The sequence below is a fragment of the Fictibacillus sp. UD genome, from assembly GCF_043558025.1.
Taxonomy (GTDB): Bacteria; Bacillota; Bacilli; order Bacillales; family Fictibacillaceae; genus Fictibacillus.
In genome coordinates, this window is sequence record NZ_JARUHH010000001.1 from 230,686 (window position 1) to 288,356 (window position 57,671).

General features: G+C 39.7%; 50 protein-coding genes, 2 tRNA genes and 3 other annotated features (2 of these 55 only partly in view). Of the genes, 48 read left to right on the plus strand and 4 right to left on the minus strand.

What is annotated here, in order from left to right:
* The 24 genes from ptsP to yihA all read left to right on the plus strand — a co-directional run.
* Window positions 1–1,681 carry the 3' portion of a phosphoenolpyruvate--protein phosphotransferase gene (gene ptsP / locus P8610_RS01175; protein ID WP_394602805.1) on the plus strand. It extends 32 nt beyond the left edge of the window, so only the last 1,681 of its 1,713 coding nucleotides appear in the window; its start codon lies off the left edge, out of view; the stop codon is at window positions 1,679–1,681.
* Between the two features lie 750 nt (window positions 1,682–2,431).
* Window positions 2,432–3,226: a glutamate racemase gene (racE, locus tag P8610_RS01180; RefSeq protein WP_394602806.1), complete on the plus strand. Its 795-nt coding sequence runs from the start codon at window positions 2,432–2,434 to the stop codon at window positions 3,224–3,226.
* 121 nt (window positions 3,227–3,347) lie between these two features.
* A complete protein-coding gene (locus P8610_RS01185) occupies window positions 3,348–4,394 on the plus strand; it encodes a GerMN domain-containing protein (RefSeq protein WP_289494928.1) in 1,047 nt (348 codons plus the stop codon).
* Window positions 4,395–4,816: 422 nt separating this feature from the next.
* The gene (locus P8610_RS01190; protein WP_394602807.1) at window positions 4,817–4,939 is read left to right on the plus strand and encodes a hypothetical protein; all 123 of its coding nucleotides are present in this window, start codon (window positions 4,817–4,819) and stop codon (window positions 4,937–4,939) included.
* 44 nt (window positions 4,940–4,983) lie between these two features.
* Window positions 4,984–5,595: an XTP/dITP diphosphatase gene (locus P8610_RS01195; RefSeq protein WP_394603090.1), complete on the plus strand. Its 612-nt coding sequence runs from the start codon at window positions 4,984–4,986 to the stop codon at window positions 5,593–5,595.
* The gene (locus P8610_RS01200; RefSeq protein WP_394602808.1) at window positions 5,580–6,122 is read left to right on the plus strand and encodes a metallophosphoesterase family protein; all 543 of its coding nucleotides are present in this window, start codon (window positions 5,580–5,582) and stop codon (window positions 6,120–6,122) included. Before P8610_RS01195 ends, P8610_RS01200 begins: the two co-directional genes overlap by 16 nt.
* A gap of 71 nt (window positions 6,123–6,193) precedes the next feature.
* Window positions 6,194–6,267 (plus strand) — tRNA-Gly (locus P8610_RS01205).
* 188 nt (window positions 6,268–6,455) lie between these two features.
* Window positions 6,456–6,532, plus strand: a tRNA-Arg gene (locus P8610_RS01210).
* A 403-nt stretch (window positions 6,533–6,935) separates the two neighbouring features.
* Window positions 6,936–7,838, plus strand: coding sequence for a branched-chain-amino-acid transaminase (gene ilvE, locus P8610_RS01215; RefSeq protein WP_289494931.1), 903 nt, complete (start codon window positions 6,936–6,938; stop codon window positions 7,836–7,838).
* Between the two features lie 24 nt (window positions 7,839–7,862).
* Window positions 7,863–9,530, plus strand: coding sequence for a dihydroxy-acid dehydratase (gene ilvD, locus P8610_RS01220; RefSeq protein ID WP_394602809.1), 1,668 nt, complete (start codon window positions 7,863–7,865; stop codon window positions 9,528–9,530).
* A gap of 3 nt (window positions 9,531–9,533) precedes the next feature.
* Window positions 9,534–9,802: a binding site (T-box leader), on the plus strand.
* A 78-nt stretch (window positions 9,803–9,880) separates the two neighbouring features.
* Window positions 9,881–11,599: a biosynthetic-type acetolactate synthase large subunit gene (gene ilvB, locus P8610_RS01225; RefSeq protein WP_394602810.1), complete on the plus strand. Its 1,719-nt coding sequence runs from the start codon at window positions 9,881–9,883 to the stop codon at window positions 11,597–11,599.
* Window positions 11,596–12,114, plus strand: a complete 519-nt coding sequence (gene ilvN, locus P8610_RS01230; protein WP_066243502.1) for an acetolactate synthase small subunit — start codon at window positions 11,596–11,598, stop codon at window positions 12,112–12,114. Before ilvB ends, ilvN begins: the two co-directional genes overlap by 4 nt.
* Window positions 12,115–12,129: 15 nt before the next feature.
* The gene (gene ilvC / locus P8610_RS01235) at window positions 12,130–13,155 is read left to right on the plus strand and encodes a ketol-acid reductoisomerase (protein WP_394602811.1); all 1,026 of its coding nucleotides are present in this window, start codon (window positions 12,130–12,132) and stop codon (window positions 13,153–13,155) included.
* Window positions 13,142–14,683, plus strand: coding sequence for a 2-isopropylmalate synthase (locus P8610_RS01240; RefSeq protein WP_394602812.1), 1,542 nt, complete (start codon window positions 13,142–13,144; stop codon window positions 14,681–14,683). Before ilvC ends, P8610_RS01240 begins: the two co-directional genes overlap by 14 nt.
* Before the next feature lie 19 nt (window positions 14,684–14,702).
* On the plus strand, window positions 14,703–15,797 hold the full coding sequence (gene leuB / locus P8610_RS01245; protein ID WP_394602813.1) for a 3-isopropylmalate dehydrogenase: 1,095 nt from the start codon (window positions 14,703–14,705) through the stop codon (window positions 15,795–15,797).
* A 12-nt stretch (window positions 15,798–15,809) separates the two neighbouring features.
* The gene (leuC, locus tag P8610_RS01250; protein ID WP_394602814.1) at window positions 15,810–17,246 is read left to right on the plus strand and encodes a 3-isopropylmalate dehydratase large subunit; all 1,437 of its coding nucleotides are present in this window, start codon (window positions 15,810–15,812) and stop codon (window positions 17,244–17,246) included.
* Window positions 17,233–17,826 (plus strand): 3-isopropylmalate dehydratase small subunit, encoded by a 594-nt coding sequence (gene leuD, locus P8610_RS01255; protein WP_394602815.1) that lies wholly within the window; start codon window positions 17,233–17,235, stop codon window positions 17,824–17,826. Before leuC ends, leuD begins: the two co-directional genes overlap by 14 nt.
* Before the next feature lie 43 nt (window positions 17,827–17,869).
* Complete coding sequence (gene ilvA, locus P8610_RS01260) at window positions 17,870–18,823, plus strand: threonine ammonia-lyase (protein ID WP_394602816.1); 954 nt, start codon at window positions 17,870–17,872, stop codon at window positions 18,821–18,823.
* A 241-nt stretch (window positions 18,824–19,064) separates the two neighbouring features.
* Window positions 19,065–20,078 carry a tetratricopeptide repeat protein gene (locus P8610_RS01265; RefSeq protein WP_394602817.1) on the plus strand — a complete coding sequence of 338 codons (1,014 nt, stop codon included), beginning with the start codon at window positions 19,065–19,067 and terminating at the stop codon, window positions 20,076–20,078.
* Window positions 20,079–20,184: 106 nt separating this feature from the next.
* A complete protein-coding gene (gene tig / locus P8610_RS01270) occupies window positions 20,185–21,477 on the plus strand; it encodes a trigger factor (RefSeq protein ID WP_394602818.1) in 1,293 nt (430 codons plus the stop codon).
* Between the two features lie 332 nt (window positions 21,478–21,809).
* Entirely contained in the window at window positions 21,810–23,084 is a 1,275-nt protein-coding gene (clpX, locus tag P8610_RS01275) for an ATP-dependent protease ATP-binding subunit ClpX (protein WP_289494942.1), read from the plus strand.
* A gap of 490 nt (window positions 23,085–23,574) precedes the next feature.
* Window positions 23,575–25,242, plus strand: a complete 1,668-nt coding sequence (gene lonB / locus P8610_RS01280) for an ATP-dependent protease LonB (RefSeq protein ID WP_289494943.1) — start codon at window positions 23,575–23,577, stop codon at window positions 25,240–25,242.
* A gap of 164 nt (window positions 25,243–25,406) precedes the next feature.
* Entirely contained in the window at window positions 25,407–27,725 is a 2,319-nt protein-coding gene (gene lon, locus P8610_RS01285; RefSeq protein WP_394602819.1) for an endopeptidase La, read from the plus strand.
* Window positions 27,722–28,309, plus strand: a complete 588-nt coding sequence (yihA, locus tag P8610_RS01290; protein ID WP_289494945.1) for a ribosome biogenesis GTP-binding protein YihA/YsxC — start codon at window positions 27,722–27,724, stop codon at window positions 28,307–28,309. Before lon ends, yihA begins: the two co-directional genes overlap by 4 nt.
* A 326-nt stretch (window positions 28,310–28,635) precedes the next feature.
* Here the strand turns inward: yihA and P8610_RS01295 are convergent, their stop codons facing one another.
* Window positions 28,636–29,115, minus strand: coding sequence for a hypothetical protein (locus tag P8610_RS01295; RefSeq protein WP_394602820.1), 480 nt, complete (start codon window positions 29,113–29,115; stop codon window positions 28,636–28,638).
* Window positions 29,116–29,348: 233 nt separating this feature from the next.
* On the opposite strand from P8610_RS01295, the gene hemA reads away from it, so the two are divergent.
* The 9 genes from hemA (at window position 29,349) to ysxE (ending at window position 39,179) form a co-directional block, all read left to right on the plus strand.
* Complete coding sequence (gene hemA, locus P8610_RS01300) at window positions 29,349–30,716, plus strand: glutamyl-tRNA reductase (RefSeq protein ID WP_394602821.1); 1,368 nt, start codon at window positions 29,349–29,351, stop codon at window positions 30,714–30,716.
* Window positions 30,717–30,753: 37 nt separating this feature from the next.
* Window positions 30,754–31,572 carry a cytochrome C assembly family protein gene (locus P8610_RS01305; RefSeq protein WP_289494949.1) on the plus strand — a complete coding sequence of 273 codons (819 nt, stop codon included), beginning with the start codon at window positions 30,754–30,756 and terminating at the stop codon, window positions 31,570–31,572.
* Between the two features lie 20 nt (window positions 31,573–31,592).
* Entirely contained in the window at window positions 31,593–32,525 is a 933-nt protein-coding gene (hemC, locus tag P8610_RS01310) for a hydroxymethylbilane synthase (protein ID WP_394602822.1), read from the plus strand.
* Complete coding sequence (locus P8610_RS01315) at window positions 32,525–33,286, plus strand: uroporphyrinogen-III synthase (protein ID WP_394602823.1); 762 nt, start codon at window positions 32,525–32,527, stop codon at window positions 33,284–33,286. Before hemC ends, P8610_RS01315 begins: the two co-directional genes overlap by 1 nt.
* A gap of 1 nt (window position 33,287) precedes the next feature.
* Window positions 33,288–34,259 (plus strand): porphobilinogen synthase, encoded by a 972-nt coding sequence (gene hemB, locus P8610_RS01320; protein WP_394602824.1) that lies wholly within the window; start codon window positions 33,288–33,290, stop codon window positions 34,257–34,259.
* Between the two features lie 16 nt (window positions 34,260–34,275).
* A complete protein-coding gene (hemL, locus tag P8610_RS01325; RefSeq protein WP_289497595.1) occupies window positions 34,276–35,562 on the plus strand; it encodes a glutamate-1-semialdehyde 2,1-aminomutase in 1,287 nt (428 codons plus the stop codon).
* Between the two features lie 121 nt (window positions 35,563–35,683).
* The gene (locus tag P8610_RS01330) at window positions 35,684–37,177 is read left to right on the plus strand and encodes a LysM peptidoglycan-binding domain-containing protein (RefSeq protein WP_394602825.1); all 1,494 of its coding nucleotides are present in this window, start codon (window positions 35,684–35,686) and stop codon (window positions 37,175–37,177) included.
* 14 nt (window positions 37,178–37,191) lie between these two features.
* A complete protein-coding gene (locus P8610_RS01335; RefSeq protein ID WP_394602826.1) occupies window positions 37,192–38,109 on the plus strand; it encodes a hypothetical protein in 918 nt (305 codons plus the stop codon).
* Entirely contained in the window at window positions 38,106–39,179 is a 1,074-nt protein-coding gene (gene ysxE / locus P8610_RS01340; protein WP_394602827.1) for a spore coat protein YsxE, read from the plus strand. The genes P8610_RS01335 and ysxE overlap by 4 nt, the downstream gene beginning before the upstream one ends.
* A gap of 556 nt (window positions 39,180–39,735) precedes the next feature.
* Here ysxE and P8610_RS01345 read toward each other — a convergent pair.
* On the minus strand, window positions 39,736–39,933 hold the full coding sequence (locus P8610_RS01345; protein WP_289494957.1) for a hypothetical protein: 198 nt from the start codon (window positions 39,931–39,933) through the stop codon (window positions 39,736–39,738).
* A gap of 167 nt (window positions 39,934–40,100) precedes the next feature.
* Window positions 40,101–40,323, plus strand: a binding site (T-box leader).
* A 46-nt stretch (window positions 40,324–40,369) separates the two neighbouring features.
* On the opposite strand from P8610_RS01345, the gene P8610_RS01350 reads away from it, so the two are divergent.
* The 11 genes from P8610_RS01350 (at window position 40,370) to minD (ending at window position 53,167) form a co-directional block, all read left to right on the plus strand.
* Window positions 40,370–43,018 carry a valine--tRNA ligase gene (locus P8610_RS01350; protein ID WP_394602828.1) on the plus strand — a complete coding sequence of 883 codons (2,649 nt, stop codon included), beginning with the start codon at window positions 40,370–40,372 and terminating at the stop codon, window positions 43,016–43,018.
* 75 nt (window positions 43,019–43,093) lie between these two features.
* A complete protein-coding gene (locus P8610_RS01355) occupies window positions 43,094–44,389 on the plus strand; it encodes a bifunctional folylpolyglutamate synthase/dihydrofolate synthase (RefSeq protein ID WP_394602829.1) in 1,296 nt (431 codons plus the stop codon).
* A gap of 125 nt (window positions 44,390–44,514) precedes the next feature.
* Window positions 44,515–46,236 (plus strand): GGDEF domain-containing protein, encoded by a 1,722-nt coding sequence (locus P8610_RS01360; RefSeq protein ID WP_394602830.1) that lies wholly within the window; start codon window positions 44,515–44,517, stop codon window positions 46,234–46,236.
* Window positions 46,237–46,416: 180 nt separating this feature from the next.
* Window positions 46,417–47,415 (plus strand): hypothetical protein, encoded by a 999-nt coding sequence (locus P8610_RS01365; RefSeq protein WP_394602831.1) that lies wholly within the window; start codon window positions 46,417–46,419, stop codon window positions 47,413–47,415.
* A 389-nt stretch (window positions 47,416–47,804) separates the two neighbouring features.
* On the plus strand, window positions 47,805–48,395 hold the full coding sequence (locus tag P8610_RS01370; protein ID WP_394602832.1) for a Maf family protein: 591 nt from the start codon (window positions 47,805–47,807) through the stop codon (window positions 48,393–48,395).
* Window positions 48,396–48,429: 34 nt separating this feature from the next.
* Window positions 48,430–49,101 carry a RadC family protein gene (gene radC / locus P8610_RS01375; protein WP_394603091.1) on the plus strand — a complete coding sequence of 224 codons (672 nt, stop codon included), beginning with the start codon at window positions 48,430–48,432 and terminating at the stop codon, window positions 49,099–49,101.
* A 72-nt stretch (window positions 49,102–49,173) separates the two neighbouring features.
* Window positions 49,174–50,211: a rod shape-determining protein gene (locus tag P8610_RS01380; protein WP_289494963.1), complete on the plus strand. Its 1,038-nt coding sequence runs from the start codon at window positions 49,174–49,176 to the stop codon at window positions 50,209–50,211.
* A 14-nt stretch (window positions 50,212–50,225) separates the two neighbouring features.
* Entirely contained in the window at window positions 50,226–51,098 is an 873-nt protein-coding gene (gene mreC, locus P8610_RS01385) for a rod shape-determining protein MreC (RefSeq protein ID WP_394602833.1), read from the plus strand.
* A complete protein-coding gene (mreD, locus tag P8610_RS01390; RefSeq protein WP_394602834.1) occupies window positions 51,098–51,616 on the plus strand; it encodes a rod shape-determining protein MreD in 519 nt (172 codons plus the stop codon). Before mreC ends, mreD begins: the two co-directional genes overlap by 1 nt.
* 63 nt (window positions 51,617–51,679) lie before the next feature.
* Complete coding sequence (gene minC, locus P8610_RS01395) at window positions 51,680–52,357, plus strand: septum site-determining protein MinC (protein ID WP_289494966.1); 678 nt, start codon at window positions 51,680–51,682, stop codon at window positions 52,355–52,357.
* Window positions 52,358–52,372: 15 nt separating this feature from the next.
* Complete coding sequence (gene minD, locus P8610_RS01400) at window positions 52,373–53,167, plus strand: septum site-determining protein MinD (RefSeq protein WP_289494967.1); 795 nt, start codon at window positions 52,373–52,375, stop codon at window positions 53,165–53,167.
* Here the strand turns inward: minD and P8610_RS01405 are convergent.
* Both P8610_RS01405 and P8610_RS01410 read right to left on the minus strand, forming a co-directional pair.
* Window positions 53,153–53,308 (minus strand): hypothetical protein, encoded by a 156-nt coding sequence (locus P8610_RS01405; RefSeq protein WP_394602835.1) that lies wholly within the window; start codon window positions 53,306–53,308, stop codon window positions 53,153–53,155. The two genes, minD and P8610_RS01405, sit on opposite strands and share 15 nt — an antisense overlap.
* Window positions 53,309–53,449: 141 nt before the next feature.
* Complete coding sequence (locus P8610_RS01410) at window positions 53,450–53,848, minus strand: hypothetical protein (protein ID WP_394602836.1); 399 nt, start codon at window positions 53,846–53,848, stop codon at window positions 53,450–53,452.
* Window positions 53,849–54,160: 312 nt separating this feature from the next.
* On the opposite strand from P8610_RS01410, the gene P8610_RS01415 reads away from it, so the two are divergent.
* From P8610_RS01415 to rplU, 4 genes are all read left to right on the plus strand, one after another.
* Window positions 54,161–54,889: a peptidoglycan DD-metalloendopeptidase family protein gene (locus tag P8610_RS01415; protein ID WP_394602837.1), complete on the plus strand. Its 729-nt coding sequence runs from the start codon at window positions 54,161–54,163 to the stop codon at window positions 54,887–54,889.
* Complete coding sequence (locus tag P8610_RS01420) at window positions 54,882–55,733, plus strand: M50 family metallopeptidase (protein WP_289494973.1); 852 nt, start codon at window positions 54,882–54,884, stop codon at window positions 55,731–55,733. Before P8610_RS01415 ends, P8610_RS01420 begins: the two co-directional genes overlap by 8 nt.
* Window positions 55,734–55,775: 42 nt before the next feature.
* Window positions 55,776–57,248: an Rne/Rng family ribonuclease gene (locus P8610_RS01425; RefSeq protein WP_394602838.1), complete on the plus strand. Its 1,473-nt coding sequence runs from the start codon at window positions 55,776–55,778 to the stop codon at window positions 57,246–57,248.
* A gap of 46 nt (window positions 57,249–57,294) precedes the next feature.
* Window positions 57,295–57,366 (plus strand) — a sequence feature (ribosomal protein L21 leader region).
* A 14-nt stretch (window positions 57,367–57,380) separates the two neighbouring features.
* On the plus strand, window positions 57,381–57,671 hold the 5' portion of the coding sequence (gene rplU / locus P8610_RS01430) for a 50S ribosomal protein L21 (RefSeq protein WP_289494975.1). The gene runs 18 nt beyond the window's last position; 291 of the gene's 309 nt are visible here — the first part of the coding sequence; its start codon is at window positions 57,381–57,383; the stop codon falls past the right edge of the window.

Below are 57,671 nucleotides of genomic sequence, written 5' to 3' on the forward strand. Positions count from 1 at the left end.
AGCCGGCATCGCAATCGCAAAAGCGTTCGTTCTTCAAAACCCTGAATTAAAGATTGAAAGAAAATCTATTACAGATTCAGCGAGTGAAATCGAGCGTTTTGATTCGGCGCTTTCTGTCTCAAAAGAAGAACTTTCTGTTATTAAAGAAAAAGCGAACAAAGAACTAGGTGAAGATAAGGCAGCTATTTTTGCTGCCCATCTTCTAGTATTAAGCGATCCAGAACTAGTTGATGCTGTAAAACAAAAGATTGAAAATGAAAAAGTGAATGCTGAAGCAGCTATGGACGATGTGTCATCTATGTTCATTAATATGTTCGAATCAATGGATAACGAATATATGAAAGAACGTGCAGCAGATATCCGTGACGTTTCAAAGCGCGTTTTAGCACACTTGTTAAATGTAACTTTTACTACACCTGCAAGTATTTCTGAAGAAGTTGTCATTCTTGCTGAAGATTTGACACCTTCTGATACTGCTCAATTAAACCGTAATTTCGTTAAAGGTTTTGCAACAGACATCGGAGGGAGAACTTCTCACTCTGCGATTATGTCTCGTTCGATGGAAATTCCTGCAGTAGTTGGGACTAAAACGATTACTGAAAAAGTTGAAAACGGTGTAATGATAATCATCGATGGTTTAGATGGACATGTTATTGTAAACCCTTCTGAAGATGAAATTGCTACTTACGAAGAAAAACAAAAACAATATCAAAAGCAAAAAGAGGAATGGGCAAAGCTAGTGAATGAAAAAACATTCTCAAGCGATTCCGTTCAAGTAGAACTTGCTGCAAATATTGGTACACCTGCAGATGTTAAAGGTGTATTGGAAAACGGAGCTGAAGGTGTAGGATTATACCGTACAGAATTCTTGTACATGGGCCGTGACCAGCTACCTACAGAAGAAGAGCAGTTCAAAGCTTATAGTGAAGTTCTAGAGAAAATGGAAGGAAAACCTGTTGTTATCCGTACGCTTGATATCGGTGGTGACAAAGAGCTTCCTTATCTAAATCTTCCAAAAGAATTGAACCCTTTCCTTGGATTCCGCGCGATTCGTCTTTGCTTAGAAGAACAGGATATTTTCCGTACACAGCTTAGAGCACTTCTTCGAGCTAGCCGTTATGGAAACTTGAAAATTATGTTCCCTATGATCGCGACACTTGGAGAATTCCGTGCAGCTAAAGGAATCTTAACAGAAGAAAAAGAAAAACTCGTCGCAGAAGGAATTGAAGTTTCTGATTCGATCGAAGTTGGTATCATGGTTGAGATTCCATCAACTGCTGTGATGGCTGACACATTTGCTAAAGAAGTAGACTTTTTCAGCATCGGTACGAACGATTTGATTCAATACACGATGGCGGCGGACCGTATGAATGAACAGGTATCTTATCTGTATCAGCCATACAACCCTGCTATTTTGAGACTTGTAAAAATGGTTATCGACGCGGCTCATAAAGAAGGTAAATGGGCTGGAATGTGCGGTGAGATGGCCGGAGATCCAATCGCGATTCCTATTCTGTTAGGATTAGGGCTCGATGAATTTTCAATGAGTGCCACTTCTGTATTACCAGCACGCAGTCAGATCTTAGGTTTATCTAAAGAAAAGATCAGCTCGCACATCGATCAAATTTTACAAATGGAAACGATGGAAGATGTCGTTAAATTTGCAGAAGAAAACTTCTAAATAAGAAAAGGGACTATGGGGAGATTCCATAGTCCTTTTCTTTAGGTTAATCATTTGCAAATATGTTCTTGTAAGAGTTGATTTCCGTTACAGTTGCTTTGTCTTCCGTTTGGCGTGCGGTGAGACTTTTTAAATACAGTTATTTATAGTAAGTATACGCGCTTATCCGTCTACACAAGTAATTCCTACTGAAGTGAGCGCTTCTTCATCAATGCCTTGCTAGATGATCAACTTGGGGTTGAAATAGTGAGTGTTTGTGATCAAGAGATTGAAAAGAAAGTCTGTTGCTACAATTTGTTTTTAAAGGCTTCTAGGTAGTTTTAGCTTATAGCTCTACTCTCTTCTTTTGCAAGTTGGTTGTAGCGTAAGGTTGCCGACTCCTCGAAAAATAAACTTCAATTTTTCTTCGTGCGATGTCTCGCTGCCGGAGCCTTCCTTGTCCTACGGGACGAGTTCGCAGGTGGAGACTCCTAATGGCGCAAAGCGGCAGGAGGCTCACCGTTCGCCCCGTGGAAAGCGAGCAACCTGGAGCGGAAATCAACTACTAACAAAAACATCATGTATACGAAAACCTTTTTAATAAGATACATTGAATTGTTACGCACGCTAAGCTATACAACCGGATTTTTCGATTTATCTTAGCCACAAAAATAATTATTTAACGATTGTTATTGCAATTTCATAAAATTATTAGCAAAATAGAAAACAATGATTAACGCCAGTATGGTATATAGAGATGAGGCGATGTTTTTGAACAGACCGATCGGAGTCATTGATTCTGGAGTGGGAGGCTTAACGGTAGCAAGAGAGATCATGAAGCAGCTCCCAAAAGAAGAAATTATTTATTTAGGGGATACAAAAAGGTGTCCGTACGGTCCAAGACCATTTGAAGAGGTTAGGGCGTATACATGGGAAATGATTAACTATCTGTTAAAACAGGAAATAAAAATGCTAGTTATAGCATGTAATACAGCAACGGCTGCCGTATTAGAAGAAGCCAAGAAAGAGCTAAATATCCCTGTTCTCGGGGTCATACATCCAGGCGCTCGTTCTGCTTTAAAAGCAACTCGAAACAATCATGTGGGCGTAATAGGGACTGTGGGTACTATTAATAGTGGTGCATACAAGCAGGCTCTTAAGCAGATTCGCAACGATGTTATTGTTGAAAGTTTAGCTTGTCCACTATTCGTACCTTTAGTGGAACAAGGCAAACTATCAGGTGAAGAAACACTCAACGTTGTCTCAGAAACTCTTTATCCATTAAAAGATGTTTCCATTGATACCTTAATACTCGGCTGTACACATTACCCGCTATTACGACCAGTAATTCAGCAGGTGATGGGAGAGCATATTAAGCTGATTTGTTCTGGTGCAGAAACAGCACGTGAGGTTTCTGTCATCCTCGATCATAGTAGCCTTTTGAATACAAAAGATGCGAGACCTAACCACCGATTCATAGCTACAGCAGAAAGCAGTCATTTTCTTCAAATCGCAAACCATTGGCTTGACCGTAAAATTGAAAAAGTAGAGTGCGTTTCATTATAAGATGCAAAAGAGAGCAGAATCCATTATTAAAGGTTCTGCTCTTTTTATTTTTTGTACAAGTGGTCTAACAGAACAATATGGCTCGTATACATAATAGTACAACCACTTGAGGAGGGAAAGTATGCGCAAAATGATGAAATCAGGGGCTCCGTTGCTTTTGTTGTCAGTGTCTTTACTGGTATCGGGTTGCGGAATTGGGGGAGAGAAAGCAGGAAACGAGCTTGATCCCCCAAAAGTGAACTATGTGAAGGAAGGGCAGTCGCTTGGCAAGAAAGATAAAGCGGCAAGCGCTGAACAAACGCAAAAAAGACAGTTGTTTTTATTCGACAGCAATGGAATGGTTGTGCCGCAAGTCTTGGCTCTTCCAAAAAATGATGAAACAGCAAAGCAAGTCTTGCAGTATCTTGTTAAAGATGGTCCTGTAAGCAATATTCTGCCTAATGGATTTCAAGCAGTATTACCCGCAGATACAGAGGTTCTATCTGTAAACATTAAAAAGGGGACAGCGACTGCGAACTTCTCTAAAGAATTTACTGAATATAATGCTACAGATGAAATGAAAATTCTCCAAGCTATTACATTTACACTTACTCAGTTCGATAATATTAAAAAGGTAAAAATTCAAATCGATGGAAAGAACCAAAATTCAATGCCTGTAAACAATACCCCTGTTGGTGACGGTGTAAGCAGAGTAGACGGGATTAACCTCGAGAATGGCAGCGTTGCTGATATTACAAATAGCGAACTGGTAACTCTTTATTTCTTAGCTCAGACTCAAGACCAGACGTATTATGTTCCGGTAACACGCCGAGTAGCAAAGGAAGGAACAGATAAAGTTACCGCAACGATCAAACATTTGATCGATGGCCCGTCTGCAGAAAGCAGCCTTCTTACAGACTTTAGAACAGATGTGAAGCTATTGAGTACACCTGTAGTTAAAGATGGTGTAGTTACACTAAACTTTAACGGCGCTTTGCTAGATAACAAAGAAGAGAGCATGATTGCGGATGAAGTATTGAATTCTATCGTTCTTTCTTTAACTGAACTTTCAGAAGTAAAGAAAGTAGCGATTAAAGTAGATGGTAAATCGAAAATCTTTAATGAAAAAGGCAAGGAACTTACAGCACCGGTTTCAAGACCAAAAGAAGTAAATACAGGTGAATTTTAAAATCAAATAGGTTGTGATACAGTAAAGAGACGAGGGAATCGTCTCTTTTTTAATGAACTTTGTTGTCCTTGTAAGTAGTTGATTTCCATTTCAGGCGCTCCCTTTCCGCGGGGCGACCGGTGAGCCCCTTGCCGCTTTGCACCTTTAAGGGTCTCACCTGATCACTCGTCCCGCAGGAGTCTCGCGCCTTACACTCCAATCAACTTGATTTAGTTCTTGTTGTCTCTATCTGGGATGTGCTGTGAGCTACATTGTCTGCAAGCGAGAGAGATAGTAGCGAGGGGCTTTTATTCTCTTATGACCAGTGACACGCCTTTCAAATGGCACCTATTGCAGCAAACTTTTGGAAAGGTTTTTTAAAAAAGTTTGTGCTTTCACTCCTTATTTTTCTTTTCTTCTTTGACGGTTGAATGGAGTGTAAGATGCGAGACTCCTGCGGGACAGGCGGGCAGGTGAGACACTTAAGAGTGAAACGAACAAATGTGGCTCACCGCCTGCCCCGCGGAAAGCGAGTATCTGGAACAGAAGTCAACTACTACCAATAAAGACAAAGTTTTACATAAAGGACTTTTACAAAACGGAGGTTTACATAATGAAGATCTTAATCGCTACAAAAAACAAAGGAAAAGTAAAGGAATTTCAATCCATGTTTGAGAATCTTGGGTGTGAGATCCTCTCTTTATCAGATATTGAAGGAAGTCCTGATGTCGAAGAAACAGGAACGACGTTTGAAGAAAATGCTATCTTAAAAGCGGAAACGATTTCTCAACAGATGAACATACCCGTGATAGCTGATGACTCAGGCTTAGAGATCGATGCTTTGGAAGGAAAGCCTGGCGTTTATTCCGCAAGATATGCAGGGCTGCAGAAAAGTGATGAAGATAATATGAACAAAGTTTTAGCTGAACTTCAAAACGTACCTGAAACACAAAGAAGTGCTCGATTTGTATGTGCGTTGGCTTTCGCAAGGCCGAATAAAAAGACCATCGTTGTAAAAGGTGAATGTGAAGGTGAAATTTTGAGAGAAAAAAGAGGATCTCAAGGATTTGGGTACGACCCTATCTTCTTTGTTCCTGAATTAAATCGTTCTATGGCCGAACTTGCGAAAGAAGAAAAAAATAAAATAAGCCACAGAGCTGTTGCCCTAATGAAACTAAAGAACCTGATCAATGAGGAGGATCTGCTATGGGAAAAGCCTTAATCGTTAGTGATAGTCATGGTTTAACAGATGAATTAGTAACGTTAAAGAAGCGTTTTGACGGTGAAGTTGACTTAATGATACATTGCGGTGATTCCGAATTATCGACAAATGCAGAAGAACTGTCTGGATTTGTAACGGTAAAAGGAAATATGGATTATTTAGGCGATGATTTCCCCAATGAAGCGATTGAACTGTTAGGACAAACATGTATATATATAACACACGGTCATTTGTACGATGTGAAGATGTCATACCTTTCTCTTGCTTATCGAGCCGAAGAAACTGGGGCAAAGATAGCTTGTTTTGGACACTCACATGTTGCTGAAGCCTTTGAACGTGAAGGGATGATTTTCATCAACCCAGGAAGTATAAGACTGCCAAGAGGGACATTTGAAAAGACATATGCAGTCCTTGAGATTGAAGAAGGAATGGTTTCAGTAAGTTTTTATTCATTAGATGGTATACGTATAGATCAGTTATGTAAAACCTTTGGGGAAAAGATAAATAATAAAAATAAAAAAGTTTAAGAAAATGGTTGACTCTTTTTTGGATATCATGTATATTTAGTTATGTCGTCGCGACAAGATCTAAATTGTCTGCGGGTGTAGTTTAGTGGTAAAACAAGAGCCTTCCAAGCTCTGGTCGTGAGTTCGATTCTCATCACCCGCTCCATTTGTTTTTCTCACGTTCAAATGGCACATGAAAAGTTACATCTAAAGTTTACAGATCTTACATTTAAAATGCATGTTATAAAAACATATTTGTATCCACGGTCGACAGGTGGAACAAATCACTGTGTGCCCGCAGCGCATGGTAATGCGGAAAGCGCATTGCTATGCGGAATGGGCTCCAATACATATGTCCCAGTAGCTCAGCCGGATAGAGCATACGCCTTCTAAGCGTACGGTCGGGAGTTCGAATCTCTCCTGGGACGCCATAATACATACATACAACAATTATCGACACACCTGATGTCCTCTATTAAAGGACGGAAGGTGTGTTTTTTGTTTGAGTTTTTTTGTTGAATTCTATAGACAGTTTAGTGAAAATTTCTTCATCAACTAATTTCAAAAACAACAATGATCGTGTAAGGCTCTTTTTTTTATCACACTAATTGTAAGCGCTTCATAAATGTTTACAATACGTTTTTATATGACTCACTATCCTTATGTCCATGGGAATGTAAGCGTATACAAAATAACAGAAAAGTCAGAATATAATAAAAAAACTTTAAATTCATGGTTGACCCTTACGGAATATGGGCGTAATATTGTCAACAATTATTAACTTATTTTTAAAAAATTCTAATAATTTGAAATGTAAAGAAAAGGAGGATCACGATGCAGGAGCAATGGGTTTACGTTAATGGTGAGTACGTATTAAAGGAAGACGCCAAAGTCTCAGTTTATGATCATGGATTTTTATATGGAGATGGGGTGTTTGAAGGTATTCGTGTTTACAACGGCAATGTATATCGTTTAGACGAACATCTTCAACGTTTATACGAATCGGCTCAATCCATTATGCTTAAAATTCCACACACTAAAGAAGAGTTAACAGACATCATTGTCGAAACGCTCCAGAAAAATGAATATCGTGATGCTTATATTCGTTTAGTTATCTCACGAGGAAAAGGAAATTTAGGACTGGATCCTTTCTCTTGCGGCCAGCCGGGTGTCATCGTAATTGCAGAGCAGCTTGCTCTTTTCCCTAAGAAACTTTATGAGACTGGCTTAGAAATCATCACGGTGGCAAGCAGAAGAAATCGTCCGGATGTATTAAGTCCTAAAGTAAAATCATTAAATTACTTAAACAATATTTTAGTCAAGATCGAAGCGAGTCTTGCAGGTGTTAGTGAAGCGCTTATGCTAAACGATCAAGGCTATGTGGCGGAAGGTTCAGCTGACAATGTATTTATTATAAAAGGCAATACCATTAAGACGCCTCCAGGTTACTTAGGAGCTCTAGAAGGAATCACGCGAAACGCGATTGTCGAGATTGCACGCGACCAGGGCTACAACATGGTGGAAGAACCTTTTACGAGACACGATGTTTATGTAGCAGATGAAGTTTTCTTAACTGGTACGGCTGCTGAAGTTATCGCAGTTGTAAAAGTGGATGGCAGAGTTATCGGAAACGGTGCTCCAGGTGAGCATACAAACAAACTTTTAGAATCCTTTAGAAAAAAAGTAGTTGAAGAAGGTGTGAAAGTTTATTCAAATCAATCCGTTCAAGCGGGATAAAAGAAGTATAGGAGTGTTACAGATATGCGCAGTAATATGATCAAACAAGGAATCGATAGAGCCCCGCACAGAAGTCTTCTCCACGCAGCGGGAGTTGCACCAGAGGATATGGATAAACCATTTATCGGTGTTTGTAATTCCTATGTTGATATTATTCCGGGGCATATGCATCTCAACAAAGTTGGTGAGTGGGTAAAAGAAGCCATTAGAGAAGCAGGCGGAATACCTTTTGAATTTAATACGATCGGGGTAGATGACGGTATTGCGATGGGGCATATTGGAATGAGGTATTCGCTTCCGAGCAGAGAAGTCATTGCAGACGCTGCAGAAACCGTAATTAATGCCCACTGGTTTGACGGTGTGTTTTATATACCAAACTGCGATAAAATCACACCTGGTATGCTGATGGCGGCTGTTCGAACGAATGTACCAGCCGTATTTGTTTCAGGCGGTCCGATGGAAGCTGGTAAATCAATGGCAGGAAAATCGCTTTCTCTTGCCTCGGTCTTCGAAGGGGTTGGATCTCACCTTGCTGGAAAGATGACTCGCGAAGAACTATTGGAACTTGAGACGAGTGCCTGTCCGACTTGCGGATCATGCTCTGGTATGTTTACCGCTAACAGCATGAATTCCATTATGGAGATGTTAGGAATTACATTACCAGGTAACGGTACGCTCGTAGCTACATCAGATGATAGAAAAGCATTGTATAAAGAAGCTGCCGTATCACTTATGGATCTTGTGAAAAACGACATTAAACCTAGAGATATTATCACAAAAGAAGCTATTGATGACGCTTTTGCATTAGATATGGCGATGGGTGGCTCAACTAACACTGTTCTCCATATGCTTGCGATAGCAAATGAAGCTGAGATTGATTATGACTTGTCGCGAATCAATGAAATTGCAGAAAGAATTCCCTATCTCTCAAAGATTAGTCCAGCTTCAGATTATTCCATGCAGGATGTTCATAGAGCTGGTGGTGTCAGCGCTATCATCAATGAACTTTGTAAAATGGAAGGTGCTATTCATAACGATCGATTAACGATTTCGAGAAAAACGCTAGAGGAACGAGTGCGTCACGCTGAAATTTTAGATGACGATGTTATCCGGAGAAAAGAAAACGCTTATTCACCAGTTGGCGGCTTATCTATTCTTTACGGAAACGTTGCGCCAGATGGCTGTGTCATCAAGGTGGGAGCAGTTGATCCTTCCATAAAAACATTTCAAGGTGAGGCGATCGTCTATGAATCACAAGAAGAGGCGATCCAAGGTATCAATAAAGGAGAAGTTAGGGAAGGGCATGTCGTGGTCATTCGATATGAAGGACCAAAGGGTGGCCCGGGAATGCCAGAGATGCTTTCTCCTACATCAGCGATAGCGGGTAGAGGGTTAAGCACTAAGGTAGCGTTAATAACAGACGGCAGATTTTCTGGAGCTTCAAGAGGTATCTCAATCGGCCATATATCACCTGAAGCTGCTCAAGGCGGACCAATCGCTTTTGTAAATAATGGAGATCCGATTCTAATCAATCTAGTAAATAGAACGATTCAAGTCTTGTTGACTGAAGAAGATTGGATCGAACGAAAAGGAAACTGGGTAAAACCTGAGCCGAAGATCAAGAAAGGCTATTTAGCTCGGTATGCCGCACTCGTAACATCTGCTAACACTGGAGGAATCTTAAAAATTTAATACTATAAAACGATGACGGAGAACAATGGTAGATGTGGAATACACAGAGAGCCGGTGGTTGCTGTGAACCGGTTATTCCTAATACCAGGACATCCCTCCTGAGTGCCCTTTTGAAAGAATTTTAGTAGGAAGGGCCAAGCGATACTCCATTTTTTATCGCTTGTTATCAAATGACGGCTCGTCCGTCTTAAGGCGGTCCTTGTATGCAATAAGAACAAGTACCGTGAAAAAAGGGTGGTACCGTGGAAAAAATAAACTTTTTCACCCCTTTGGATAGGATTAACCTGTTCATTTGGGTGGAGAAGTTTTTTTTTATTAAATAAAGGTTCGAAGTAAAAGGAGGAATGAAAATGAAGGCCAGTTGGGTGGCTGAAAAAAATTCAGTTGATACTTCCTTAGTCTCTGGTGCTGAACTATTTATACAAGGATTGCAGAATGAAGACGTAGAGGTCTTGTTTGGTTATCCGGGCGGTGCAGTATTACCGATCTACGATGCACTATACAAAGCTGAAATGAAGCACGTACTAACAAGACATGAACAAGGGGCTATTCATGCAGCTCAAGGATACGCGCGAGTAACAGGAAAACCAGGAGTTGTCCTTGCTACTTCAGGGCCAGGTGCTACCAACTTAGTCACAGGTATCGCTGACGCCATGATTGATTCGATTCCACTTGTTATCTTCACAGGTCAGGTAGCAACGAACGTAATTGGTACTGACGCTTTTCAAGAAGCTGATATTGTCGGGATTACGATGCCGATCACAAAGCACAATTATCAAGTTCAACGAGCGGAAGACTTACCAAGGATCATGAAGGAAGCTTTTCACATTGCAAATACAGGAAGGAAAGGTCCTGTATTAATCGACATACCGAAAGATGTTGCGGTAAAAACAACTGAAGTAAAAGAAGATCATGGGATACATCTCCCAGGATACCAGCCGACCTTAAAGCCTAATATCCTTCAAGTTAAGAGGTTAAATGAAGCACTGCTGCAAGCCAAAAAACCTGTTCTTTTAACAGGAGCTGGGGTTTTGGCAGCAAAAGCAGAAAAAGAGTTAGTAGCATTCGCTGAATATCATCAGATTCCAGTTGCTCAAACACTTTTAGGGTTGGGAGGCTTTGCTGCAGAACATCCACTGTGTTTAGGGATGGCTGGTATGCATGGCACATATGCCGCAAATATGGCGCTTTACGATTGTGATCTTTTAATAGGTGTAGGTGCTAGATTTGATGATAGGTTAACAGGAAATCTTGATCATTTTGCCAAAAAAGCATTGATTGCACATATCGATATTGATCCAGCTGAAATCGGAAAGAATGTTCCGACTGAGATTCCGATTGTAGGTTGTGCAAAAGAAACACTGTCAGCGCTAAATCAGATTGCAGCTGAACAAGGAGACTATAACGATTGGGTAATACAGCTTTCGCAATTTAAGAGTGAGTACCCGCTAACCTATAAAACAAATGATTCTGAACTGAAACCACAGAAATTAATGCAAATTCTTCACGAAGTTACACAAGGAGGAGCAATCGTTGCTACAGATGTAGGGCAGCACCAAATGTGGGCGGCACAATATTATAGGTTTTCAGATCCTAACAGATGGATCACATCAGGTGGTTTAGGGACCATGGGCTTCGGCTTTCCAGCAGCAATCGGGGCAAAAGTAGGAAGACCTGAACTTCCTGTTATCGCAGTTGTTGGTGACGGCGGCTTTCAGATGACACTTCAAGAACTTGGTGTACTTCAAGATTGGGGGCTGCCTGTAATCGTTGTGATTGTCAATAACAAATCGCTCGGGATGGTTAGACAGTGGCAGGAAATATTTTACGAAAAACGATTCTCTCATTCTCTTCTTGATATTCAGCCCGACTTTGTAAAGCTAGCTTCTGCTTACGGTATTGATGGGAAACTTGCTGTAAATGAAGATGAAGTAAGAGAAGCTCTGACTGCTGCTCTTGCGTCAAAGAAACCTTTTGTTCTCGATTGTGTCGTTTCGGCAGACGAGAATGTGTATCCGATGATTGCACCAGGAAAAGGACTTCATGAAATGATTGGAGTGAGAGGATGAGACGCATCATTTCGGCAACCGTATTAAACGAAAGCGGTGTGTTGAACCGTTTAACCGGGTTGCTGACAAAACGCCAATTTAACATTGAAAACATTACAGTAGGGCATACAGAAGACCCAGCTGTCTCAAAAGTGACTCTTACCGTTTGGGTAGAAGATGACCGAAAAGCTGAACAGCTCGTTAAACAGCTCCATAAGCAAATCAATATTTTAAAAGTACGAGATTTAACCAATATGGCGCTTGTCTCAAGGGAATTAGCACTCATTAAAGTGTTGACTACTCCTGACACAAGGAGTGAGATCAAAATGCTGATTGAACCTTTTAGAGCAACAGTGCTGGACGTTTCCCTTGAAAATGTGACGCTTGAAGTTACGGGAGACAGTGAAAAAATCGATGCACTTATCGAACTGCTCCGTCCATATGGCATCAAAGAAATTTCAAGAACAGGTGTCACTGCTATACCGCGTGGAACACAAAAGAAAGTACTTGAACTTCATCCCTATTCTATTATGTAAAGGAGACTCATTAAAATGGCTAAAGTATATTACGAAAACGATCTTTCAAACGACGTATTAAAGAATAAGAAGGTAGCGGTAGTAGGCTACGGATCACAAGGACATGCACACGCATTGAACTTAAAAGAAAGCGGATATGATGTGGTTGTCGGTGTACGTGAAGGTCGCTCTTTTGATGAAGCAGTTAAAGATGGTTTTGACGTATATCCAGTTCGTGAAGCAGCAAGGCTTGCAGAGGTTGTTATGGTTTTACTTCCGGATGAAAGGCAGCCTGAAGTGTACAAAAATGAGATCCTGCCAGAACTATCAGCTGGCAATGCGCTCGTATTTGCTCACGGATTCAATGTTCATTATCACCAAGTGGTACCTCCTCAAGATGTAGATGTTTTCTTAGTCGCTCCAAAGGGACCAGGTCATTTAGTGCGACGTACTTTTGAAGCGGGAGAAGGTGTACCGGCACTTTTTGCGGTATATCAAGATGCTACAGGAACAGCTCGGGAAACAGCTCTTAGCTATGCAAAAGGAATTGGATCGGCTAGAGCGGGTGTTCTTGAAACGAGCTTTCAAGAAGAAACAGAAACTGACCTTTTTGGAGAACAGGCTGTTCTTTGCGGCGGGTTATCTTCTCTAGTAAAAGCAGGATTCGAAACACTAACAGAAGCTGGTTATCAGCCTGAAGTTGCTTACTTTGAATGTTTGCATGAACTGAAACTGATCGTTGACCTGATGTACGAAGGTGGATTAGAGGGTATGAGATACTCCATTTCAGATACGGCACAGTGGGGTGACTTTCAATCAGGACCGCGCGTTATTGATGAAAGAGTAAAAGAATCTATGAAAGAAGTATTAAAAGACGTTCAATCCGGTGAGTTTGCAAAGAGCTGGATTTTAGAAAACCAAGCTAACCGACCTGTCTTCCATGTTGTGAACAACCGTGAGAAGAACCACCCTATTGAAAAGGTAGGGAGGGAATTACGAGAAATGATGCCATTCGTGAAGGCCAAACAAAAGAAGGAGGCCGTAGCTAGTGCGAAAAATTAAAATCTTTGACACAACATTGAGGGATGGTGAGCAGACAGCCGGGGTAAACCTTAATACAGCTGAAAAACTTGAAATAGCGAAAAGGCTTGAACGGCTTGGTGTTGATGTATTGGAGGCAGGCTTTCCTGCTGCCTCTAAAGGTGATTTAGAAGCTGTAAAAAAAATAGCCTCTACCGTGAAAAACTCAACGGTTACAGGATTGGCGAGATCAAACACGAGTGATATTGATTACGCATGGGAAGCTCTTAAGAATTCTGCCGAACCAAGGCTGCATGTCTTTCTTGCAACGTCTCCCATCCATATGACGTATAAATTAAAGAAAACACCTGACCAGGTAGTAGAGATTGCTGTTGGAGCAGTAAAATACGCTCGGCAAAAATTCCCGGTAGTCCAATGGTCTGCTGAAGATGCCTGCCGATCGGATCTTGTGTTTTTAGCTCGTATCGTAGAGAAGGTCATTAATGCAGGAGCAACGGTGATTAACATACCAGATACAGTTGGTTTTACGAATCCAGAAGAATACGGTAAGATTTTCCGTTTTCTTTTAAATAATGTACCTAATATAGAAAACGCTATTTTATCAGCACATTGTCACGACGATCTAGGTATGGCAGTAGCTAACTCCCTATCAGCTATTGAAAATGGCGCTAATCAGGTGGAATGTACGATTAACGGAATCGGTGAAAGAGCTGGAAATGCATCACTTGAGGAGATTGCCGTAGCATTAGCCATTCGTGAAGACTTTTATAAAGCAAAAACGAACCTGAAATTAAATGAGATTAGCCGTACGAGCCAACTTGTGAGCCGGTTGACTGGAATTGCGGTTCCTCCAAATAAAGCGGTAGTTGGAAAGAACGCTTTTGCTCATGAATCAGGTATTCATCAAGATGGTGTACTAAAGGAAAAATCTACGTATGAGATTATCACACCAGAACTTGTTGGAGTTCCGTCTAATCAACTTGTGCTAGGTAAACATTCCGGAAGACATGCTTTTAAGGATTACCTGCACAAACTAGGGTTTCATCCTGATGACAGCAAACTAAAAGTTCTTTTTGAGGATTTTAAACAGTTAGCTGATCGGAAAAAAGAAATGACAGAAGAAGATATCTTTGCCTTGTTGATCGACCATAAAATCCAGCCGGAAGTACCGCTGTATCAGTTAAAAGATATTCAAGTGAACTACGGAACGAATCAAATTCCAACAGCGACATTACGATTGCTGACTCCAGATGGCACATTAATTCAAGACGCAGCAACAGGCTCGGGAAGTGTTGAAGCAATCTACAATACGCTTAGCAAGATGCTGCCATCATCACTCAAACTAACAGATTATAGAATTCAATCTGTCGGTGCTGGCAGAGATGCACTTGCACAAGTTTTTGTTCAGATTGTTAGTGACGGTCATGAAATCAATGGCAGCGGTACAGCTCAAGATGTTTTGGAAGCTTCGGCTAAAGCCTATGTTCATGCATTTAATAAACTGCAGCTCCATTCTGAGAAGAAGAGTTACGAACAGATTAGTATTTAAAATTTAGGAGGGATGTTAGATGAAAAAGAAGATAGCAGTTTTGCCTGGTGACGGCATCGGACCAGAAGTGGTCAAGGGTGCTCTGCAAGTACTGGATGGTGTAGCAACACGGTTCGGTCATCAATTCGAAACGACTGAAAAAGTATTTGGAGGTGCTGCTATTGACCAGGAAGGCACTCCCTTGCCGGATGACACATTAGAATTCTGTAAAGGAAGTGATGCTGTACTGCTTGGAGCAGTCGGCGGTCCGAAATGGGATAAAGGAAACGTCCGGCCAGAACAGGGATTATTAGCATTAAGAAAAGCATTAAATGTTTTTGCCAACGTAAGACCTGTTCAAGTCTTTCCTGGCCTTGAACATCTATCTCCTCTTAAATCAAGCAGGGTTAAAGGAGCCGATTTTGTTTTTGTTAGGGAATTAACGGGCGGAATCTATTTTTCGGAACCGAAGACAAGAAACGGTGACGGAGCAGTTGATACGTTATCTTATACGCGAGAAGAGATTACGAGGATCGTAGAAAAAGCGTATGAACTGGCTGCTGCAAGAAGAAGGAAAGTAACATCTGTCGATAAGGCAAACGTTCTTGAAACAAGCAAGTTGTGGAGAGAGATCGTTGAAGAAACGGCGAAAAAATACCCAAATGTAGAAACAGAGCACGTACTGGTAGACTATGCTGCTATGAGAATGATAAGTAATCCTTCAAGTTTCGATGTAATCGTTACGGAAAACATGTTCGGAGATATTTTGTCTGATGAAGCTTCTGTAATTACCGGATCCCTGGGCATGATGCCTTCTGCTTCTCTTAGTGAGAGCGGTCCAGGTCTTTATGAACCCATCCATGGTTCAGCACCTGATATTGCAGGAACGGGAAAAGCAAATCCTATTGGAATGATTCTAAGTGTAGGGATGATGTTTCGCCATTCCTTTGGATTAGAAAAAGAAGCGGCAGCTGTAGAATTGGCTGTGTTTGAAACACTTCAAGCAGGTTATCGCACACAGGATATTTATGATGGAACGGGCACTCTCGTTTCGACAAAAGAAATGGTTAATCAAATTCATTTTAGAATGCTTGAGGATTCAACAAGCGCAACACTTCTAGAGGTTTATGTGTAAGGAGGAATTTCTTTGAGTAAAACAATAATTGATAAACTTTGGGATAGACATGTTGTCGTAAAAGAAGAAAATAAACCAGACCTTCTTTACATTGACCTGCATTTAATTCATGAAGTGACATCACCTCAAGCTTTTGCTGGATTAAGAGAAAAAAACAGAACAGTTAGAAGACCGGATTTATGTTTTGCCACGATGGATCATAACATCCCGACAGTAGACCGTTTTAATATAAAAGATGAGACATCCCGCTTGCAGGTAGAAACACTTGAAAAAAACTGTGAAGAATTTGGTATCCAGCTCGAAGGACTAAATTCTGAACAGCAAGGAATCGTTCACGTTATTGGACCTGAACTGGGATTGACTCTGCCAGGTAAAACGATCGTGTGTGGAGACAGCCACACTTCCACACACGGTGCGTTTGGAGCACTCGCATTTGGAATCGGCACGAGTGAAGTGGAGCATGTTCTTGCTACTCAAACACTATGGCAGAACAAACCGAAACAGATGAAGGTCAATATTGAAGGGGATTTAGGTTTTGGCGTCACAGCTAAAGATGTGATTTTATGGTTCATTGCGAAATTTGGAACAAATGTTGGCACAGGATATATCATAGAGTTTTCTGGCAGTACAGTCAGAGAGTTCTCGATGGAAGAAAGAATGACGCTTTGTAATATGTCGATCGAGGCAGGTGCCAAAGCATCGGTTATCTCTCCTGATGAGACTACTTTTGAATATATCGAGGGCAAGCGCTATTCCCCGAAAAATCAAGATTTTAAACAAAGTTGTGAGAGCTGGAGTAAGCTAGCAAGTGATCCAGAAGCAAAGTTTGATCACGTCATTGAAATCAATGCTTCAGAGATTGAACCGATGGTCACATGGGGTACAACGCCTTCAATGTGTCTGCCGGTCAGTGGAGTGATTCCTGCAGATGATCCGTCATTCTCAAGTGAAGAAAAACAATCTTTGCAAAATGCTCTCACTTATATGGGCTTTAAAGGCAATGAAAAAATAGAAGAGATACCTGTTCAGCATGTGTTTATTGGGTCATGTACGAACTCAAGGCTCAGTGATTTAATCGAAGCTTCAAAAGTTGTAGAGGGTTTGAAAGTTCATCCAGATGTACGTGCAATCGTAGTACCTGGTTCACAATCGGTTAAAAAAGAAGCTGAGAAACTCGGCTTGCATCAGATTTTTTTGGATGCAGGATTTCAATGGAGAGAATCAGGCTGTTCAATGTGTCTTGGGATGAATGATGATATCGTTCCAGAAGGAGAAAGATGTGCATCTACTTCGAACCGGAATTTTGCCGGAAGACAAGGAAAAGGGGCGAGAACACACCTAGTTAGTCCAATTATGGCCGCTGCTGCTGCCTTGAAAGGGAAATTTACAGATGTTCGTTCTGTACTGCCTGTTAAGGAACTGGAGGTGAATCGTTATGCCGGGGTTTAAGACACATTCGGGTAGTGCCGCGGTCCTTGACCGTAATCATGTAGATACCGATCAAATCATCCCAAAGCAATTTTTGAAAAAAATTGATAAAGCAGGGTACGGCGAGTTTTTGTTTTATGACTGGAGATATCTCTCTGACGGGAGCGAAAACTCCGCATTCGAATTAAATCAAGAAGAAACAAAAGGAGCTTCCATTTTAGTTACAGGTAAAAACTTTGGATGCGGTTCATCGAGAGAGCATGCACCATGGGCACTTAAGGACTATGGTTTTCAAGTAATTATCGCAGAAAGCTTCGCTGATATATTTTTTAACAACTGTGTAAAAAATGGAATATTGCCTATCAGGTTATCCGAAAATGAGATTCAACAGCTTCGTAAGAATTCTTCAAAGCAAGTTATTGAGAATCTGAAAGTGAATCTGGAAGAACAGCACGTTGCGAATCCAAACGGAGATGTTTTCTGGTTTGAGTTTGACCCGTATTGGAAAAAAATGCTCCTGAACGGATGGGATGAAATTTCTGTCACTCTTCAACAGGAAGCAAACATTAAAAAATATGAAGATGAGAGGATTGTGAACTGACAATGGGAATTTAACAATCACAGGGGAACGTTTATTTCACGCGATGGAGGAAGTGTCAAAAATTGCGCACCGTACACCACTCAAGCAATCTACAACGTTAAACAAGTGGACGGGCGGAAATGTGTATATGAAACTTGAAAACATGCAGAAAACTGGCTCTTTCAAACTAAGGGGAGCTTATTATAAAGTTTCTACACTAAATGAGTTAGAGTGCGCAAGAGGTGTTATTGCTGCTTCAGCAGGAAACCATGCACAAGGATTGGCGCTTTCCTGTTCATTGCGTGGTATCAAATCAAAAATCTTTATGCCGGAAAATGCACCGCTTTCCAAAATCGAAGCAGTAAAATCTTATGGCGCAGATATTGTCTTAGAAGGTGATAATTATCAAGCTGCATATGAAGCAGCTAAGAGAGAAGAGATGGTGAACGGCGGTGTTTTTGTTCATCCATTTGACGATTATGACGTGATTGCAGGTCAAAGTACGGTTGCACTTGAGATGCTTCAGCAAAACCCTGAATTAAAAACGATTGTCGTACCAGTAGGAGGGGGCGGCTTACTTGCAGGCATCGCTTTGGCAGTTAAATCTGTCAGACCAGACGTGAAAGTAGTCGGCGTGCAATCTGTTAACGCCAGTGCTGTTTATCAAGCTTTCACGGGTACTTCTAAAAAAACATTATCACGCTGTACTTCGATCGCGGATGGGATCGCGGTTGTTAAACCCGGAGAGATTACCGTTCCTGTGATTTCAAAATATGTAGATGAAATGGTCACGGTTTCAGAAGAACAAATTGCTTACGCTATGATGTTTATGCTCGAACGAGAAAAAGTGGTCGTGGAGGGTGCAGGCGCTGCAAGTCTAGCGGCAGTCCTGTTTCATAGTCACCTTGCACTTGATCAGAAAGTCGGGCTCATCATAAGCGGAGGGAATGTGGATCCTGTAAAATGGTCGCTGTACAAAGGGATGGCCGACAAGCTGAATATGAAGAGAATAAGTTAGGTGTAAAAAACCCTTAGAGAGGAACTTTCTTCTCTGAGGGGTTTTTTACGGTATCTTCATAAAACGGAAAGATTTTTATATGATGATGTACAATTTTTATATGATATAAGTCATTTTTTATGTGATATCGACCACTTTTTATGTGATAAAGCAAATCTGTCACATTACAATAGGTTGTCTTGAGTTCCCCTCGTGAACCTGCTATTCTTTAGTCAAACATTAACGGAAGCGGAGAGTTGTGATGACAAACGATAAGAGCAACAAAAATAAAATCATTCGGTTTCCTAATTTAAATGGACGACTTTTAGAAAAAGGCATGGATTCATTAAAAAACAAAAAATACGATGAAGCACTTTCTTGTTTTGAACAATTGCTTCATTCTGATCCTATGCATTCACAAGGTAACCTTGGGCTCGTATTAAGTTTGGTTGAGCTGGGCAGATTACACGAAGCAAAAATGAGATGTGACCGAATGCTTAAAGAAGGAATCGGTGAATATTACGATGTTCTTCAGATTTATTTAAGCATTTTAGTGCAGCTATCTGAATACATAACCGTGGTTTCTGTAATTGAGGCGGTCTTAGAAGAGCAGAAGATTCCAGCTGACAAAGCAGAAACGTTTTATCAGCTCCTTCAATTCAGCAGAAAAGTAATCGAACAAGAAGGAGTTCCAGAAGTTAAAAAAGATCCTGAACCAACGGTAAATCCTAATCCGGATTTTCAAGCATTAAAAGAGATGCTGTCCAGTGAGAGAGCAGACTCGCAATGGATTGCTGTTCAGCAGTTAAAACGGCTTGGACCTGAAATGACCGTTCCGATGTTTGAATCTTTTTTAGTGGATGAGAAAAAACATCCGGCTGTAAAAAGTCTGATCCTTCAATATTTAAAAGAAAATCAAATAAATAAAACGGTTAAAGTTGAAAAATACGGTCAAACCGATGAAATCGACATAGCAAAACTGCCAGAATTAAACGAACATCCTTTTTATAAGGAAGTAAAAACATTAATTCAAGATGAGCTTGAACAAGAAAACCCATCATTACTAGACATTGCACTTGCTGTATGGAAGGATTACACGCTGGCTCTTTATCCTTTTTCTCCAAAGCCTGAAAACAAACTTCTATGGTATGAAGCCTCCGTTTTAGCGGCATCCATTCTATGTGGAATAGAAGAAGAAATAGAAAACGAAGAAGAAGAATTGCAAAATGCAGTAAAGCTTCTCGTTGAATTGGAAAGATTTTATATGCAGACTTAACGAGAAAGTGATGTAACTTGTTGAAATACAGAACGGCTATGCTATAATGGAATGGTTGTAATCTATATGATAGTTATGGAAATACCGATGTTGGAGGGAACATTTAATGACTGCTAAATGGGAAAAGTTAGAAGGCAATCAAGGTGTCTTAACGGTTGAAGTTGAGGCTACTGAAGTAGATACAGCGCTTGATCAAGCGTTCAAAAAAGTTGTAAAGCAAGTTAACGTACCAGGATTCCGTAAAGGGAAAATGCCGCGCCGACTTTTTGAGCAACGTTTTGGAGTAGAATCTTTATATCAAGACGCTCTAGATATCCTATTGCCAAAAGCATATGGAGACGCTGTACAAGAAACAGGTATCGAGCCTGTTGATCGTCCAGAAGTTGACATCGAAAAAATGGAGCAAGGAAGCAACCTAGTATTCACGGCAAAAGTAACTGTTAAGCCTGAAGTTAAACTAGGTGATTACAAAGGTCTTGAAGTAGAAAAGACTGAAACTGAAGTTACAGATGAAGATGTTCAAAACGAACTAACTTCTTTACAAGAACAACAAGCTGAGCTAGTTGTTAAAGAAGAAGGTACTGTTGAGAACGGTGACACTGTAAATATCGATTTTGAAGGATTCGTAGATGGAGAAGCGTTCGAAGGTGGAAAAGCTGAGAACTATTCACTTGAAATCGGATCTGGTTCTTTCATCCCAGGCTTTGAAGAGCAACTAGTTGGTGAAAAAGCTGGTGCGGAAAAAGACGTTAACGTTAATTTCCCTGAAGAATATCATGCTGAAGAGCTAGCTGGTAAGCCTGCTGTATTCAAAGTGAAAATTCATGACATCAAATCTAAACAACTTCCAGAACTAAACGATGAGTTCGCTAAAGAAGCTGAAGGCGATGCTGAAACATTAGAAGATCTTAAAAAAGAACTTCGCACTAAGCTTGAAGAAAGCAAAAAGCAAGAAGCTGAAAACAAAACACGTGAAACTGTGATTGAAAAAGCTTCTGAAAACGCTGAGTTGGATATCCCGGAAGCAATGGTTAATACTGAGCTTGATCGTATGGTACAAGAATTCGGTCAGCGCTTGCAAATGCAAGGTATGAACCTTGACCTTTACTACCAGTTCTCTGGTACTAGCGAAGAAGCTCTTCGTGAACAAATGAAAGAAGATGCTGGAAAGCGCGTTCGTACTAACCTTGTACTAGAAGCAATCGTTGAAGCTGAAAACATTGAAGTTTCTGAAGAAGAAATCGATGCAGAACTTAGCAAGATGGCTGAAATGTACAAAATGGAAGTAGAACAAATCAAGCAAATGCTAGCAATGCAAGGTGGAAATGACGCAGTTGCTGCTGACTTGAAAGTGCGTAAAGCGATTGATTTTCTTGTTGAAAACAGCAAGACTGCTTAATTAAAATAATTTAATCAGTTTAAAATGAAACAAGGCGCGATTCCTTATTTATCGTGCCTTGTTTTGCAATACATAACAAAATATGGGTAATTACTACCCCTATTTGAAAAATAGGTTTTAAAACTCGTAGGATTGTTCATACTTATATAGAGCCATACCATACATATTTATTAAGCGTTATTATTTCCGTTTTAATATGGAAGTGTGATACAATCCATTATAATCAACGGAATGCTTAAGCAGTCGAAATAAATAAAACAGACTTTCCTTCAGAAAATATCTGAAATCGGGTCAAGCGTTTCATCCATATTCTTGTTTTAGGGGTGATATCATTGTTTAAATTTAATGATGAAAAAGGGCAATTGAAGTGTTCTTTCTGTGGCAAAACACAAGATCAAGTAAGAAAACTGGTTGCTGGACCAGGTGTATATATTTGTGATGAGTGTATCGAACTCTGTACAGAAATCGTAGAGGAAGAACTAGGTACAGAAGAGGATGTAGAACTAAAAGAAGTACCAAAACCAGTTGAAATTCGAAAGATACTTGATGAGTATGTAATCGGACAGGATCAGGCAAAGAAATCTCTTTCTGTAGCCGTTTACAATCATTATAAGCGTATTAATTCTACTCAAAAATCGGATGAAGTTGAACTTGCAAAAAGTAATATTGCAATGATCGGACCAACGGGTAGCGGGAAAACCCTTCTTGCTCAAACATTGGCTCGTATCTTAAATGTACCTTTTGCAATTGCCGATGCTACATCTTTAACAGAAGCTGGGTATGTTGGAGAGGACGTAGAAAACATCCTTCTTAAATTGATTCAGTCTGCTGATTATGATGTAGAAAAAGCAGAAAAAGGAATCATCTATATTGATGAGATCGATAAGATTGCACGTAAATCTGAAAATCCTTCTATTACAAGAGATGTTTCAGGTGAAGGTGTTCAACAAGCACTTCTTAAAATTCTTGAAGGTACGGTAGCGAGTGTTCCGCCACAAGGAGGAAGAAAGCACCCTCATCAAGAGTTTATCCAGATTGACACTACGAATATTCTATTCATTTGCGGTGGTGCATTTGATGGAATTGAACAAATTATCAAGCGCCGCCTCGGGAAAAAAGTAATCGGTTTTAGTTCTGACTCTAAGCAAGCGGACTTAAAAGCTGGAGAATACTTATCAAAAGTTCTTCCAGAAGACTTGCTTCGTTTTGGTCTAATTCCAGAATTTATCGGTCGTTTACCGGTCATTTCAAACTTGAATCCTTTAGATGAGGACGCATTGATTGAAATCTTAACAAAGCCTAAGAATGCACTTGTAAAACAATATCAAAAACTATTGGATATTGATGGTGTAGAATTAGAATTTACAGATGAAGCTCTTCGAGAGATCTCTGCACAAGCGATCGAACGTAAAACGGGTGCCCGTGGACTTCGTTCGATTATTGAAGGGGTTATGCTTGACGTTATGTTCGAGCTGCCATCTAGAGAAGACGTTGTCAAATGTATCGTAACGAAAGAAACGATCTCTGACAAAGTACCTCCAACGTTAGAGCTTGAAGATGGTACTGTAATTGAACAATCAAAAGAAACTCCAAAAGAGAGTGCTTAATTTTAAGGCCAGCTTATGCTGGTCTTTTTTGTTTGTTTTCAAGAATATCGCTGCCGCCGAAACCGAAACCTTGCTAACGTGAAATTATTTGGAATAACGTGAAATTATTTATATTAACGTGAATATAATCTAAGTTAACGTGAATAAAAGTCATTTAATGTGAATATATTTTGGGCTGTTACTCCCAAACGCACATAAGGTATGTATGTTTTTGTGAAAAGTACATTTATCGCATGCCCCAGCAAAAGCCTACTCTTTAATGTCTTAAAAAGTTACCTCTCAGAACAAAAACGCGATCAGTTTTGTACCAAACTGATTGTTTCGATGATTTCATATTAAAAAAAGAACTTCCTAGTTGCAGTTCCCCGCAGTTCTCTACTATAAAGAACATTTCTCATCATTCCTTTCTTTTTAACAGGATTACCGTTTAGTTAACCACCTCCTCGGAGATACTATGATTATCACTACATAGGTACCGGGAGGAAAAACAATGAACTGGACTGGCATAGCATTACTCATTCAATTATTTTTTGGAATCATAATCGGTCTGTATTTTTGGAACCTGCTGAGAAACCAGCGTTCTCAAAAAGTGAGCGTAGATAAAGAATCAAGAAAAGAGATGGAACAGCTCAGAAGAATGCGTTCGATCTCGTTATCAGAACCATTGTCTGAACGAGTACGTCCTGGCAAATTTGAAGATATTATTGGACAAGAAGATGGGATAAAAGCTTTGAAAGCGGCGTTATGTGGACCTAATCCCCAACATGTTATTGTCTATGGACCACCAGGAGTAGGGAAAACAGCAGCTGCTCGTTTAGTTTTAGAAGAAGCAAAACGAAATAACACATCACCTTTTCGTTCGACAGCTGTTTTTGTTGAATTAGATGCAACTACAGCCCGTTTTGATGAACGGGGAATAGCAGATCCTCTAATTGGTTCTGTTCATGATCCTATTTACCAAGGTGCTGGTGCGATGGGACAGGCAGGAATTCCGCAGCCTAAACAAGGTGCGGTTACGAATGCGCATGGTGGAGTTTTATTTATAGATGAGATCGGTGAGCTTCACCCTATTCAGATGAACAAACTCTTAAAAGTATTAGAAGATCGGAAGGTTTTTTTAGAAAGTGCTTATTATTCTGAGGAGAACGCAAACATTCCTCAGCATATTCATGATATTTTCCAAAACGGTCTGCCTGCCGATTTCCGTATGATCGGGGCAACAACACGAATGCCAGAAGAACTTCCACCTGCGATTCGTTCAAGATGTTTAGAAGTATTTTTTAGAGAATTACAGCCGGCTGAAATCGAGCAGATCGCAAAAAGAGCTGCAGATAAAATCCAACTAGGAATTGATGAAGAGTCATTAAAATACATGGCTCAATATGCAAGAAATGGCCGAGAAGCTGTCAACATGATTCAGATAGCAGCGGGATTAGCGATTACAGAACAACGTAAAAGTATTACAAAAAGTGATGTAGAGTGGGTTACACATTCAAGCAGGATGGCACCAAGGCCAGAGCGGAAAATTGGAGAAAAGCCTAAGATTGGTTTAGTAAATGGTCTTGCTGTGTATGGCCCTACAAGCGGAGCGTTGTTAGAGATTGAGACGACCGTTCTTCCTGCTAAGAAACAGGGTACTATTACAATAACAGGAATTGCCGAGGAAGAGAGTATCGGAAATCAATCAAAGTCCATTAGAAGAAAAAGTATGGCTAAAGGTTCAGTAGAAAACGTCATTACCGTTCTTCGATATATGGGAGTAGACGCAAGCATGTATGATATTCACGTTAACTTTCCAGGAGGCGGTCCGGTAGATGGTCCTTCAGCGGGAATCGCCATTGCATCTTCCATCTATTCTGCGATTCATAATATAAAAATTGATCATGAGCTCGCGATGACAGGGGAAATTAGTATTCACGGAAAAGTAAAGCCGGTCGGAGGGGTAATGGCCAAAATATTGGCTGCTAAAGACGCAGGTGCTAAACGTGTACTCATTCCGTTTGAAAATAATCAAAAGATATTTGACAGCATTGAAGATGTGGAAATCATCCCGGTGAAAAAACTCTCGGAAGTCTTTCAGCATGCCTTTTTAGATGAGAGTGAAGAGCAATCCGTACCTGCATCAGCAGCATTAAACTCCCCTCCTTCTTCTGTTTAAGGAGAAGAAGGGGGTTTCTTTTTATTCCGCTTCTAGAGTCAGGTCACACAGGCTTTATAGAAAACCATAGCTTACATTAGACAAAGTTAAGCATTATCGGTAGAATTGTACAAAGACTATGCATATAATTAATGATTACATAGCAGTTTTCGGAGGTGTTTTTAATGGGGGAAAAACGAGTTCTTCCGCTCCTCCCTCTACGCGGATTGTTGGTCTATCCAACGATGGTGCTTCATCTTGATGTAGGAAGAGAAAAGTCCATTCAAGCGCTTGAAAAAGTTATGCTTGATGACCAGATGATTTTTCTATCTACACAAAAAGAGGTATCTATTGAAGATCCAGCTGAAGAGGAAATTTATAATGTAGGAACGTTATCAAAAGTCAATCAGATGCTCAAACTGCCAAACGGCACGATACGAGTACTAGTAGAAGGTATTAAACGCGGGAAAATCACTGCTTTTATGGATGAAAAAACCCATACGGAAGTAGAAGTAGAGCTAACAGATGATGTTGATGTGAAAGAAGCTGAAACGGAAGCGTTGATGCGAGGAGTTCTGGCACAATTCGAACAATACATAAATCTATCAAAGAAAGTGACTCCTGAGACTCTTGCCTCTGTTCAAGATATTACAGAGCCTGGGCGATTGGCGGACGTTATATCTTCACACCTTTCCCTCAAGATTAAAGAAAAACAAAAAATTCTTGAGATCTTCGATGTGAAAGAAAGGCTTGAACACTTGCTTTCTTTGTTAAACAATGAAAAAGAAGTACTCGGTCTTGAGAAGAAGATTGGTCAGCGTGTTAAAAAAGCGATGGAAAAAACGCAGAAGGAATACTATTTGCGTGAACAGATGAAAGCCATCCAAAAAGAGCTTGGTGACAAAGAAGGTAAAGTTGGTGAGGTCAGTACGCTGAAAGAGCGTATTGAAGCGTCTGATATGCCAGAACATGTCATGGAGCTAGCTAAGAAAGAACTGGATCGATACGAAAAAATGCCAAACTCTTCTGCAGAAAGTTCGGTTATAAGAACGTATATCGAGTGGCTCGTTAATCTTCCGTGGAAACAAGAAACGATAGATAATCTTGATATTCCGCATGCAGAAACGGTGTTAAACGAAGATCATTACGGACTAGAAAAAGTGAAAGACAGAGTTTTAGAATATCTAGCTGTTCAAAAACTGACGAACTCACTGAAAGGACCTATCCTTTGTTTAGTCGGACCTCCTGGAGTGGGTAAAACCTCACTAGCTAGGTCAATCGCACGTGCAGTCGGCAGAAATTTTGTGAGAATTTCCCTTGGTGGTGTTCGGGATGAAGCTGAGATCAGAGGTCACCGAAGAACGTATGTTGGAGCAATGCCAGGAAGGTTAATTCAAGGTATGAAAAAAGCAGGAACGATAAATCCTGTATTTTTGCTTGATGAAATCGATAAGATGTCAAGTGACTTTAGAGGAGATCCGTCCTCTGCTATGCTGGAAGTTTTGGATCCTGAACAGAATAGTACGTTCAGTGATCATTACATTGAAGAGCCGTATGATCTATCAAAAGTTATGTTTGTGACGACGGCAAACTCTCTTTCAACGATTCCAGGTCCGCTTTTAGATCGAATGGAAGTTATTTCGATCGCTGGTTATACAGAAGTAGAAAAGCTTCACATTTCTAAAAACCACTTGATTCCAAAACAGCTTAAAGAACATGGTTTAAAAAAGAGCCAGATTCAGTTTAAGGATGAAAGTATTTTAAAGTTAGTCCGTAACTATACACGGGAAGCTGGTGTGCGAAATCTTGAACGCCAAATTGCAGGATTATGTAGAAAAGCAGCCAAACAGATTGTTTCAGAAGAGAAGAAAAAGGTTGTGCTTTCAGCTAAAAACCTTGAAGATTATCTAGGTAAGCCTCGTTTCCGTTATGGACAGGCGGAACTAGAAGACCAAATTGGTGCAGCAACTGGCTTAGCTTATACGACGGCAGGCGGGGATACACTTTCAATAGAAGTAGCGCTTTCACCAGGTAAAGGTAAGCTAATCCTTACCGGTAAACTAGGCGATGTGATGAAAGAATCAGCACAGGCGGCATTAAGCTATGTTCGAACAAAAGTAGAAGATCTCGGAATTGATGCGGATTTCTACGAAAAAACGGATATCCATATTCATGTACCTGAAGGCGCAACACCAAAAGATGGACCTTCAGCGGGCATTACTATTGCCACAGCGCTTGTATCTGCGTTAACGAAAAAGCCTGTAAGAAAAGATGTAGGCATGACAGGTGAAATTACATTAAGAGGCCGTGTGCTGCCAATAGGCGGTTTAAAAGAAAAATCGCTGAGTGCACATCGAGCGGGAATCAAGACGATTATTCTTCCAAAAGATAACGAAAAAGACATAGAAGATATTCCTGATACGGTAAAAGAAGGTTTATCATTTATAACAGTTTCTCATTTGGATGAAGTATTAAAAGTTGCATTAGCAGGTGATGGAAAGTGAAAGTAAATACAGCAGAAATCGTAATTTCGGCAGTTGGACCAAAACAATATCCGGAAGGCAATCTTCCGGAAATTGCTCTGGCAGGCCGATCGAATGTAGGAAAATCATCTTTTATCAATAAGATGATTCATCGTAAAAATCTAGCAAGAACGTCTTCTAGACCAGGAAAAACACAAACTTTAAACTTTTATATCTTAAATGAAAGTTTTTATTTCGTGGATGTACCTGGATATGGATTCGCGAAAGTGTCAAAAACAGAAAGAGAAGCGTGGGGCAAGATGATCGAGCAATATCTGGTTGAACGTGATCAGTTAAAAGCGGTCGTTCAGCTCGTTGACCTCAGACATCCACCATCAAAAGATGATGTGTTAATGTATGATTGGCTCAAATATCACGAACTGCCTGTTATTGTTGTGGCGACGAAAAGTGATAAGATTCCAAAAGGAAAATGGGATAAACATAAGAAAGTAGTTAAAGAAACTTTAAACTTGGACCCGACCGATAAGATCATACTCTTCTCATCCGAAACCGGACACGGAAAAGATGAAGCATGGGGAGTTCTTAATTCTTATTTAACGAAGTAAGAACCATTTTTAAAGCTTCAACTGTTTTCTAAGAAGTAGTTGATTTCCATTTCAGGCGCTCGCTTTCCGCAGGGCAGGCGGTGAGCCACATTCGAACGTTTTACTCTTAAGTGTCTCACCAGCCCGCCTGTCCTGCAGGACAAGGAAGGCTACGGCAGCGAAACATCGCACGAAGAAAATTTGAAGTTTAATTTTCGAGGAGTCTCGCGCCTTACACTCCAATCAACTTGTCCAAGAAGAGAAGTTAAAACAGACAAAACAACTTACTGAGAGCAAATCTTAAAGAAAAACCCCTGTGATCACTTTGGATACACAGGGGTTTTTGCTTATTTCTTCTTTTTAAAAAACATAAGGTAAGCACCTAGGACCATTAAGATAATCGGCCAAAAATCTTCTGCTTTTACAAATATATTTTCTACAGAAGGGGTATTACTCTTAAAGAACAGTAACCATAGAGCTAGCAGAGATAATAATAACCCAGGGATAAGTCCTTCTTTTGTTTTTCTGTACTGAATCAGAAATGATACTCCTGCAAGCAGTATAATCATTTGAAGCGGCTCAGGCCATGCAGCTACTTTTGCTGCAGCATGAAAATGCAAACCCAGGCCTGTTAAGAAAACACCTGAAAACAAGTTTGACGAGTCTTTGCCAGACCCTGCTTGCATAATTAGGGCTATCCCAATAATTACGATTAGAGTGGGCCAGGTCATATAAGGCTGAAGAAGTTCGATTTCCATACTCATAGCGAAATAGAATAATCCGATTCCGAGTAAAATTATACCGCTGAAAGTGTTTCTTTGTTTCATAATGCCTCCATTTTAAACGTAAACCTTTGCTAAATTGGTCGAAATTTGTTATTTTTATTATTGGTGCTAAGTTTTAGTAAATATGGTTATCCTAAAACTGCTGAACACACATTAAAATGTGATAAACCCATCATAGCATAAACGTTTATATTCTGTTCACAATATTGGATATTCCGTATTTTAGGACATGTTATAATAATGATAGAACATACATAATTAAGGGAGGTGAGCGCATGCATATTCTAGTGGTTGGACTTAATTATAAAACGGCACCCGTAGAAATTCGGGAAAAAGTCTCATTTCAGCCTGCTGAATTATCTGATGCGATCTCTACACTCCGAAAACAAAAAAGTATACTTGAATGTGTAATCGTTTCAACGTGCAACCGTACTGAAATCTATGCGGTTGCCGATCAGCTTCATACCGGAAGATACTACATCAAATCTTTTTTGGCGGACTGGTTTTCAATAGATAAAGAAGAACTTTCACCATTTTTAAACATTAGAGACGGAGAAGCTGCTGTTGAGCATCTTTTTAGAGTTACAGCTGGCTTGGACTCTATGGTTATTGGTGAAACACAAATACTGGGTCAAGTGAAAGATGGTTTCTTAGAATCACAGAAGCTTGATGCTACAGGCACTATTTTTAATAAACTTATGAAGCAAGCGATCACGTTTGCAAAAAAATGTCACTCTGAAACTGATATCGGTGAAAATGCTGTTTCTGTAAGCTACGCAGCCGTTGAACTCGCGAAGAAAATTTTTGGCGGTTTGCAAAACAAAACGATATTAATTGTTGGAGCCGGCAAAATGGGTGAACTTACTGCGAAACATTTGCATGCAAGCGGTGGAAATGAAGTTTTAGTGATCAATCGTACTTTTGAAAAAGCACAAGAGGTAGCGGAGAAGTTTCACGGTACTGCTCATCCGTTTGAGAATCTTGAAAGCTTACTCGTAAAAGCAGACATTGTTATCTCTTCAACTGGAGCAAGTAAGTTTGTTATCACGAAAGATACAGCGGCACCTGCTGTAAAGAAACGTAAGGGTCTTCCATTGTTTATGGTGGATATCGCTGTTCCGCGAGACTTAGATCCCGCTTTGCATGATTTGGAAAGCGTTTTTCTCTATGATATTGATGATTTAGAGGGCATCGTAGAATCTAATCTAGCGGAGCGAATGAAAGAGGCCGAAAAGATCGAGATTATGATTGAAGCTGAAATTGTTGCTTTTCAGTCCTGGATTTCACTGCTTGGCGTTGTACCATTAATCTCTGCTCTTCGTGAAAAGGCGTTAAACATTCAAGCAGAAACGATGCAGAGCATTGAACGCAAGCTGCCAGATCTTACAGATCGCGAAAGAAAGATATTAAGCAAGCATACAAAGAGTATCGTGAATCAATTGCTTCGTGAACCTGTTACTAGAGCTAAAGAAATGGCTGGAGAACCAGGAGCAGAAGAGCAATTACAATTATTCACTGAAATTTTCGGGTTAGAAGAATATTTGGATAAACAGAAGCAGTTGGAAACTGGGCTTGCTGCAAACAGAAAAGAGAAGGCTTCTCTTACAGATGATGTGATTCATACTTCTGCAGTAAGAACTTAATTTTTCGTTTCCCTCGGGCTCATGGAGTGTGAGCAAAATGAATTGGATATATGATCTGACTATTGTTCTATATGCACTTAGCATCATAGGCTATTTTATAGATTTTCTTCAAAACAACCGGAAAGCGAACCAATTTGCTTTCTGGTTGCTTTCTATTGTCTGGATACTTCAAACGGTCTTTTTTGTGTTAAGGATGCTGAAAGATCAGCGGTTCCCTATATTAACACCTTCTGAAGGCCTGTTTTTTTATGCCTGGATCCTTGTGACCTTTTCAGTGGTCATGAGCAGATTTTTCCGGGTCGATTTTCTAGTGTTCTTTACAAACGTACTAGGGTTCCTGCTCGTGTCTATTCATTTGTTCGCACCTACAGGACAAGCTAGTGCCGTACTGGAGAAGCAGCTTATATCAGAGCTGTTAATCATTCATGTCACAATGGCTTTTATTTCATACGGAGCATTCTCCCTTTCGTTTATCATTTCGTTCATGTACTTGCTGCAGCATGGGATGTTAAAACGAAAAAAATGGAGCAAAAGACTTCAGCGGTTTGGCAGTCTTTCATACTTAGAAAAGTTATCTTTTCGATTGAATACGATTGGGGTGCCGCTCCTTCTGCTCAGTTTAATATTGGGTGTCGTATGGGCATTCTGGAAAATAAATGACTTTACACTTCTTGATGCAAAAGTCATCTCATCGTTTATTGTTCTTTTGGTTTATAGTACTTACTTATATCAAAAGGTAGGAAGAGGCGTTCAAGGTAAAACGTTAGCTCTATGGAATGCTGCCGCTTTTTTGGTAGTACTGATCAACTACTTTCTAGCGACTACGTTTACAGAATTCCATCTATGGTATAAGTAAAGAGATAGGAGATTCATATAATGAGAAAAATTATAGTAGGTTCAAGAAGAAGTAAATTAGCTCTTACACAAACAAACTGGGTGATTGAGCAATTAAAAAAAGCTGGTATGCCCTTTGAATTTGAAGTAAAAGAAATCGTGACGAAGGGTGATGTTATTTTAAATGTCACATTATCAAAAGTAGGCGGAAAAGGCCTTTTTGTGAAAGAAATCGAACAAGCGATGTTAGATAAAGAGATTGACATAGCGGTTCACAGCATGAAAGATATGCCGTCTGAATTGCCAGAGGGACTTGAAATAGGCTGCACACCTAAGCGTGTTGATCCGAGGGATGCTCTTATTTCAGAAAAGTATTCTTCATTAAGAGACATGCCTGAAGGTGCCGTTGTAGGAACAAGCTCTTTAAGAAGAGCGGCGCAGTTGCTGAACAGACGCCCTGACCTTTCAATAAAATCGATTCGCGGCAACATTGACACACGGATTGAGAAGCTGAAATCAGGAGAATTTGATGCGATTATTCTAGCTGCGGCCGGCTTAGAAAGAATGGGTTGGTCTAAAGATGTCGTTACTGAATTCTTGGACATTGATCTTTGTCTGCCTGCTGTAGGTCAAGGTTCATTAGCGATTGAATGCAGAAGTAATGATTCAGAAGTAAAAGAACTTCTTGCTACCCTCAATGACGCATATACGTATCAGACGGTTGAGGCAGAACGCTCTTTCCTTAACACGTTAGAAGGCGGCTGCCAGGTGCCGATCGCTGCGTTTGCAACGATGGCAGATAATCATGAAATAACGTTAACAGGACTCGTTGCAGACCCAGAAGGCAAAAAAGTACTTAAAGAAATGAGAACAGGAAAAGACTCACACCGTGTAGGGGTCGAGCTTGCTGAAGAGTTAAAGACTTTAGGAGCAAAGACCATACTTGATGCTGTGAAAAAGGATCTAAATGCTTAATGAATACGTCAGGTGGACCATTAGCAGGTAAAAAGATACTTGTTACAAGGCCGAAGAACCAGGCAGATTCATTGGTTAAGCTTATTGAAGAGAATGGGGGGACTCCTCTTTCTTTTCCTATAATATCTATAAAAGCTGTGAAGAACGAGCAGGCAGCGGCACGCCTAAATCAGTTAAACACTTTTCAATGGATCGTTTTCACGAGCAAGAATGCTGTAGATTACTTTTTTCGGTTGATTAATGAGTTAGGGATTTCTTTAGGAGACTATAAGTTTGCTGCTGTAGGTGAAAAAACAGCCGAGACGTTAAGGCGTTATGGTATAACATCTATACTTGTTCCAGAACGTTATGATGCGGCAGACTTAGCTGAAACGTTAAAAAAACATGTTTTAAAAGATGAAAGAATTTTGTTTCCTAAAGGTAACCTAGCTCCTTCTTTTCTTAAAGAAGAACTCAAAAGTACAGCTGTTGTGGAAGAGATGGTCGTTTATAAAACAGAGCCCGAAGACGGTTTAGACTGGTCGTTAATTGATATAACGGATTGTTTCTTTTTTATGAGTCCATCCGCTGTTTCATTTATGATAAAAGGTTTATCTGACAGTCAAAATAACATGATCTACAAAACGCCTGTAATTTGTGTAGGCCCTACAACAAAAACAGCTGCTGAAAAGTGCGGATTTAAGCATGTTTTTATGCCTAGTAATTTTACAGCAGAAGATATGGTGAACTGTGCCATCTCTTATTTTCAAGGAGGAAGATAATATGAATTTTCAGCGTCATCGCCGTTTAAGAAAATCTGCATCCATGCGTTCATTAGTACGTGAAACGCATCTTCAAGTATCCGACTTTATTTACCCACTATTCTTTGTTGAAGGTGAGAATGTAAAAAAAGAAGTACCTTCAATGCCAGGTGTATACCACTTATCACTAGATTTACTTGAGAAAGAAGTTAAGGAAATCGAAAGTTTAGGCATACAGTCAATTATTGTGTTTGGAGTGCCAAACGAAAAAGATGACTGCGGAAGCTCAGCTTATGACCATAATGGAATTGTACAAAGAGCGATTTCTCAAATTAAAGAGATTGCACCTTCTTTAACTGTAATTGCCGATACTTGTTTATGTCAGTTTACAGACCATGGCCATTGCGGTGTGATTGAAAACGGTGAAGTGCTAAACGATGAAACGCTATCACTGCTTGCCAAAACAGCTGTTTCTCAAGCAAAAGCTGGAGCGGATGTTATTGCACCTTCAAACATGATGGATGGTTTTGTTGCGGCAATCAGACGAGGATTGGATGAAGCAGGATACTACGACGTGCCCATCATGTCTTATGCTGTTAAATATGCATCATCTTTTTACGGTCCGTTTCGTGACGCTGCACATAGCACGCCTCAGTTCGGTGATAGAAAAACATATCAGATGGACCCGGCAAATCGCTTAGAAGCTCTGCGTGAAGCTGAATCGGATATTGCTGAAGGTGCTGACTTTTTAATGGTAAAACCAGCCCTTTCTTACCTGGATATATTAAGAGAACTAAAAGACAGATATCCTCTTCCATTGGTTGCATACAACGTAAGCGGAGAATATTCCATGATAAAAGCAGCTGCAATTAATGGATGGGTAGATGAAAAAAGCATCGTGCTTGAGAAATTAATTTCAATGAAAAGAGCAGGAGCAGATTTAATCATTACCTACTTTGCAAAAGATGCTGCAAGATGGCTGAATGAAAAATAATAGAAAGGGTGTTGGTATGAGAAGCTTTGAACGTTCAATAGCGGCTTTTAACGAAGCGAAGGAAGTAATGCCAGGCGGTGTTAACAGTCCTGTTCGAGCATTTAAATCAGTAAAAATGGACCCTGTTTTTATGGAGCGAGGAAAAGGATCAAAAATTTATGACATCGATGGAAATGAGTATATCGATTATGTTTTGTCGTGGGGACCATTAATTTTAGGACATGCCGATGATCAAGTAGTAAAAGTGCTTAAAGAAACAGCTGAACTTGGAACAAGTTTTGGTGCTCCTAATGAAATGGAAACAAAATTGGCCAAGCTTGTGATCGATCGCGTACCATCCATTGAAGTTGTTCGTATGGTGAATTCAGGGACAGAAGCAACGATGAGTGCTCTGCGTTTAGCACGTGGATACACTGGAAGAAGCAAGATTGTTAAATTTGAAGGATGTTATCACGGGCATGGAGATTCTTTATTGATTAAAGCAGGTTCTGGTGTAGCAACACTAGGTCTGCCGGATTCTCCAGGTGTTCCTGAAGGTATTGCACAAAATACAATAACTGTTCCTTATAATGATCTTGAAAGTCTACAAGTTGCTTTTGATCAATTTGGTGAAGATATTGCATGCGTTATTGTTGAACCTGTCGCAGGAAACATGGGTGTTGTTCCTCCGCAAAAAGGTTTCCTTGAAGGCGTTCGCAAAATGACGGAGCAGCATGGCTCTCTATTAATCTTTGATGAAGTGATGACAGGGTTCCGAGTGGATTATGAATGTGCACAAGGTTATTTTGGCGTGACTCCAGATCTAACATGTTTAGGAAAAGTAATTGGAGGCGGACTTCCTGTAGGTGCGTATGGCGGGAAACGCGAGATCATGGAACAGATTGCGCCAAGTGGTCCGATCTACCAAGCGGGAACGTTATCAGGAAATCCGCTTGCTATGGCTGCTGGGTTTGCTACACTCTCACAGCTTACAAAAGAAAGCTATGTATACTTTCAAAAGCTGGGTGATCTGTTGGCAACAGGGATCTCTGAAGCTGCAGAACATTATGGAGTGGAACATACAATCAACCGTGCGGGAAGTATGATTGGGTTCTTCTTTACAAATAAAGATGTCATTAATTATGAAACAGCAAAATTATCGAATTTAGATCATTTTAATTCTGTTTTCAAAACGATGCTTCAGGAGGGAATTTCTTTGCCTCCATCACAATTTGAAGGATTGTTCTTATCTACTGCTCATACGGAGGAAGATATTAACAAGACGGTAGCTGCGTTCAGAAAAGCTTTTTCTCAATTAAAATAATGAGATCTAATAGCGTTCGCTTATAAAAGCGGGCGCTATTTTTATTTGATTCATATTTCGTCCTCTTCCCTCATACACCTATATTGTATAACTATATGCAAACCGAAAGGAGGAGAAGGGCATGAGTCAATCGAAGCTGCGTTTCTCCATTGAGGAGTCTGTTTGGCTTAAGAAAGGACAGGAAGTAGCTGAAGTCTTGTCGATGTCACTTGATCCTGATATTCGTATTACAGAGGAAGCCGGACAGGTTTATATCAAGGGAGCCCTTATTTTAAACGGCAGATACCGTGCAGAGAATCAAGATCAGAATGCGGGTGATCCAGAACTAAACCCGCTGGCTGAGAGTGTCTCTTATCGTTCACTTACACAGTTAAGTGTTGCAGAAGATGGAGTAACAGACCTGGTGCATCGTTTTCCGGTGGACATTACCATCCCGTCCTATCGTGTAGAAGATGCAAATGAGGTAAAAGTGGAAGTGGAATCATTCGAATACGAGCTCCCCAATTCTACTTGCTTTGAACTTTCTGCTTCCATCTGTATTTACGGCATAAAAGATGAAAAGCAGCGTCAAGAAAGCCCTGCGTATGATTCTCCAAAAGAGGAGATACGTTCGGTAGCCGCTGAAGAGAGATTGGCACAAAAAGAAGAGAAGCAAGATATTTTTACTCCTTTTCAATTTGAAGCGCGTCAAAGCGGTGGAGTACCGTCACAGCCTCAGCCAAACGAGTTTTTAGCTCGATTTAATGAGAATAATGCTGAAGTTCGTGATGAAAAGAAAGCAGCTTTTGAGTTTAAACCGCATTTTGAAGCATTAGATGACCGCACAATGGAGGCTACCTTTGATTCGCTGAAGGCCATTGCTTTTTCGAGTGAAGATACTCGCCATTCTGACCCACCTGCCATAGATGAACCCGAAGCTCACTATGAAGAAGATCATGAAGTGTACGGTGAAGTAGAAGCTTCAGATCAAAATGATTATTCAGAAGCATATGATCATGAAGAAGAAGAGGCTTATGAAAGCTATCAAGCTCAGCAAACACCAGATTATGAAGCACAAACGTATCAAGATCAACCAAACAGCTATCAAAGTCAGTCGCCTTATCAAGATACGAATCGACCATATTCTTATAATCCGTATCAGCAGCAAGAAGCGTACCAGCAGCAAGCTAATCACTATGCCAATTATCAATATCAGCAAAATCATTCTGAACGTCCTTCTTATTCCAATGAATATGAGTATGGTGAACAATCATATGAGGCTGAACAAGAATACGAAGATTCAAGCTATCAGCAAAGTGCGGAAGAGCATGATGCATCTTATGAATATGAAGATAATAGTTATGCAGAAACAGAACCTGAATCACAGCCAGTGGCTGAACAGGTTGAACGTGATGAACCTAGAGATGAGAACGCTCTTTATTTAACAAAAATGCTCTCTGCTAAAGAAGATCGTTTTTCTAAGATGAGAATGTACATTCTACAGCGAGGAGATTCTTTAGAGCATATTTGTGAGAGGTATGATATCTCATTAAATACACTGATGCGCATGAATCGACTTCAGCAAGGTGAAGTATCTGAGGGGCAGATTATATATATCCCTGTAAGTTCACGTTAAGATGAGGTGCTGTTATGGGGCTGATTAACACCTTGGAAAATGAATATGAACTGTACGGGATAAGATGGAAAGAAAAACCTCATATCATTCTGACTGATTCGGGGGAGAAACGCATCCGTTATTGGACGGAGCACGAAAGGCTAAAATGGCATGTTAAGTGGCGCGATGAGTCTTCAAAAGGCTCAGGCGCCGTGCCAGACCGTATGATTCGTACTAAAAGCGGGGAATTTGCAATACAATATGGTGAACAATGGATATCCTTACATGACCATGCAGATGCTTTATTCGGCTGTGATGAGGTAGAACGATGGGCGCAGTTCATCGGTATGTTATTAAAATCTGCAGTAAATTATGATGTTAAAGAGAACCCAGCCCTTCAAACAGAACTTCCGGTATTTGATATGAATCATTGTTTACGTTTGTCTCAAAAGTACATGGAAGCAAACTTTTCCTTTATAACAACGAGTATTCTTGAAGCAAAAGAACGTCTTAAGCTTTCTGAGGCGATCAGAAGTAAGGTGAAGAAAAGTTCATTGCCTGTTTTAGAAAGAGAGATGAGTGTTAAAAACGGTAAAAAAATCTTTCATTTCTTATTTTACCAGGGTGGTGATGCTTGGCCGGTTAGAGGATATCTGCCTCTTCGAACGTTCTTATTAGAGTGGCTGGAACATTCTTCACCTCTTTCGTTAAAAGGGCTTTTAACAGAGGTAAACAAACACTTCTCTTTGGACCAGGAGCAAGGATTACTTCTTTTAGCTGAGATCGTTACACCTTGGGAAATCTATGATTGTTTAAAACAATTAGATAACAGTTCTTTAGAAAGAATGGTAGAGGGACTCAAGAGGTATGAAGAATGCTGGGAAGCAAATCGAACTCTTGTTAAGACGGTAACAGAATGGTTTGATGAAAAAAGAAGGAAGGTGGCCCTATGACAACGGAAAAGGAAACTTTAAATTACGGGCCCGTCCTTTTTCATTATGATCTATTTCCTGAAAAGTTGGAGCAGCATGGGAAAGTGAAGAAGGTCATAACGAAAAGGGGTACATTTGCACTAAAAGAAGCAGAGATGACTGAGGATGAAAGAAGCTGGTTTACTCATGTAATCCAGCGTCTTTCAGAAATAGGCTTTCACCAGGTTGTACCTCTGTATCCAACAAAGTTTGGTGATTACACAGTACAGCTAGGCTCAAGAACGTATTATCTGATGCCTTGGTTTGCTTCAGATGAGAGAAACGAAAAAGCAAAAGATGAGGTGCTTCTCGATCACTTAGGAAAAATTCATGCCTTAACGCTTAAAGAACAGGACTTTTCAAATGAAGTAGTGGAACATTCTTATCAGTATCTCATGAACAGATGGGAAAATCGGCAATATGAGATGGAACGGTTTACAGAAGAAGCAGAACAGAAAACGTATATGTCACCATTTGAATTAACCTATTTAAGTCATTTTCATCAAATCATGAGAATGACCGAAGAAGCAAAAAGAAGATTGAAAGACTGGTACGATACATGTCAAAGGGAAAAACGCTACCGGAGCGTCCTTTGTCACGGAAAAGTTTCAAGAAATCACTTGATCTTTAACCCGACAGGTGAAGGTCATCTTCTAAACTTTGAGAAAGCAGTACTTGATACGCCAGTAAGAGACCTAGCGGTTTACTTCAGAAGATCTGCACATCAAAGAGAATGGACAGTGGAAGAAGGAAAGTTTTTATTAGATCTTTACGAGAAACATGTACCATTGTTGAATGAGGAAAGAGGATTATTAATTAGTTATTTATCTTATCCTGAACCCGTTTTTAATGCAGTGGACCTATACTGCAGCAGACGAAACGATTATTCTCAAATTGAAATGGTGCATCGTCTGGAGAGCAGAATAAGAGCAATGAAAAAAATCCGGGACTTTTGCGATGCGATTATGCTGGCACCTCCTCCTGCACCTTTAGATAATTCGAATACTGTTCCGACGAAAATTAATATAAATGACGAAGGAGATCACATATAACACGTATATGTGATCTCTTTTTTAATTGTTTATAAAAAAATGAGATGAGTGGCTAGTTATTCTTGATATGTCACATCATTGGTATATGCGGAAGCGTTCAAAACGCGTAAACTCATTTCTACTGCCCGAACTTGTAATTAATACAGTTTATTTTCTAAAGAATTGTTGCTTTCAAACTTCAATTTAATTTCTTCTGTGACAGTTGATTGGAGTGCAAGGTGGGAGACTCCTGCGGGACAGGCGGGCAGTCCGAAAAGTGAAAGTAGCTCGTTCAGCCCCGACAAGCAAAAGGTGAATGGGCTAACAAGGCGCACTTTGCCTTGTAGACAATTTAGCTTTTGACCTCGAGGGGCTAGTCACTTGCAACTAGACAGGTGAGACACTTAAAAGTAAAACGTCCCAATGTGGCTCACCGCCTGCCCCGCGGAAAGCGAGCACCTGGAACGGAAATCAACCACTTCCAATAACAACAAAGTCTATAAAAACAGCCTTAACAAAAGAACACGTACCGTAAAAACACAACCTGAACAGTGGATTTATTAATTCTCTCTACTTTTTACAGCATATCGTAAGCAAAACATATATGGAGAATCACTAAGGTTAAAAGAATAATAAAATCTACAGCAGATGGAAATAGTATCGTCCTTAACAGTTGAAAGATAATGAGTGGTGCAGTCAATTGTCCAATCGTTTGTTTAAGGGTTACAAACCAGCCAGCAGGAAAACGTGCTTTTCGAAAATACTTTCTAGCCAAGAAAAGCCCCCCATTCGCCCATTTTAAATAATTTATGCAAAAATACGATTAATGTGAAAGACATGCATTCACTAAAGTGGGGATGTTACATAGAATAACTTTTACAAGATACGGGTATGCTATTGACTAAAAACAGATATGTTGTATAAAATATACTCAGAATCTATATTGTTGCGTAGATAGGGAATAGTACAAATGTAACGCCTTTTAGAGAGAGGATTCATCTGCTGAAAGAATCCTTAAGGAAAGTTCGTTGGAAGTCGCCCTTGAGCATCTTCTTTGAAGTGTAGTAGGAGAAGACGGTACATCCGTTATAAATGAAGTGTACAGCAAGTTTATTTAGACTTGCCGTAAATTAAGGTGGTACCGCGGAGTCCTTTCGTCCTTTTCGACGAAAGGGCTTTTTTGTTTTTTAGAAATAAAGGAGGAGAATAGAATGACGAACGAACAGAAAGAACTGACGATGCCTACAAAGTATGATCCGAAGGCAACGGAAGAAAACCGTTATGATTTTTGGCTGAAAGGTAAGTTTTTTGAGGCGAAAGGCGAGGAAGGGAAGCAGCCTTATACGATTGTTATCCCACCTCCAAACGTTACAGGAAAACTGCACCTTGGGCATGCATGGGACACAACCCTTCAAGATATCTTAACTCGCACAAAACGCATGCAAGGCTATGATGTTTTATGGCTGCCAGGAATGGACCATGCTGGAATCGCTACACAGGCAAAGGTAGAAGGAAAACTGCGTGAAGAAGGTATTTCCCGTTATGATTTAGGACGTGAAAAGTTTTTAGAAAAATCGTGGGAATGGAAAGATGAGTATGCTAAGTTTATCCGTCAGCAATGGGCGAAGCTAGGACTGGGTCTAGACTATTCCCGCGAGCGATTTACGCTTGATGAAGGTCTTTCAGAAGCAGTTAAAGAGGTATTTGTAAATCTTTATGAAAAAGGATTAATTTACCGCGGTGAGTATATCATCAACTGGGATCCGCAGACAAAAACAGCACTCTCTGATATTGAAGTTATTCACCAAGATGTTCAAGGTGCCTTCTATCATATGAAATACCCGTTAGCTGATGGATCAGGTCACATTGAAGTAGCGACAACTCGTCCTGAAACGATGCTCGGAGATACAGCGATTGCCGTACATCCAAAAGATGAGCGTTATCAGCAGCTGATCGGCAAAAAAGCTATTCTGCCGATCGTTGGCCGTGAGATTGAAATTGTTGGTGACGATTATGTTGATATGGAATTTGGTTCGGGTGCCGTAAAGATTACGCCTGCACATGATCCAAACGACTTTGAGATTGGTAATAGACATAGCCTTGAGCGTATCCTTGTTATGGATGAAGGCGGAAAGATGAACGAAAACGCTGGAAAGTATCAGGGCTTAGACCGCTTTGAATGCCGTAAGCAGATTGTTAAGGATCTGCAGGAGCAAGGCGTATTGTTTAAAATTGAAGAACATATGCACTCGGTTGGACACTCTGAGCGAAGTGGAGCTGTTGTTGAGCCTTACTTATCAACTCAATGGTTTGTTAAAATGCAGCCTTTAGCAGAAGAAGCGATCAAACTTCAAAAAAGTGAAGACAAAATAAACTTTGTTCCAGATCGTTTTGAGAACACATACATGCGCTGGGTTGAAAATATTCGTGACTGGTGTATTTCACGTCAGTTGTGGTGGGGACACCGTATACCAGCTTGGTTCCATAAAGAAACGGGTGAAATCTACGTTGGCAAAACAGAGCCAAAAGAGCCGGAAAATTGGGAGCAGGATACGGATGTACTTGATACTTGGTTCTCATCTGCTTTATGGCCTTTCTCAACGATGGGCTGGCCAGATGAAGAAGCTGCAGATTTTAAACGTTACTTCCCTGGCAATGTACTTGTAACAGGTTACGATATTATTACGTTCTGGGTTTCAAGAATGGTCTTCCAATCCATTGAATTTACGGATCAAAAGCCGTTTAATGACGTATTAATCCATGGACTTGTTCGTGACTCTGAAGGCAGAAAGATGAGTAAATCACTTGGCAACGGTGTAGATCCGATGGATGTTATAGAGAAGTATGGTGCGGATGCATTACGATTCTTCTTATCTACAGGAAGCTCACCAGGAAACGATCTTCGTTTTTATTGGGAAAAGGTAGAATCTACTTGGAACTTTGCAAATAAAATCTGGAACGCATCTCGTTTTGCTTTGATGAACATGGATGGCATGCAGTATGATGAAATCGATTTAAGCGGAAAGAAATCACTCGCTGATCAATGGATTCTTACTCGATTGAACGAAACATCAGAAGATATTACTCGTCTGATCGATGCTTACGAATTTGGAGAAGTTGGACGTCTTCTTTATAACTTTATCTGGGATGACTTGTGTGACTGGTACATTGAAATGGCAAAGCTTCCTTTATACGGAGAAGATGAAGAAGCGAAGAAAACAACACGTTCGGTACTCGCGTATGTGTTAGACAATACACTGAGATTGCTTCATCCGTTCATGCCATTTATTACAGAAGAGATTTGGCAGCATCTGCCTCACAACGGGGAATCTATAACGGTTGCAGCATGGCCAGAAAAGAAAGAAGATCTTCATTTCCCTGAAGCAGCTAAAGAGTTTGCTCTTATTACAGAAGTAATTCGTTCTGTTCGTAACATTCGATCAGAGATGAACGTTGCACCAAGTAAACCTATTGAGCTTCAAATCAAGCCGAAGAACAAAGAAATTCTTGCTGCGCTAGAAAAGAACCGTCAATATTTAGTTCGTTTCTGTAACCCGAGTGAACTTGTAATCTCAGATGAGATTTCTGCACCTGAAAAAAGCATGAGCACCGTATTAACAGGTTTAGAAATGTATCTTCCTCTTGAAGGACTGCTCAACATTGATGAAGAGATCAAGCGACTTGAAAAAGAAGCAGAAAAGTATGCAAAAGAAGTAGAACGTGTACAGAAAAAATTAAGCAATGAAGGTTTCATGAAAAAAGCACCTGAAAAGGTTATCGATGAAGAACGTGCAAAACAAGCAGATTATCAGGAAAAATATGATAACGTATTAGCACGTATCAAAGAACTTCAAAGCTAAAATTTAACAATTTGAGGCGGATCCTTATTACAGCAGGGATTCGCCTTCTTTACTTTTAAGAAAGGCGGGAATCAAGTGAATTCTTACAATGATGCGCTAAAGTGGATTCATAGCTTATTAAAATTTGGTATTAAACCAGGACTTAAAAGAGTGGAATGGCTGTTAGACAGAACAGGGAATCCTGAAAATCAATTAACCCTCATACATATTGCAGGAACGAATGGAAAGGGATCAACCGTAGAGTATTTAAGAAGCATTTTTAATGAAGCAGGGTACTCTGCAGGTACTTTTACGTCGCCATATTTGATAACTTTCAATGAAAGAGTTTCGATAAATGGTGTGCCGATAGCCGATGAAGAACTTCTTCATTATTCGAGGATTTTAAAGCCTCTAGTTGAAGAGGTGTCTTCAACATCACTTGGAAGTCCTACCGAGTTTGAAGTGATCACGGTTATTTCCCTTCTGTATTTTGCTGACAAAAAGCCAGATGTAGTTTTGTATGAAACAGGGCTTGGCGGTCTTTACGATTCTACAAATGTAATTGCACCCATCTTGAGTCTTATAACCAACATCGGCTTTGACCACATGGGAATACTCGGCGACACAATTGAGGACATTGCGTTTCAAAAGGCTGGAATTATAAAACCGAATACCCCAGTTATTACTACAGTAGAACAAGATAGTGCCATCACGGTAATAAAACAAAAAGCAAAGAAAACGAAGTCAGATTCGTATTTTTTAGATCGTGACTTTTCTGTGCTTCATCTTGAGAGCATGGATCAAGGTGAGCGGTTTATTTTTAAGGATTTTGAAAAGAAGGAGCATGAATACCTTATCTCCATGAAAGGAACACATCAAATAAAGAATGCAGGTCTGGCAGCAGCTGCCATTATGCACTTAGTGAAGTCGGGTGAATTTAACATCTCTGCTTCCGAAATAAAAAAAGGGTTAAATAAAGCAAATTGGGCTGGGAGATTTGAAAAAGTATCACAATCACCCGATATAATAATTGACGGCGCGCACAATCAGCAAGGCGTTCATGCACTTAAAAAAACATTGCTCAACCACTATAAGTCAAAAAGGATTTTTTTGCTTTTTGCAGCATTGCAGGATAAAGCATATGGAGAAATGATGAAAGACCTGGAAAGTGTCATTTACGAAGCGTGCTTCACCACGTTTGATTTTCCAAGAGCTGCTTCTGCCGAGGAACTACTAGCAGAAAGTCCTTTTAAAAGGTCGATTGCTATTTCTTTATGGGAAGAAGCTTTAAATCATGTTAGAGGACAATTAAACGAAGAAGATGTCCTCATTATTACGGGTTCGCTTTACTTTATTTCAGAAGTAAGAAAAACATTTCAAAATTTGGAATAACATTTATTGTAATTTTTTGAACTTTTGATAAAATAAAAGATAATGAATTTGTCCTAGTAAAAAAGATGTGTTTTCACTAGGGAAGATTGATAGACAGACAATTATATAGAGAGGAGGACAAGTTAATGACAACGCGAATGGTAAATAGAAAAAAACGGATGTCTCTTGTAATTGCATGGGTATGTTTATTCCCGCTGGCCATTTGGACAGCTACTCAGATGACTAATAACCATCTTGATATTAACTTTATTGATTTGGGCATTATTTCCTTATTAGCGATTGTTGTTTCTTGTTTTCCTATTAAAGTTTTAAATTCAAACATCTCTTTTATGTCTGGTATTAATTTGGCTGTATTTTTATATTTTGGGCTAGCACCTGCTTTATACATGACGCTTTTATCACTGATCGCGATGTTCTTGTCTCTAAAAATAAATATCGTTAAAGAATATTATAGATATATGGCAAATACGCTTATGTTTTCGTGGATTATCATCTGTGAAAGCACCGTATTCCATCTTTTTGGAGGGGAAACGGGGGCGTTTGAAGTAAACGAAACGATCAATTTAATCCCTGTTATAGCCTATGTTGGCACAGGCCTAGTCTTAAATCATATAGCCATATATTTTATTGTAAAATTTCTATACGAAGAAGAAGTCGCTTTCTTTGAACGTGATGCAGTGTGGGATTTTGTCTCAGAAGTATTAGCGATTCCAGTCGGTCTTATGTTATTTGTTCTTTATTCTCAATTAGGACGGCCTGGCATCTTTTACGTAGGACTTCCTTTTCTATCGCTCTCTATCATTATTAATCTGTATCATTCTAGCCAGCAGATTAACGATGCTCTTCAAAAAGCAAGTGAGATCGGCCAGCAGCTTTCTGAACATTTGAAAGTGAATCATATCTTGGATGTTTTTATTGAAAAATTAATTGGTTTTATGAATGTGGATTTTGCATTTATCTATGATGCTGATGCAGGAGAACACCTTAAAATCATACGCCAATATGAAAGTGAAGAGGGTTTATTAACAGCAGTTCCTATAAAAAAACATGAAGCAATCAGCGGGAGAGTATGGGCGACTGGAAAGAGTATTCGCTACAGCAAACTGAAAGCTTGGCGACAGATTTCAGAGCTGTTCTTTCAAGGGAAAGCCCAATCCGTACTATCTGTCCCAATGATACGAAATCAAAGAATTGTTGGAATCATTACCTTTGCATCAAAAGATAAGCATGCGTTTCATAATCACCATTTAATTATTCTTGAGATCTTAGCCAACTATTTGGCTGTTGCTATCGATAATGCTAGAAACTATGAGTCTACAAAATTAAAAAGTGAACAATGTCCATTAACGGGTTTGTATAATTATCGTTATTTTGAAGATCTTTTGACGAATATGTATCAGAATTATGAGTATTTCAGAAAGCAATTTTCAGTTATCCTTTTGGATATCGATCATTTCAAAAAAGTGAATGATACATATGGACACCAAAGTGGAAATGAAGTGCTGATCCTATTAGCTAGAAGACTGGAGAAATTTATTGGTGAACGGGGTACAGTTGCTCGCTATGGCGGTGAGGAATTTATAATAGTCTTGCCTGAATCTGGTGAGAGAGAATGTTTAGTTCTAGCTGAACAGCTTCGTTCAATCATTTCGAATAACGGATTTGAAATACATAACGATCTCACAGATCAATGCAGACATAACATTTACATAACAGCAAGTATTGGGGTTGCAACAGCACCACATCAAGGAGAAGATGCGCTTACTCTAGTTAGAAACGCAGATCGCGCAATGTATACAGGAGCAAAACAGCAAGGGCGAAATAAAGTAGCAGCTTATGTAGGTTAGAGAAAACTTTAGGGTTAGTTCCTAAAGTTTTTTTATTTCGCTCTTTTCTAAAAGATTGTTGCTTTCAAATTTTGTCTTCTATACTCGTCTTGATATTTGCGTTCTTCCTCTCATTTTCAAGTTCTATTAAAATGAATTTTGCATATGTTTTAGTAGATGATAGAGAGGAGCGGATTCGTGATGAAACAAGAGATTTCAATTTTAATAAATGGGAAAGAAAAGAATTTTAATAAAGATAAAACAGCAGAAAATCAAGAGCATGCTCAAAGTGAGGTTGCTGCTGCGATAGAGACTGTAAACAGAGATGGTTATACGATTCTTGCAGCACCTGTAAAGAAAACAGATCACTTCTTTAAAAAAAGGAACTGGCATGTATTTTCACATAAGAAGACAAGCTTTCCAATGCCTCAAAAAAATAAAACACTTTCAAAGCAAATTCTTGCTGCCGTAATGGGTGCGGTAGTGACTGGCACGATCTTAGGGGTATTCGTATTGATGGTGTTTTCTTCAGATATTACAGAAGCTGGTGATAAACAGGTGGAAACACCAGTTGTAAAAACAGAACAACCAGCTAACAATGAAAAATCTGTAGCGTTAACCCCTATCAAACTAGAGTTCTCAGCTCTTCAAGCAGGTGTCTTTTCATCTAAAGAACGTGCAGAAGGAGTAGTGAAATCTATTGAAGAAAATGGATTCTCCGCAATCATTTTAAAAGCTGATGAAGAGAAATACTCCGTGATTGTTGGCATGGGAAATGAAAAACATCAATTAGATAAATATAATGAAGCTTATCAAAAGAAAATGGATAAGCCGCTTTCTAAAACTCTTTCTTTTACATTCGAAAACTTAAAAACGCCAAATAATCTTGATGAAATCTATTTTAAGAATGGGCAAGTCCTACTTCAAAATGTACTTACTCTTTCTCAAATGCCTGAAGCAAAAGGTTCTGGTCTTGATCGTACGATAAACGATTTCAATAAATGGAAAGAGTATGGAAATAATCAAAAAGGTAAATGGAAAGAAAATACCGCAAAGGCGTCATCTGACTTTGAAAAACAGCTGGAAGGTGCTTTTTTAGCACTAAAGGATTCTAAGAAGGGAGAAATAAATTGGGCGTTCCAGCAAAAAGTGATGGATAGCTTCCAAGCGTATACTAATCTCCTTTCAACATTGAAATAGGCTTTTACAAAATTTTGTAGCACAGGACTTTGAGTCTAGCAATCTTGCTTTACAACCTTGCATTTGAAACAACATAAATAACCAAAGTGAGCGTTTCATGATGCCTTAACTTGAAGGATGTCTCAAATCAGTAAATACTGATGAGCCATTCTTTTTATTTTTATATTTAGTCTAGAATTGATAAGATTGATCAATATTTCGCTTTCAAGCATTTCGCTGTAAACTGGTTATAAATATTGTCATTTGCCCACATAAAATGCTGAATATTATCGAAAAAGTAATAGAAGTATGTTTTTTGGCGTGGTTTGTCTAATTTTTACAAGTTTGTTATTGTAAAACTGTACAAAAAATAAAAAATAACATCAATGAATTAGATGAAAGGTGATTACATGAAACGCCTCATATTAGCCTCTGCTTCACCTCGAAGACATGAACTTCTGTCATTAACGCTTCTTCCATTTGAAACGTATCCAAGTACACTTGAAGAAAAAATGGACCTTTCCCTTACTCCAAGTCAATTGGTTGAATCACTAGCTGAACAAAAAGCTGAAGATGTTTTTACGTATAAACCTGATTGTGTGGTTCTTGGTGCAGATACGATCGTTTCTTTTCATAACAATCGCCTAGGTAAGCCAAAAAATGCTGACGAAGCGGCTGATATGTTAAGAATGCTTTCTGGACAAACCCACGAAGTTTACACTGGTGTTTGTTTATTAGACCAAGAAAAGAAAGTGGTTTTCTCCGTTAAAACAGAGGTAACTTTTTACACGTTAGATGAAAAAACAATCTCTTGGTATATAAACACAGGTGAACCATTTGATAAGGCCGGAAGTTATGGGATTCAGGGCCATGGATCATTATTAGTAGAAAAAATTCAAGGTGATTACTTTAATGTTGTAGGTTTACCCATATCAAAAGTGGTTCGTTCACTAAAAGATTTCGGATTTTTATTCACCGAGTCAGTCACGCAGACTGAATAATAAGGGGGAAACGTAAGTGGTGACTAGACCGCTTATGATTAAAGATTACCCAGTACAGGAGAGGCCGCGAGAAAGGCTGTTGAATGATGGACCTGAAGCCCTATCCAACTATGAATTGTTAGCTATTCTTTTAAGAACGGGTACGAAACAAATGTCAGCTATCCAACTTGCGCACCATATCATTCAGCAATTTGAAGGATTGAGGCATCTTAAAGAAGCAACAATAGGTGAATTGAAAGAGATCAATGGTATCGGATCAGCAAAAGCAGTCGAACTAATGGCTGCAATTGAAATTGGTAAACGCATCAGCCGTCTTCAGTTTGAAGAAAAGTATACGATTCGTTCTCCAGAAGATGGAGCAAGGTATTTAATGGATGAATTGCGTTTTTTGCAGCAAGAACATTTTGTTTGTTTGTACTTAAACACAAAGAACCAAGTGCTGCATAAGCAGACCATATTCATAGGAAGCTTAAATACTTCTATTGTTCATCCAAGAGAAGTATTTAAAGAAGGATTCAAACGTTCAAGTGCTTCGATCATCTGTTTTCATAATCATCCAAGCGGTGATCCTGCGCCTAGCAGGGAAGACATCGAGGTTACAAAAAGGTTAGTAGAGTGCGGAAAAATGCTAGGAATTGAAGTGTTGGATCACATCATAATAGGTGATCAAAAATACGTAAGTTTAAAAGAAAAAGGATATGTTTAACATTGTCTTTTGTTTCTTTTTTAGCGTATAATCAAACTTATGAGTTTTGCTTGATGAAAGGAGTCTACATAAATGTTTGGTGGATTTTCAAGAGATTTAGGAATTGATTTAGGAACTGCAAACACACTTGTTTACGTGAAGGGCAAGGGTGTTGTTGTGCGTGAACCTTCCGTTGTTGCTTTGCGTACTGACACAGGTTCAATTGAAGCAGTAGGTAATGCTGCTAAAAATATGATTGGACGTACTCCAGGTAATATCGTTGCTGTAAGACCTATGAAAGATGGAGTTATTGCTGATTTTGAAACAACGGCAACTATGATGAAGTATTTTATTCAGCAAGCCCAAAAGAACCGTTCTGTTTTTGCACGTAAGCCATACGTAATGGTATGTGTGCCTTCAGGAATTACAGCGGTTGAAAAACGTGCTGTAGAAGATGCAACTAAGCAAGCAGGAGCGCGTGAAGCGTATACAATCGAAGAGCCATTCGCAGCTGCAATCGGTGCAGATCTTCCAGTTTGGGAACCAACGGGAAGTATGGTTGTTGATATCGGTGGAGGAACTACGGAAGTAGCTATCATTTCCTTAGGTGGTATCGTTACTAGCCAATCAATCCGTATTGCTGGGGATGAAATGGACGATGCAATCATCGCTTACATTAAAAAGACTTATAATTTAATGATTGGTGAAAGAACGGCTGAAACGCTCAAACTTGATATTGGATCAGCTGGAACGCCTGAAGGTATCGAAGACATGGACATCCGTGGTAGAGATTTGTTGACAGGTCTTCCAAAAACAATTACGATTACGGCGGAAGAAGTTTCCAGTGCGTTGCGTGATACTGTAAACAGCATTATGGATGCAGTTAAAGTTACTCTTGAAAAAACACCGCCAGAACTTGCTGCTGATATTATGGATCGCGGTATTGTACTTACAGGTGGTGGTGCTTTATTAAGAAACTTGGATAAAGTAATCAGCGAAGAGACAAAAATGCCTGTTATCGTGGCGGAAAATGCATTGGATTGTGTAGCAGTTGGAACTGGCCGCGCGCTTGAAAACCTGCACCTTTTTAAATCCAAAGCTGGTATAACTTCTAGATCTAAATCCAAGTAAGTAGGTGTATTTTCATGCCACATTTTTTTTCGAATAAACGCCTTATCATTCTGCTAGTCAGTATTATTATTCTAGTAGCTTTGATTGGTTTTTCGATGAAAAAAAGGGAAAGCCTAACCTTACCTGAGCAGTTTTTAAAAGATTCTGCAGGACTAACACAAACGATTTTCTATAAACCCGCTAATACAATAGCGGGTTTCTTTGAGAATTTAGCTGAAATGAAACAGCTTTACAAAGAGAATCAAATGTTAAAAGCTAGGTTAGATGAGTACGCAAAACTATATGTTCAGTATGAGGAAGTTAAAAAAACGAATCAAACACTAAAAGCACAATTGGAAAAGGAAGAAGATCTCACCGATTTTAAAGTGAGAGAAGCAACTGTGATCGGCCGTTCCCCGGATCAATGGAATCAATTCATCTATATCAATAAAGGTGAAAAGGACGGGCTTAAACCGAAGATGGCTGTCATTTCACCACAAGGATTTATCGGGAAAGTAACGAATGTATCCTTGTTTCAATCAACGGTTCAGTTAATTAGTGATAATGACCGTACAAATCGTTTCTCTGCCATTGTTCAAGGTGAGAAGAACATCTTTGGAACGATTGAAGGTTATGATGCCAAAAAGCAAGCTTTGTTGTTTAAAAAGATTCCAGTAGACGCAAAGATTAAAAAGGGCCAGAAAGTTATTACTTCTGGTTTGGGAGATGTTTTCCCGCCTAATCTTCTGATTGGAGAAGTTGTTGATATCGAGCCGGATGAAGTAGGTTTGACACAGACTGCTTATTTGAAGCCTTCTGCAGATTTATATGATATTGATCATGTAATGGTGCTTGAACGAGAAATGCCTGCAGTGGATGAAAGTTTAAAAGAAAAGGAGGAAGAATGATGAAAAAAATCCTTCTTCCTTTTCTTATCTTTTTAGCTTTTATTAGTGAAAGCTCTTTAGTTCAAGCTTTCTTGCCTCATGAAAACAGTATGGATTGGCAATTAATTCCCCGTTTTTCAATGGTTATGATTTTATTTGTTGCTATCTATTTGAATACTACATATGGACTTCTGTATGGACTGGCTTTTGGTCTATTGACGGACCTTCTTTATACAGACATCATTGGTGTTTACCTGTTCTCAATGGCTGCTACTGCCTATATTACGTCTGTTTTTTCTAGATACTTATTTGGTAATTTAATTGTGACACTGCTTCTTTCCATTGTAGGAGTATCTATCCTAGAGTTTTTTGTATACGGTTTGAACAGTCTGATAGGAATCAGCAATCAAATGATTGATGTGTTTCTTTATAAAAGATTGTTGCCTACCCTCATCTTAAACGGTTTATTTGCGATACTCATTTATTATCCGTTTGTAAAGCAGCTGAACCAAATAAAGGATACCCTAAAAGAAAACTAACTTCTGCAAAGAGGAATTTAGACCTAGCTGTCGAATGTTAGTACGTTGAGGTGAACAATGGCAATGGTACAAAAACTCCAGCACAACGTAACAATAAAAGGTACAAAAGACGGCCTCATTTTATTGTTGGATGATAAGTGTTCTTTCGAGAAGTTAATCGAGGAGCTTAATGATAAATTAACCGCGGGAAGCGGCCAGTTGTTAAACGGACCTGTTATTTCTGTAAAAGTAAAAGCGGGTAAGCGTTATGTAACAGCTGAGCAAGAGGAAAAATTACGAGAATCGCTTAAACAAAAAGAAAATCTGATTCTAGAGCATATTGAGTCAGAAGTTATAACAAAGGCAGAAGCTGAAGAAATGAGGAAAGATGCCCAAGTTGTAACGGTTTCAAAGATCGTCAGGTCAGGACAGGTCCTTGATATTCAAGGAGATCTGCTCTTGATTGGCGATGTTAATCCTGGCGGTACTGTTATGGCGACGGGGAATATTTATATTCTCGGTTCGCTCAAGGGAATTGCTCACTGCGGAACAAAGGGCAACGAAGAAGCGATCATTGCAGCATCCGTAATGAAACCTTCTCAGCTAAGGATTGCTCAACATATTAATAGAGCACCAGACTCTTATCCGGAACTAGGAAACGAGATGGAGTTTGCTTACATATCCAATGAAGAACAACAGATTCGTATTGATCGAATCAGTGCTGTTCACCGATTAAGACCGATGTTGAACAGTTTGGTATAGAAAGGGGAATGAAGCATGGGAGAAGCGATAGTCATTACGTCTGGGAAAGGTGGGGTCGGTAAAACAACGACTTCTGCCAATATAGGGACTGCTCTAGCTCTTTCTGGAAAAAAAGTATGCCTTGTAGATACAGATATCGGTTTACGTAACCTTGATGTATTAATGGGACTCGAGAACCGAATCATCTATGATCTTGTGGATGTTGCAGAAGAACGCTGCAAGCTGAACCAAGCTTTAATAAAAGATAAGCGCTTTGAGTGTTTGTACCTGCTCCCTGCAGCTCAAACAAAAGATAAATCTTCCATAACCCCTGAACAAGTTAAGAAAATCGTTCAGGAGTTAAAACAAGACTATGACTATGTGATTATCGACTGTCCTGCTGGTATTGAACAAGGCTTCAAAAATGCTGTAGCAGGGGCAGATAAGTCCATAGTTGTAACAAATCCTGAGATCTCATCTGTACGTGATGCTGATCGAATCATTGGACTTCTAGAACAAGAAGAGGTTGAAGCTCCGAAACTAATCGTGAATCGCCTTCGTAATCATCTTGCTAAAAGTGGAGATATGTTAGATGTAGATGAGATTGTTTCTGTTCTCTCTATTGAGCTATTAGGAGTCGTTATTGACGATGAAAATGTGATAAAAGCAGCGAACAAAGGTGAACCCGTTGCGATGCAGCCTGACTCGAAAGCTTCTATTGCATATAGAAATATTGCGAGAAGAATTTTAGGTGAGTCTGTTCCACTACTTTCTTTAGAAGAAGAAAAAGGTTTCTTTGGAAAGATTAAAACGTTATTAGGGATGAAATAAAGCATCAGCTTTGCGCTGATGTTTTTTTTGTTGTTTTTTAACAGGTAGCTCTTGAAAGTGGTTGATTTCCGTTCCAGGAGCTCGCTTTCCGCGGGGCAGGCGGTGAGCCACATTCGGACGTCCCACTCTTAAGTGTCTCACCTGCCCGCTCGTCCCGCAGGACAAGGAAGGCTATGGCAGCGACACATCGCACGAAGAAAATTTGAAGTTCAATTTTCGAGGAGTCTCGCTCCTTGCACTCCAATCAACTTCAATGGTGTCTTTTAAAGGCTAGTCTCCCAGCTAGTTCTTGAGAGTGGTTGATTTCCGTTCCAGGATACTCACGCTTTGCTCCCTTATGTATTTCAACCTGTCTGCTTCAATAAAGTATTCTTGCTCCTGCGTCTCACTTAGCTTTCTCCTCGCAAGCTTTGCGAAAAGTTTCTCAGGTGGAAAGCAAGCACCGTGCACTTTAATCAACATATCATTAATGTTTTTAACAAAGCTTTTATCAGCGTTGTTGTTCTTGAATGTGTTTATATTCTTTTTCACGATGCTCGTTTTTAAGATTTGAATCTTCTCACGCTTAGGTTTGTAAGAAGCATCTTTGCTCCTGTGTCTACAAGCAAACCTACCGGAGCGTACTTTTTGTGCATGCCCTGTGAGAAGCTTGTAAGGTGGTGTTGCACTCCATTCATTCAATTCAAGTTGCCTAAAGAGTTTTTTCTTTTCTCATCATTTGCATGTTGGTTGTAGCGCAAGGTTGCCGACTCCTACGGGACGAGTGGGCAGGTGGAGACTCCTAATGGCGCAAAGCGGCAGGAGGCTCACCGTTCGCCCCGTGGAAAGCGAGCAACCTGGAGCGGAAATCAACTACTTACTAAAGCAACAGTGTGTACATAAATCTTTAATTTGCATACTGCAGTATCTCTTAAATCAACAAAACCATTTTACTCATATCTCTTCCGGACAAGTCATAGGATGTACATATATGATAAAAATGGAGGCACGGTTATGAAAAATAGAGCAGATGAAATCCGAAAAAAGTACGGAAATATTTCTAAGAACGGCAGTTCAAAAGAAAATGGTTCAGTAATGACTTCTAGAGAAGAAGCGGAGAAATCTCATCCTCTATTTAACCGTCATGCCATGCTGATGCAGGTCATGTTTTCCATCATCTTATTTTTAATAGTAGGGATTATCTTTAAAAACAATGGAGAGCACACGGCTAAAGCACAAAATTTTATTAAATATGTGTATGAAGATGAATTTCAGTTTGCTGCCGCAAAAGATTGGTATGAAGATAAATTTGGAAAGCCTTTAGCATTATTGCCTAAAGATAAGCTGCAAAAGGAACAAAAAACAGAAGAAGTGAGTGAAGTATTTGCGGTTCCTGCTGATGGAAAGGTATATGAGACATTTAGTACAAATGGTAAAGGGATTGTGATTGAAACAGGAAAAGAAGAAGATGTTGAAACAGCAAAAGATGGATATGTTGTATATGCTGGAAAAAAGGATGATCTTGGGCTTACCGTTATTATTCAGCACTCGGACGAGCAAGAATCTTGGTATGGAAATCTAAAGGAAATCGATAAGTCTATAAAGCTTTATAATTATGTTGAAAGCGGTACACGACTCGGTAAAGTATCAGAAAACGAGGATGGGGAATCAGGTAAATTTTACTTTGCGATTAAAAAAGACAAGAGTTTTATCGATCCGAGCAAGGTGATTGATATTGATTAAATTAATATTCGAATTTATACGAAAAATAAAGATCAATCCCTTCTTTTGGATTGTTATTTTTGGAGCCGTCTATACAGGACACTTCAGGGAAATTATCATTTGGTTTTTCGTTGTTCTTATTCACGAGATGGGTCACTTTGCTGGGGCCCGTCTTTTTAAATGGAGAGTTTCAAGAATTGATCTTCTTCCCTTTGGAGGAGCAGCTGTCGTTGAAGAGCACGGTACAAGGCCCTTTCACGAAGAAATATGGGTGGCAGTTCTTGGGCCGCTGCAGCATGTATGGTTAATTGGAATTGCATATGCTTTAAGGCAAGGAGAGATCATTTCTGCTGATGACTTTTATTGGTTCTTTCTTTTAAACGTTACATTGTTTATTTTTAATCTTCTTCCAATATGGCCTTTGGACGGTGGGAAAGTGGCGTTTGCCCTCTTCGCCAAATGGATTCCTTTTAAAGAAGCACAACGCATTTTTTTACTAGTATCGGGAGGCTTATTAATCATCGGGAGCGCTTGGCAGCTATCCATACAGCCAACACATTTGAATTTATGGGTGATAAGCACATTCTTAGGATTAGCACATGTCCTTGAATGGAGAAGCAGACATTATGTTTTTATGCGGTTCTTATTAAGCAGGGTGCAGCAAACTTCATCAAGAACCACACGAACGATTATTGTTCCGCCAACATGGCCACTTTCAAAAGTTACACATCAACTAATGAAAGGGGTTACACATTACATCGTCATTAAGAACCTCAAACCCATTAAGATAAAAGAAGCAGAGCTTTTAGATGCCTATTTTCATAAACATCCTCCTGAATGTGCAATTGGGAAAGTTTTTCGTTAGAATAATAAGAAGATGCGAAAACAGGGAGATGTGAGTTGAAAGATGCAGCGAGTGGTAATCAATGCAGCAGGAATGGAAAAACGTACTGCACTTCTTGATAACGAAAAGCTTATAGAATGTGCTATCCATAGGCCAACTGAAAAGCCGTTAACAGGAAACATATACAAAGGTAAAGTTCAAAAAGTATTGCCAGGCATGCAGGCGGTGTTTGTAGACATTGGAACAGATAAGAATGGTTTTCTTCACAAAGATGACCTTCCTGCTTATCAACAGCTTTCGGAGGATGATAAGAAAAAGGCATCTATTTCGAATCTTATAAGAGAAGGAGAATCGATTCTTGTTCAAGTATCAAAAGAAGAGACTGGAGATAAAGGGGCAAAGTTAACAGGACTTATTTCTTTTACCGGTCACCTTCTCGTATATTTCCCGTTCACCCCACACATTGGGATATCGAAAAAAATAAGAGAATTCCAACGGAGTGCACTGCAAACATGGGGAAGTTCAGTATTATCTGGTGCGGAAGGATTAATCATTCGAACAGGATGTGAGGACTTTCCTGAGCGGGAAATGAATCATGAGCTTGAGAACTTAAGAAGACAATTAAAAGAGGCTGAAAAAAAGTCAGCTGGCAAAAAAGCGCCTGCTCTAATCGTTCAGCCCCCTTTTTTCTATCCTTTATTAGAAAGATGGCTTAACGCAAATGTAGAAGAGATCGTCGTGGATGATTATGACACGTATAATCTCGTCAAAGAATATGCAGCTTCCTATCGTAATCCTTATTCTGTAAAGTTGTACAATGAAAAAGAACCTCTTTTTCACAAGTTTGGAATTGACGTAGACATCGAAAAAACACTTTCTCCTCTTGTGTGGTTAAAGAATGGTTCTTTTCTGTACTTCAATGTGACTGAAGCATTAACGGCAATTGATGTGAATACGGGAAAATTCACCGGAAAAAAAGACCGTTCTAAAACAGTTGTTGAGACGAACTTAATCGCTGCCAAAGAAATAATGAAACAGCTCCGCTTACGCAATATAGCGGGGATGATCGTTATCGATTTTATTACCATGCAATCAAATGAAGACAAAGAACAAATTATTAAGGCAATGCGCGAGGAAGTGAGAAAAGATTCTTCCACCATGGTTTTGCATGGCTTCACAAAAATGGGATTGTTTGAGATGACTAGAAAAAAAGAACGTCCATCACTTCTAGAAACGCTAGCGGAAAAGCAAAGCCATATGATGGATGGGTATATACTTCGTTCAGAAACACTGTATTTCAAAATGGAGCGGTTGGTTAAGGAATACACATTTGAAGATGTAGAAGCGTTATGGATAGAAGTGCCTCATCACTTTTCAGAATGGATGCAAAAAAATCCCGACAAACTGAAAGTGATTATGGAACAAACTGGACTCGTTTTGTTTCTATCGGCAGGCTCATCAAACCGTGAAATAATCGTGAGGCAGTCAGGCAAAGAAAACGAAGTAAGAAGCAGAATGTTAAAAGATTCAGATTGACACAAGGGTGCCAAACATGGTATCCTTTTTTCGTTAGTGTTTGGAGCACCCGCTCCAACCGCACAGACTAGGTTTTAAGTATTTTTATACGCCTAGGATGGCGAGTCTGAGTATAAGAGGAGGTGCACGTTGATGTACGCAATTATTCAAACTGGTGGTAAGCAAGTTCGAGTTGAAGAAGGTCAAGCAATCTATGTTGAAAAACTAGATGTTGAAGCTGGTGAAACAGTAACATTCGAAGATGTATTGATGGTCGGTGGAGACAGCTTGAAAGTAGGAGCTCCTTTAGTTGAAGGTGCTACAGTTACGGCAAAAGTTGAAAAACATGGCCGTGGCGAAAAAATCGTTGTCTACAAGTTTAAGGCGAAGAAGAACTATCGTCGTAAGCAAGGACACCGTCAACCATACACAAAAGTTGTGATT

Coding starts and splice junctions, on each gene's coding strand:
- P8610_RS01185 (WP_289494928.1), top strand. CDS start 3,348: ATGCGCAAAATGATGAAATCAGGGGCTCCGTTGCTTTTGTTGTCAGTG.
- P8610_RS01190 (WP_394602807.1), top strand. CDS start 4,817: ATGCGAGACTCCTGCGGGACAGGCGGGCAGGTGAGACACTTAAGAGTG.
- P8610_RS01200 (WP_394602808.1), top strand. CDS start 5,580: ATGGGAAAAGCCTTAATCGTTAGTGATAGTCATGGTTTAACAGATGAA.
- ilvE (WP_289494931.1), top strand. CDS start 6,936: ATGCAGGAGCAATGGGTTTACGTTAATGGTGAGTACGTATTAAAGGAA.
- ilvD (WP_394602809.1), top strand. CDS start 7,863: ATGCGCAGTAATATGATCAAACAAGGAATCGATAGAGCCCCGCACAGA.
- ilvB (WP_394602810.1), top strand. CDS start 9,881: ATGAAGGCCAGTTGGGTGGCTGAAAAAAATTCAGTTGATACTTCCTTA.
- ilvN (WP_066243502.1), top strand. CDS start 11,596: ATGAGACGCATCATTTCGGCAACCGTATTAAACGAAAGCGGTGTGTTG.
- ilvC (WP_394602811.1), top strand. CDS start 12,130: ATGGCTAAAGTATATTACGAAAACGATCTTTCAAACGACGTATTAAAG.
- leuB (WP_394602813.1), top strand. CDS start 14,703: ATGAAAAAGAAGATAGCAGTTTTGCCTGGTGACGGCATCGGACCAGAA.
- leuD (WP_394602815.1), top strand. CDS start 17,233: ATGCCGGGGTTTAAGACACATTCGGGTAGTGCCGCGGTCCTTGACCGT.
- ilvA (WP_394602816.1), top strand. CDS start 17,870: ATGGAGGAAGTGTCAAAAATTGCGCACCGTACACCACTCAAGCAATCT.
- P8610_RS01265 (WP_394602817.1), top strand. CDS start 19,065: ATGACAAACGATAAGAGCAACAAAAATAAAATCATTCGGTTTCCTAAT.
- tig (WP_394602818.1), top strand. CDS start 20,185: ATGACTGCTAAATGGGAAAAGTTAGAAGGCAATCAAGGTGTCTTAACG.
- lonB (WP_289494943.1), top strand. CDS start 23,575: ATGAACTGGACTGGCATAGCATTACTCATTCAATTATTTTTTGGAATC.
- lon (WP_394602819.1), top strand. CDS start 25,407: ATGGGGGAAAAACGAGTTCTTCCGCTCCTCCCTCTACGCGGATTGTTG.
- P8610_RS01295 (WP_394602820.1), bottom strand. CDS start 29,115: ATGAAACAAAGAAACACTTTCAGCGGTATAATTTTACTCGGAATCGGA.
- hemA (WP_394602821.1), top strand. CDS start 29,349: ATGCATATTCTAGTGGTTGGACTTAATTATAAAACGGCACCCGTAGAA.
- P8610_RS01305 (WP_289494949.1), top strand. CDS start 30,754: ATGAATTGGATATATGATCTGACTATTGTTCTATATGCACTTAGCATC.
- hemC (WP_394602822.1), top strand. CDS start 31,593: ATGAGAAAAATTATAGTAGGTTCAAGAAGAAGTAAATTAGCTCTTACA.
- P8610_RS01315 (WP_394602823.1), top strand. CDS start 32,525: ATGAATACGTCAGGTGGACCATTAGCAGGTAAAAAGATACTTGTTACA.
- hemB (WP_394602824.1), top strand. CDS start 33,288: ATGAATTTTCAGCGTCATCGCCGTTTAAGAAAATCTGCATCCATGCGT.
- hemL (WP_289497595.1), top strand. CDS start 34,276: ATGAGAAGCTTTGAACGTTCAATAGCGGCTTTTAACGAAGCGAAGGAA.
- P8610_RS01330 (WP_394602825.1), top strand. CDS start 35,684: ATGAGTCAATCGAAGCTGCGTTTCTCCATTGAGGAGTCTGTTTGGCTT.
- P8610_RS01335 (WP_394602826.1), top strand. CDS start 37,192: ATGGGGCTGATTAACACCTTGGAAAATGAATATGAACTGTACGGGATA.
- ysxE (WP_394602827.1), top strand. CDS start 38,106: ATGACAACGGAAAAGGAAACTTTAAATTACGGGCCCGTCCTTTTTCAT.
- P8610_RS01350 (WP_394602828.1), top strand. CDS start 40,370: ATGACGAACGAACAGAAAGAACTGACGATGCCTACAAAGTATGATCCG.
- P8610_RS01360 (WP_394602830.1), top strand. CDS start 44,515: ATGACAACGCGAATGGTAAATAGAAAAAAACGGATGTCTCTTGTAATT.
- P8610_RS01365 (WP_394602831.1), top strand. CDS start 46,417: ATGAAACAAGAGATTTCAATTTTAATAAATGGGAAAGAAAAGAATTTT.
- P8610_RS01370 (WP_394602832.1), top strand. CDS start 47,805: ATGAAACGCCTCATATTAGCCTCTGCTTCACCTCGAAGACATGAACTT.
- radC (WP_394603091.1), top strand. CDS start 48,430: ATGATTAAAGATTACCCAGTACAGGAGAGGCCGCGAGAAAGGCTGTTG.
- P8610_RS01380 (WP_289494963.1), top strand. CDS start 49,174: ATGTTTGGTGGATTTTCAAGAGATTTAGGAATTGATTTAGGAACTGCA.
- mreC (WP_394602833.1), top strand. CDS start 50,226: ATGCCACATTTTTTTTCGAATAAACGCCTTATCATTCTGCTAGTCAGT.
- mreD (WP_394602834.1), top strand. CDS start 51,098: ATGAAAAAAATCCTTCTTCCTTTTCTTATCTTTTTAGCTTTTATTAGT.
- minC (WP_289494966.1), top strand. CDS start 51,680: ATGGTACAAAAACTCCAGCACAACGTAACAATAAAAGGTACAAAAGAC.
- minD (WP_289494967.1), top strand. CDS start 52,373: ATGGGAGAAGCGATAGTCATTACGTCTGGGAAAGGTGGGGTCGGTAAA.
- P8610_RS01415 (WP_394602837.1), top strand. CDS start 54,161: ATGAAAAATAGAGCAGATGAAATCCGAAAAAAGTACGGAAATATTTCT.
- P8610_RS01425 (WP_394602838.1), top strand. CDS start 55,776: ATGCAGCGAGTGGTAATCAATGCAGCAGGAATGGAAAAACGTACTGCA.